This window comes from Adhaeribacter rhizoryzae (genome assembly GCF_008629685.1).
Lineage (GTDB): Bacteria > Bacteroidota > Bacteroidia > Cytophagales > Hymenobacteraceae > Adhaeribacter > Adhaeribacter rhizoryzae.
This window is the reverse complement of sequence record NZ_VWSF01000004.1, coordinates 173,015-230,685: the sequence shown is the minus strand read 5'-3', so window position 1 is coordinate 230,685 and position 57,671 is coordinate 173,015. Positions and strand designations below refer to the sequence as shown.

Here is a 57,671-nt window from a genome sequence, read left to right as displayed (position 1 = left end):
ATTAAAGCCCACCAGGGAAAACAAGAAAAAGTTAAAGAACATGTAAAAACCATCGAGCCAAAAGTCCTGCCGGATTTTGGCCTGATGCTGCCGCCAGGGCATAAATATTTCGAGTAGCCAGAAAAATAAGGAGATGCCTAATAGCCAGTAAAAGTAATTTCCCCAACCAGGGTTTAATATTTCTTTTAACAAGTAATTGCCATAGCCCGTAAAAGAATTGATGAATAATTCGAGGTATGTTTCCATAATAAAGTGCTCGCTAAATTTTACAGGCTAAACGGTAGTCCTGCTTTTTTTAACCCCGGAAAACCATCGGTAACATTATACACCAACTGAAACCCCATTTCCTGCATCTGTTTAGCCGCCTTGCTGCTGCGGCCACCCACCGCGCAATAAACCAGGTAAGGCTTGGTTTTATCAAGCGTGGAAAGTTGGTTTACAAAATCCGGATTATTATAATCAAAGTTTAAGGCATTATTTAAATGCCCACCCGCAAATTCCTGACCAGTGCGAACATCCAGGATAATAGTTTTGGGCTGTTTAATTAGCAGCTTTTTAGCTTCCTGACTATTTAATAATTTTGGCTCAGCGACCTTTGTATTCGATAAGCTTATACCCGGCTGCGTCATTTTTAATAAGAATTCCCGGAATTCCTGATTGTCATAATCTGCCATACCGTCTTTGCGGGCCACAATTTGCCCCTCGGGCGAAATAATAAAGGTAGTTGGGATAACCTGCGCTTCGTAGGCGGCCGGCAGCGGACCGTTAGGGGTATAAACCGGGAAAGTAAAGTTTCTTTTCTGAATAAATTTCTGCGCTTTGGCCGGATCTTGATCCAAGGATACCATTACAAAAGCTATTTTATCTGAATTAACTTTCTCGTACAAACTTTGAATATTGGGCATTTCGGCAATACAAGGCGGACACCAGGTTGCCCAGAAATTCATAAATATTACTTTCCCTCTCAGCGATTCCAGTGAAGTCTGCTCCCCGGTAAGGGTCCGCAAATTAAAGTTATAATCAGCAACCCGCGTGGGCGCGGCATTGGCGGCTGGGGAAGTGTTTTTGTTTACTTCTTCTACATCGGGCTTTATGATACCTGTAGCCAATATTATTCTTTGAACCTGACCAATTACTTCGGTATGAAGTCCGGTCAGGTACAATATTCCAAAAATCAGCAGGGCAAATACCCAACCCGGTAATTTCTTAAACCAATTTATTATATTATTCATCTTCCGTTTTTATTTAACAAAATAGAGTTACCAAGCCGTTTGAAAAGCACCAGCGAACCTTATTTATCTGTAATTCAAATTTAACTTATGTTATAAGAATGTTTTTAACTTAAGTCTCTTATCTGTTAAAAGTGCTATTGTAACTACCTCCACGATTATTCTGAAATAAGCATAGTTCCGGCATTCTTCGTGTTTTTACCAGCAGGAATAATTCTGATAAAGGTATTATTAACCAATGCTTGCTTTTAAATTAAAATATTAGAAAAGCGCCGCTGATCTTGCCGACTAGGCAAACAGAAACAGGTTAAGCCACGGGCCAGCAGGCACCGGGCTAAAATAAGAGCAGAAAAAAAAATCAGATTACCAGTTGGCGGTACCGCAGAAACAGCGGAATTTTAGCGGCCAGAATGCCGCCGGAAAAAGTAGGCAGCAAGATTTTATTACCCTTGGCAGCCAGGAGTAACAGGTAAAGACCAGCCAGGGATATTATTAAAAAAAGGGCCGGATTCTTAAAATCAAAATTTCGAAAAAAGGAGCTGGTTTCTACCTTATCCAGGATGGAATGCACCATTTTGGTACAAGCCAATTCAAAGTTAGCAGCGGAAACATTACCGGTAATTTGCCTCGGAAACTGCGTTGCAGCGGAGTGGCTGCCGGCCGGAACAGGCAGCGAAAAAATAGCTTTGAGCTCCCGTTTTATTGGGCAGGAAATCAATAAACACAAAGTTAAAAACAGCAACGCCGCTGCCCGGAAAGGCCGGCTTTTATAGCTGTTTTTAAATGAATATTGATTCTGCATGGGTTACAAAAGTAAATTTTAAAGTTAGCAAATAAAAATAATACCCATTTTTGGGTTAATGAAATAACCTGTTTAGCGTTCCGGGCAATTTGTTCAGCGTGTTTCTAAATCATGCGTTCGCCGCCTTAATAGCCAATCCGATAAATATTATTGCCTAATCTGAGTAAATGTTAACCCAAGGTAATTTGGACCTAAAAACTGCAAAAATGAAAGCTGATTTTGCCGCTGGCAAACTAATCTAAATTCCAATACGAAACGCCAAACTGGTTCTAAACTTATGGCTGGTTACAAATAAATTTAATGCGGCAGTTTATCTTTAATAAAACCATAAAAATAAGTCCCGAGTAAAGAGCCAAAAATAACGATAAACATAGCAAAGTACCCATAGCCAATATTTACAAACATCGGTCCCGGGCAAGCGCCGGTTAAAGCCCAGCCCAAACCGAAAATAGTACCACCAATAATATACCGGAGCCAAGTCTTATTTTTATCCTGGAAGGCAATTACGTTGCCTTGCGTATCTCTTAGCTGGTATTTTTTAATCAGGTAAACGGCTATAACCCCCAATACTACGGCCGTACCAATAATACCATACATGTGGAACGACTGAAAGCGAAACATTTCCTGAATGCGGTACCACGAAATAGCCTCGGATTTAGCCATTATTATCCCAAACAAAATACCAGCAGTAATATATTTTAAGCCTTTCATGCCTTAGAAAATTAATGGTAATAATAAATGGGTCATGATTAAGCCGCCCACAAAAAAGCCAACTACGGCTACCAAAGAAGGTATTTGCAAATTAGATAAACCGCTGATGGCGTGCCCGGAAGTACAACCACCGGCGTAACGAGCCCCAAAACCTACCAAGATGCCGCCCAGTAGCAGAATTAAAAATCCTTTTGAAGAGGTAATAAATTCAAGACCAAATAAACCGCTAGGATTGAGCTGGCCATCAAAAACAATACCTAATGATTGCAGGTCGGTGATAGTAGCCGCAGATAACCGCAACGGTTCCTCGCTCTTCAGCACGGTAGAAGCAATAATTCCGCCCAGCACGGAGCCGAAAAGAAATAATAAATTCCATTTTTGTGTACGCCAGTCGAAATCAAAAAATTTAACTTTTTTACCTGCCCCAGCAATAGTGCACATGGTTTTCAAATTGGCCGATACCCCAAAAGATTTGCCGTAGAACAAGAGTAATACCATAATAAAAGCAATGGCTATTCCCGAAGTATACCAGGGCCAAGGCTGTTTAAGCAATTCCAACATTTTTATTTTTTAAAAGTGATATATGCTAACCTTAATATAAGGTCAAAAATTATTAACCAGATGATGTAACGAGCAAAGACCATTTATAAAGGCCTTTACCATTAATTTATTTTTGCTTTAACTCCATTACTGCTTCGCTCATATCGAGTACCTCCACCGGCAACAAGCTTGCCAGAATACTGCTGCCAGCCGCCGAGCGGTAGCCCCCAGCGCAATGCACCACCACCGGTTTACTGGTCGCAATTTCGTGAGCACGTTCCCTTAATTCGGGGAGGGGAATGGTAATAGCCTGGTCAAAAATTTACCAGCCTTTGTTTCACTACTGTTGCGGATATCAACCACCGTATAAGCATCTTGGTTGGCCTGGAAAGTTTCCTGGTTAAAGACTTGACTTATTTCGCCGTTAGGCTGATCATAAACAAAGGCCGCTACTACTTTTAGCTCGTAGCCAATTTTAGCAGCTTTTTCCAGCAACTCGTTTAAAGCGGCCTCTGATTCGGCTACTAAATAATATTGCTCTTCCGGGCCTACAATGCTGCCCAGCCAGGTCTCAAACTTATTTCCGAGCTGAATGTTAATCGCACCTTTTATATGGCCTTTCTTGAATTGATCCTGCGGACGCCCATCTATTATTAGTATATTCTCGTTCTTCAACTCAACATTTTTAGCCAGCCTTTTTATTCCTTGCAGGGTTTCATGGTAGGCGGGGGCACCTTGTTTGTTAAGGCCCACATCGTACCCGAAATATTTGGGTACAAAGGGTTGGTCTTCGGTCAGGAGCTGCACAAATGTTTCTTCACGCATTGGCTGCAAAGCATAGTTGGTCTTTTTCTCTGTGCCAATGGTGCTGCTGCTAGCTTCGCTCAGGCCTTTCCCGCAAAGCGTGCCGGCACCGTGGGCCGGGTATACGAGCACCTCATCGGCCAGTTTCATCAACTTTTCGCGGGTGCTGTAAAATAGCTGGCGAGCCAGTTCTTCTCTTTTGGCGGTAATGCTGCCCGCACTTTCGCGGAGGTCTGGCCGACCTACATCCCCAATAAAAAGTGTATCGCCGGTAAACACGGCTACGTCTTTGCCTTCGTGTTCCAGCACAATGCTAATGCCATCCGGCGAATGGCCGGGGGTATGCACTGACTTCAACTTCACCTCACCAAACTGCAGCTCTGCACCCTCGTCGAAAGCCTGGTGCGGGTAATCTGCACCAACCAGGCTGTGCGCATAAATAGTGGCTCCTGTTTTCCGGTGTATTTCCAGGTGCGAACTCACAAAATCGGCGTGCGGATGCGTTTCTATTACCCCTACAATTTTAGCATTATGCTTTTCAGCGAAGTTATAGTAAACCTGAGGATTTCGGGCCGGGTCTATTAAAACTACTTCGCGGGTGGTTTCACTCAGAACGGCATACCCGTATTGGGCTAACCCTTTATCTTCAAATTGTTGTATTTTCATGAATCTATTTTTAAAAAACAAATATTAATATTTTTAGTAGCTTATTAATTTTTGTACAAATTTAGCTTACACCTCAGCCTGGTTCAGTGATGTTTATCACATAAGCCCGAAATAACTTTAAATTCTAAAAAATTGGTAAAAGCTCTTTGATAACAATATAAATACCCATCAACAGCAAAAACCAGCCAAAGCCCTTTTTTAACTTCTCACCCGAAAGCTTCTTGCTTAGTAAGCCGCCCAAGTAAATTCCAGCAATGGCAATTAAGGTAATGGTAATTAAGAAAGACCATGCTATATGAAAATGCCCGATATCGCCGGCAAAACCAATTAAGGAGTTGAAGGTAATAATAAGCAGGGAAGTACCGATGGCTTTCTTCATGGGCAGTTTAACTAGCAATACCAAAGCGGGTATTAGTAAAAAGCCCCCGCCGGCACCCAATAAACCTGTAACCAAGCCAATAGATAGTCCATACCCTAAAAGTTTAAAAAAGCGGATACAATCGGTACATTCTCTTTCGGGTGCGGCGGTCTTTGGATTTTTAATCATACTCACCGCGGCTATTAGCATGAGTACCCCAAATAATACCATGGTTAAGAACGACGCGGTAATGGTAAATTCACCTATGGAAACAATTTGTTCTGGAATAAGCGGTACCAGAAATTTGCGCGTTACCAATACCGTAAAGATAGAAGCGGATCCAAAGTACAGGGCAGCTTTCAGGTTAATTAAACCTTTGCGGTAATTATTAATAGAACCAATCAGGCTGGTGCTACCCACAATAAAAAGGGAGTAGGAAGTAGCCAGTAAAGGCGGAATACCAAATAAGTATACCATTACGGGAACGGTAAGGATAGAACCTCCACCGCCAATTAACCCTAAAGAAATTCCAATTAATGCCGATGCCAGATACCCCAGTATTTCCATAACTAAATTATTATGGCACAAAGGTACTGGGTCAAAAAAGGGCATTCCGTGACTTAAGTCACGGAACGAATTTTAGGCATAGAAATAATAATTGGTAAGAACTAAACTTAATCCAATATTACATTTTAAGGCTAATTGCTATCGAGGTCAATAATTTCAATATAATTCCGATGCAATTGCAGGGCTCCCCGCTGTTCCAGTTTTTTGAGCAACCGCGATATTACCTCTCGCGAACTGTTGAGTTCATCGGCTATTTGTTGGTGGGATAATTTTACCTCGTGGCCTTGCACTTGCTGGTAGCGCTTCAGGTAAAACAAAAGCCGCTCATCCAAAGCTTTAAAGGCAACACTATCCAGGGTTTGGAGCAATTCTTCGAAACGCTGGCGGTAAGAAGAAATAACAAAATGGTTCCAGGTTTTATATTTACTTAACCAATTCTCGGTCAGATGAGCCGGCACCAATATTACTTCGGAAGGTATTACTGCCCGCGCTTTAATGCCGCTTTGGTCGTTGCGCACGGTACACATAATAGACAGGGCACAAGCATCACCCGGTTGCAGGTAATACATTAAAAATTCATTTCCTTCTTCATCTTCGCGGTACACTTTTAGCAACCCATCCGAAACCAGGATAGTAGAGCGAATAAATTGCCCGGTTTGCAGCACGTTTTCCCCTTCAGCTAACTGCCTGATAGTACTTTCCTGGCTTATTTCGGTAACTAATGCATCCTCTAAGTGCCTGAACTTTTGCTGAATTACTGCTTTGGTATCCTGCTCCATTTAGAAATATTTACAAAATATTAAAAATCATATTTTTTCGGAAGAAAAAATTATTGAACAATTATTACTCAAACTAATATTAAGAGTTTAAACGTTGTTATAGTACTTTGTTTCCTGCATATTATATATTTCCTATACCCACAAAATGCAAGTAGAAAGAGCTTGTTAATTTTAAAATATTGGGGCCATATACCGGAAAACAGAATAAAAATTAACTACTTTGAACGCTAATACCGAAATGCGGCGAAAATGAATATTTCTTTACAATACCACGCTACTACCAGAAAATATTAACTTTTCGTATGCTAGTACAAAAGAATTACGCTGCTGCTAAGTTATGAAACTACTTACTTTTATTCCGCTCCTGTTCTGTTTATTAGGATTAAGTTATCCGGAAAAGCAGGAAGTTGCTATGTCACAAAGCGATCAACTTAAAGGAACCTGGAAGCGTGATCGTATTCAGATACAATACATCGTGGATAGCCATTTGGTACATGAACAGGAAATTACTGCCGAAAGCGGTAACATTTATGATTTTGAAGAGGAGAAGGTTCGGGTGAAATATCCGGATGGTACTTCTGCGCAGGGCACTTACGCCGTGGTAAAGGAATATGAATCGAAAAAGGTAATATTAAATTTACCCGGCAATACTACCACTTACACCCTCATTGCCGTAACCCCCACCCGTATGATCTGGCAAAGAGACTTGGATGATGTATATTATAAAGAAGGCTCCACCCAAAAATCAGCTGAGCGGGCAATTTGTACCGAAGAATTTAAAAAGTAAGCAATTTGGATGGGGTAACAGAATTATTCCCGCATCACCGGTTTTTACAAAAAAGCTTCTGCCTGGAAGGTAATACAGGCAAATAACCGGCGAAGTTTATTACCTGTACTAACAACTTAAGCAAAAGATTATTTTGGAATTCTGGAAATTCTGCGGAATGAAGAACAAGAAAAGCTATTTGCTGTTCTGCTATACAACCTGTTATTTACTATTTGTTATTATTTGCTAGCCACCGAATTAGTAACCAGCTTGCCATCTTTAACAATAATTTTACCGTCTACGGCAACAGTCGCTTTTTCTACAGGAATGGTAGTTCCTTCTTTAACTTTATTTTTGCCGCCCATCCAGTCATTGCCGCCAATATGAATAAACACCATTCCTTCCGCTTCGTATGGCCGGAAATCTTGTTTTTCATCGCTCAACACCTTCATGGCCGGATTTAAACCAATAACAAGGCCACCGAACTGGGTAGCAGCCGGTTGCGCTTCTTTTAAACGCTTTTCCAGAAATGCCTGGTTGGTGGTGGCTTTTACCGAGCCTAGTTTCCCATCCTGAAATTGGTAAACTGCATTGGTAATTTTAACCGGTCCCTGGTTGCCAAATTGCCTGTCCCGGGCGGCAACTATTTTTCCGCTACCCGAACTTTCATCACCAGTAACTAATAATAAACCCGTAGGCAGGGCAACCATCCGGTCAGACTCTACCGAACTTTTTAAATCAGCTTCCGAAATAATACCATCATCAATGGAAGTAGGGCGGCCAGCTAGCATAAATGTGAAATCGGTACCATTAGTCGTTGTTACCTTAACTTTCTTACCGGCTTGTAAAATGGCGGCAATTTGTTTGCCTTTCGCAGCAATGGCCTCATTATCTACGGCCATGGCTTCCATTATCATTTTCTCGTAAGTGTTGTAGGCAATACCTTCGGCTTCTGCCATTTTTTTATTAGGCAAGCCAATGTAAACCTCCCGGAAGGTTGCCATGTTTTCGGGGGCGCCATTATGGTATTCCTTTATTGCATTACGGCGTTTTTCTGCATACGCCTCCGGCGCCTGTTTATAAATATTCGCGTAATCTATACTATTGGCTATATAAATAGTAAGGTCGGCTTTATTATCCAGTTTATGCAAGGCTTTATGGTGCGCTACCAAGGCTTCTTCGGGTACGCTTAGTGTACCGGCCTTGGTTAACTTTTCGGACTCCAGCATAATAACCGGGAAAGCTCCTTTTTTATGTATTTGCTCTCCCAGCGATTCCAGAAAATTAAGCTGATCTTTATCGCCCTTTAAAATTATTGTTTCACCAGCATTAACCTTCGAAACAGTATTAACAATTCTGTTTACCAGTACCTCAGTAGGCATATTGGGCGTTTGGGCAGCCAGTTGGAAACTACCTGCCAGAAATAAACCAGAAAATATTAGTTTAATATTCATTATAATTGGCTTTAAAGATTTACAAATATTAATAGATAGCTACATAGAATAGCGCAGCAATGCGAAAGACACCATAAATGACTGTTTAATAAGCCATTAAAGACTAACAGCGGAGCAAATAGAACCGGTAAAGAAAGTGATTAAAATAAAGCTGGTAAATAAATGTAAATATTATTTAACCAAAAAACAACATAAAACCTATTAAAATTTATATAAATATTATTCTTATAGAAATTATAATAACCTTTAGCTATTAATTCTTCAAAGCTGGCCAGTTTAATAGCGTAGGCATGCCAGTTAAGCGCAACATTGTATTGCCCGGGTGCTTTAGCCCCGGGTTTTGAAAAATATATTATACCCCTGACTAAAGTCAGGGGCAATTCAAAGTCAGGAGATATTTTAATTTGCTAATGGTATGAAATTTACTTTCGTAATTTTACTACAGCGTAGGCTTTGTTACATTAGCGGTTATTAAATAAAAAAATGTAAGCTTTTTTTGATACCTACCTTATACCTGCAAATTGCTTTATACCTTGGACGACACAGATAATCTATTAGAAATACCGGTTACTTACAAAGGGGAGGAGCTTTCTTTTACTGGCAAGTTAATTTTAAGTGGCTATATCCATAAAATACAGGTAGATGTAACCGGCCAACAAGTAATATTTGAGCCAGATGAAGAAAGAAATTACCGGGTAATAATAGACCAGTCTCAGTTAGAGAAAGGTGTACAACTGGATGTTGCCCTGCTACAGGCCATTGCGCAGGTTTTAGAATCGGTGATTAAATAACTATTAACCTAGCCGGCAATAATTCTTTAGTTCAGGCAGTTGTGCTGGTTAGTAAAGCATTGCATTGTTGGGCAATTTCGAGTTCTTCGTTGGTGGGAATAACCAATATTTTTACCGGCGCCTGGGCGTGGTTAATTTCTCGTAAATTATTAGCTGCTGTTTGGTTTTTTTCTAAATCTAACTGAATACCCAGGTAAGTCATATCCTGGCATACCAATTCCCGCACCAGTGCATCGTTTTCGCCTACACCGGCGGTAAAAACCAATGCATCCAGGCCGTTGAGTACCGCTGCATAAGCACCTATATATTTTTTTATGCGGTAAGCATATAATTGGTACGCCAGTTGGGCCTGCTGGTCACCGGCTGCAATAGCTTTGGTAATATCGCGCATATCGCTGTGCCCGGTAAGGCCCAGCATTCCGCTGCGTCGGTTCAGCAGCATATTTACTTGTTCGGGATCGTAGCCTAACTGGTTTATTAAATGAAACACAACAGAGGGGTCAATATCGCCGGAGCGGGTGCCCATGATTAAGCCACTTAAGGGACCAAAGCCCATGCTGGTATCTACTGATTTGCCGTTTTGCACGGCTGCCATGCTGCAGCCATTACCCAGGTGTACTGTAATTATTTTGCTGTTGGGTTTGCCTAAATATTGCGTTGCCTGTTCGGCTACGTACTTATGACTGGTGCCATGAAAGCCGTAAACCCGAATACCTAAATCGGAGTAAAAAGAATCGGGAAGGGCATACCGGAAAGCTTTTTCGGGCATAGTCTGGTGAAAAGCCGTATCGAAAACTGCCACCTGGGTGGCATTGGTAAATATTTTTTCGGCTACTTCTATGCCTAATAAATTGGCTGGGTTGTGGAGCGGCGCTAAAGGAAATAATTTTTTTATATCGTCTTTAACTGCTTTGGTAATAATGGCTGTAGCCGAAAAACTTTCGCCGCCGTGTACTACCCGGTGACCTACTACCTGAATTTCTTCGGGATTTTCAATAACGCCTATTTTGAGGTCGGTTAATAGAAACTTTACTTGTTGCAATCCGGCTTCGTGGTCCAGCATATCCAGGGTGCGCCTTACTACCCGTTCTTTCCCATCTATATAGGTTTTGTGGGTAATAATGGAATTTTCCAGTCCTAAACGTTCAATCAGGCCGCTGCAAATAGGGTTAGGCGAGGGTAATTTAAACAACTGGTATTTAATGGAACTGCTGCCGGAGTTAACAACGAATATATTCATGCCGAAGGTTTAGTTTCTCTGGGTATTACAACCAGTAAAGCTATTTTAGAAAATTCTACTTTAAATATTAATGCTGCTTTCGAACTCAGGAAAATTAATCCTGACTTTGAATAGCCGTAATAATAACGGTATTAAAAATATCGTCTACGGTGCAGCCCCGGCTTAAATCGTTTACGGGTTTGTTCAGGCCTTGCAGCATGGGGCCAATAGCGAGAGCGCCGGTTTCGCGCTGCACGGCTTTGTAGGTGTTGTTACCGGTATTCAGATCCGGAAATATTAAAACACTGGCCTGGCCGGCCACCTGGGACTGAGGCATTTTTTGCCGGCCTACCACCGGGTCAACGGCGGCATCGTACTGAATCGGGCCTTCAACTAATAAATCGGGCCGCTTTTGTTTTACGATTTCGGTGGCACGGCGTACTTTTTCTACTTCTTCGCCTTCGCCGGAAGTACCAGAAGAGTACGACAACATAGCAACCCGAGGGGTAATGCCAAAGCGCTGGCTGCTTTCGGCCGAAGAAATAGCAATTTCGGCTAGTTGCTCGGCGGTAGGGTTGGGGTTAACCGCACAATCGCCAAACACCGAAACCCGATCGGGCAGGCACATAAAAAATACCGAAGAAACAATAGATACGCCCGGTTTGGTTTTAACAAATTGCAGGGCTGGCCGGATGGTATGCTGGGTAGTATGTACGGCCCCCGAAACCATGCCGTCGGCGTGGCCTTTGTACACCATCATGGTGCCAAAATAAGAAACATCCGTCATGAGGTCGTAGGCCATTTCGAGTTCTACATTTTTGTTTTTCCGGAGCTCGTAAAAGGTATGCACATAATCTTCGTAATATGCTGAATGCGCCGGATCTATTATGCGCATGCGGCTTATATCCAAATTTAAGCCCAGCCGTTTAACTGCGGCAGCTATCTGGGCCGGATCACCCAGAATAGTTAAATCCACAATATCCTGATTAATTAACCGGGCAGCAGCTTTCAGAATGCGGTCGTCGTTGCCTTCGGGCAGCACAATGTGTTTCCGGCGGCTTTTGGCCCATTTTACCAGTTGGTACTGAAACATGTGGGGCGTTATGCCTTCTGATTTATAGGTAATTATTTTTTCGTCCAGGGCTTTTATATCGACAAACCGCTCAAAAGTATTAATGGCTAATTCTATTTTTTTGGTATTATCGGCGGTAATCCGCGATTTAATAGCGCCAATCTGGGTAGTGGTGTGGAAGGTGCCGGATTCTACCGCAATAATAGGTACTACGCTTTCCAAACCTTCTATCAGGCGCAAAATGGGTTCTTCGGGTTCTACGCCCGCCGTGAGTACAATGCCCGCAATTTTAGGGTAGTTCACCGAAATATTGGCCACCAGCGCACATACAATAATATCGCCGCGGTCGCCGGGGGTTACAATCAATAAATTATCTTTTAAATAATTCAGGAAGTTGGGTACCTGCATGGCCCCGGTTACAAAATTATCGACCTGGTTGGTAAGCTGTTGTTCCCCAAAAAGCAATTTCCCGCCTAAGCTTTCGTAAATTTCTTTCATGGTGGGGTTCAGCAAATTTTTATCTTCGGGTATTACGGCCAAAATAATTTCCGGCGGTAACTGCACCGATAAAAGCTGGTGCACATCATCGGCCTGGTCGGGCTTAACTTTATTCGCTACAATAGCCAGTACTTGTACTTCGCGGGTTTCAAAATTGCGCAGCACGGTTAACGCATCGTGAATTACCTGGGCGGTGGTTTTGTTTTCGCCGGATACTACAATTATTACCGGCGCACCTAAATTTTTGGCAATGGTTACGTTGGCATCAAACTCAAAGGCAAGGCCCTGGCCCAGAAAATCGCTGCCTTCTATTATGGTAAAATCGTAATTTTCTTCGTGTTGTTTGTATTTTGTTATAACCGTATCAATAATTTCGCCCTGGTTACCGGTTTCGATAAAGCGCATTACTTCCTGGCCGGTAAAAGCAAAAGTATCTTCGTAGGCGATTGGCAGATTAAAATAACTCAGAATGGTATCAATGTGCACATCGCGTTTCTGGTGCGGATTAAAATTAATAATGGGCTTAAAATAACCTACTTTCTGGGCTTTGCCCAACAGCATATTAACCAAACCCAAGGCTACAATAGATTTACCACTATAGGGCTCGGCTGTGGCAATAAAAATGTTTTTGGTCATAGAAACACTCGTTTTGGCGCGAAATTAATCCGGCGCATGCCGCCACCAGATGATGAAGCTCATCGGGCGAAATGATTTAACCCTATTAAACTGCGCCTGCGGCTTCAGGGTTATATTTAGCAGGCTAAAGGCAATATTTTAAAAACAACAGAGCCTGCTACTTTGGGGTAACAGGCTCTGCGGAACTTAGTTGGATTTATTTATTATTGGCAGCGATTATTGTAGTTCTCGATTACTGCCCCAATATTGTTAAACTTCTTGAGCTCAGGCTTATCTTTGGCGTAGCTCATAAATTCGGCGCAGTCGCCAAACAAAGCGGCAAACTCATCTTCGTACTTTCTCTTTCTAAGAATAAAAGGTTTGCTTCCCTGTTTATAAACCACATAGCTCGATTCGTTCTCTTTTAACTTAAAGCCGGCAACGTTCGTGGAGCTTTCCGATCCCGTAGGGTTGTCGAATATTTTAATGCGGCTACCATTCATGAGGCGTTCGGCAAAAACCTTTTTGCCGGCTTTGGTAGGGTGCTCAATGCTTTCGTAGTGTAAATAATTTTTATCTACAGAGGTTAAATCGTTGTAGTCGCGGAGCAGTTTGGGCCTTTTCTGGCCGTAAGCTACTACATCGTTGGCCGTGTACTTGGTTTTAGCGCCTTTTGCGTCTTTAAACATAATGGTGGTAACGTAATTATTTACCACGCGGGCAGCCACCTGGCCTTTCAGGGTGTCCTGAGCCGCTGTAACCACATAACCATCAACGGATAAAACAATAGGCTCGGTAGCATTTACCATTTGGGCGGTAGCCGGAAGAGAAAAGGCGGCAAAAGCAGCTGCCACGAAGGCAATTTTTAAATTTTTCATAGTTTTCAAAAAGGTGTTTAGATAATTAGGGTTGCGGAAATATTAATTGCTGGGCTGCAAAATTTCCGGGAAGCCGGAATATTTGAACAGCACAGATTAATTCAAAAATACCAGTTATGTTACTGAAAATCAATACTTAAAAATAAGTATTCTGGCAAATACATAAGCCTTTTGGTACACAAGCAAAACCTAGACGTATTTCAGGTTTCACCCTAAAATAATTACCAAAGCAGATGTTTCAGATCTAACTTGCCAATATTTCAAAGCACTATTTATAAGCAAATAAGTTTACGTTAATAGTCAGACCCGCAGCATTAGGTGAAGGTTGCAAGCCTGCTAGAACTAAAGCAAAATATTACCGGCTTTTATTTTCCAGAATAACGGCAACCGGGCCTTGGGTGGCCCATTCCTGGTTTTGTGCTTCGGAAGCCAGTTTGGTTTTTAACACAAAAGAACCTAAAATTAAATCCAAATCACCATCACCATCTAAATCGCCTTTATCTAAAGTAAGCCAGCGGCCGCGGTTGCTGCCTTTAAAAGTGAAAGCCTTAAATTTTAAATTGCCTTCGTTTTGGAGGTATACAAAACCCTCGGCAAGATTTTCCTGGAAGCGGGCATAAAAAGCAATGGCGGCAATATCCAGATCACCATCATTGTCGAAATCGGCGGCGGTGGCTTTGTAGGAGCCATTCTGGGGGAAAAAATAAGCTTCCGAAAATTGGTTCTGCCCATTGTTCAGGTAAATTCTAATGCCGTGGTAGCGCTTGGGAATAGGAGCAAAATCGGCATTATCGCCGGCGGTATACAAAATATCTAAATAGCCATCGTGGTTAAAATCAACCAATTCAAAATAACTGGAACCCATAGCCGGCGAGAACCGCAACACTTGTTCTTCGCGAAAGCGGCCCTGGCCTTCATTATAATAAATAAATATTCCTTCGTTGCCTTGCGCCATTAAAGCAATAATATCAGGTTGGCGATCGCCGTTTAAGTCCTGCACATACGCGCGCGTTGCTCCCGGCGAATTTTTTAACAGGTGCTTCTGGTAATTTTTAGTTGGGGTATTTTCGTACCAGCTTAGGCTACCGGTTTGGTTGCCAAACTCACATACTAATATATCTTCGCGGTTGTCTTGATTTAAATCGGCGAATTGCGCCTGCACCGGTCGCTGCAGACCTTTTAATATTTGCCGCGATTTCTTATTTTTTTCAGCATAAAAAGTTAAGCTACCAGTAGGGGCATCCGACGGGAAAAAGCTTCCCATGTTTAAAATATATTGACCTTCGGGCCGTAACAGCATATTGGATGCAGCCTGGTTTAGGGGTAAGGTTTTTAATATTTCACCTTGTTTATTTAGCGTTAGTAAAGTATTGGACTGCGCTAAACCCAGGTAAACCTGGTGGTTAACAGAATCTATTTTAACCAGGGTAGTACTGGCAGGGCGATAAGGCAGGGCAGGGTAGTGGGGCCGGAATAAGGTTAAGGTGGGCAATATTGCTGGTTTATGGGCCGGAGGAAGGGGCTTTGCCGGAGCCATTGTTAAATAATAGTCGGTAATTTTCTGAAAATCATTATTGCTTATGGTAGGTTCTTCGGGGAAAATATTGGCTTGTAAAACCAGTTCGCCTGCAAATCCGCTTTCCATAAATTCACTCCGGATACCAATTGCTTTTAATGAATTGCGGTGATACAGCCCCATGCGGTAACCCATGGTGGGCAATACATACCGTTCCCAACTTTCTTTATCCAGCAAATCAGGTTCCGGAAACGCGTGGCAGCTTTGGCACCGCTGTTTAGCTAACCGGCGGCCTGCCTGCAAGTTCTTAGCCGAAACATTTTCTGAAAGCGTAAAGCCATTGTTAATACCGGTTTGGCCCGGACCACCACAAGCCGCTAATATTACCCCAACAAAAAGAATATTTAATTTTTTAGAGAACAACATGCCGCTAAACTTACGCCAACCCAAAACTACTACTTCAGAAATAAATAATATTTTATTATTACGTTAATGAAATTATTCTTACATTTTCTGGATAAAATCATAACTCCACCAAAAATGAAAATGAATCCGAACAATCAATTCTGGAACCTGCGGTATTATACCGGCCTTTGCCTAACGGCTTTATTGCTTATGTTTATACTTACCTCGGCCCGTTTTGCCAAAAACAATTTTGCCGGAGAATGGACTATGAGTAAAGAGAAAAGTAAACTGAGCGAAGGACAAATGCGCATTATTTTTAATCAGCTAAAAGTAACGCAAAGTGCCACTGATATAACAATTTCCCGCACCGGACAAACCCCTGATGGACAAGATTTTACGATAGATGAAAAAATTACCCTGGACGGAAAAGAAACCGAAAACAAGTTTTTTGATGGTATGGTTAAAAAGAAATCGACTGCCAAATGGTCTGCGGATGAAAAATCGCTTACAATTAATTCAGCCATAACATTTAACCGCGATGGCAACGAAACCACCATGAATTCTACGGAAGTATGGGATACCGCCAAAGGCCCCGGAGAGCTGACCATTAATTATGCTACCACTACGCCAAACGGCGAAGTAAATGATACTTACGTGTACACCAAAAAGTAGCAGCGTAAATCTTTATTGCAGAATGCCTTCAGGTTAGATATCTGAAGGCATTTTCTTTGTGGGGTTAGTCTTAGTTAGGAATTAGGTTTAATGAAAATATTAGCAACATTATGTTAAGCAGAAAATATTAAATTTATAACAGATAAAGGTACCTGGCTGCCGCCCCAAACAGCCGACGAAAGGTTTAGGTTTTTCTTTGATTTACCCATAATATTAAACTTTAATTTGGGCAGGTAGTTTACAGATGCCCTTAGTTAAAGAATTAAGATGAATAAAATTACGTACCAGGCAGCCCGTGAAGTAGCAATAGCCATTGAAAAGAATTTTGCGCAGCACCATATAGAGGCCCGGAATATTGGGCACACGCAATTGGCGCCCGAAATTCCGGCTCCTATTATTCAGGCCATTATTGATATTACCTTTTGGGCAAGTTTACGGCGCGAAGAAGGACATGCACCGAAAATTTCGCTGGCTTATTTAGCGCCCGAAATGTCTGGTCAGCCCATGTTATTTGAAAAAAGACTGCGCCTGACACCAGAAATTCTGACCAAATTAGCGCCGGCCGTAGAGCGGCCCGGCATTCATTTGGGCATTTGGGCCGATGGTAAAGAATTATATATATGGGGTACTACCCGCCAAATTCCGGGCTTGTGTTTTGTGCTGGAAGTAGTAGAACCGGGTTTATTGGTGGTTAAACACCGCCACCTGGATGGTTTCGGTAAATTTGCCAACATAGCGGTATTAAAAGGCGAGCAAATAAAAATAGTGGATGAACGCAGCGGAAAACTACCGGATTGTCCGGCACTGCTTACCTCGCTACTTGGTTTCCCAACAACTTCTGCCTGGAATCAATCTACCAACGTACTTATTCAGCTTGCCATTTCGATGCGGGCCCATGGACGGGGAGGCTCGTTGCTGGTGGTACCAACTGGTTCTTCGGACTGGCAAAATTCTATTATCCGGCCCATGCCTTACGGTATTGCACCCGCGTATTTAGGCATTTCGGAATTAATGCAACAAAACGCAGCAGAAAAAAGCCAGGCACAATGGCAAGCTACTTTACGCCACGCCATTGAAGGCGTAGCGGGTTTAACCGCCGTAGACGGTGCCACCATTATTAGTGACCAGTACGAGTTACTGGCTTTTGGCGCCAAAATTGGCCGCCCCGAAGGCATGAATCCGGTAAATGAAATAATTGTAACGGAACCAGTACTGGGTATTCAGCCCAAAGTTATTCATCCGGCTACGAATGGCGGTACCCGGCACTTATCTGCGGCGCAGTTTGTACACGACCAGCGCGACGCTTTAGCGCTGGTTGCGTCTCAGGATGGTCGCTTTACCATCTTTGCTTGGTCGGCTTGTGAAGGCATGGTTCATGCGCATCGCGTAGATACTTTGCTGTTGTAATTTTTAATGGCTTTACAAAAACCTTTTGGATTTACTTAAACTCAATTTTCAATTTTAGTAATTCAAAGTACGGCAGGGGAGCAGATCAGAGTAGAGTAGGAGGATTCAACGCTGGCAGGAGCAGCAGCACCAAGTAGGGGCGCAACAGCGCCGGAGCCGGAGTATGAGTCAGTAGGGAAGTAAAGGACCATGTATAATTTTTATTCTCTCCTACCTTGGGTACCCGGATTAGGAAACAAGGGGCTTTCAATTGTAACTATATGCTTCAGCAACTTTACAAAAGGGAGAAAAGTACCTGGCAAACTTCTTAAAAATTCATAAATGGCGCTACTAGAAACAGGTGTTTGCTGAAAACTATAGGATTGGCTTCTCCAAAGAAAAGCGGGAGCTTAGAAGCTAGAAGAAGAATTGAATAAGTTTAGTATTAAACAGGTTAAAGTTTCGTATGGATGATTTCACCTGAATAGTGCCTCGGCCCCTAAACTGACACCTTTCCCTGGCTTTGGGTAATTAACTAATTTCGGCATGACTTAAATTTATGGAACTATACCTTACCTTGGCTATCATTAGAATTGGTATTTTTTTATTCGCTAAGGAATATTTTTCCATCGATACTACCTCCATTCTGATCATGTCCCTCTTCATAGTAACAGGTATTTTGGAGCCGGAGGAAGGCTTTTCCGGGTTTAATCATCCGGCTACCCTGACGCTGGGGTGTATATTTGTGGTGAGCGCAGGCATCCTGAAAACCGGCCTGGTTGAAGGGATGAGTGCCCAAATTATCAGGATAGCCAAAATTCATTTCCTGTTGGCCTTAGTTTGCTTTTGCTTGTTGTCTGCATTGTTTTCTGCCTTTATCAATGATTCGGCGGTAGTAGCTTTGATGCTCCCGATGGCCCTAGCGGTGTGCCGGGAAACCGGCATCAGCCCTGCTAAATTACTCCTTCCCATTTCCTTTTCAGCCCTATTAGGCGGCACCTGCACCCTGATTGGCACCTCAACCAACATTCTGGTGAGCAGTTATGCCGAAAAGAGCGGGTTGCTCCCTTTTGGTATGTTCGAATTCTCCCTACCCGCTTTATGCTTACTGGCCATTGGTTTGCTGTATTTGTTTTTAGCTGGTCCATTCATTTTACCCGATCGGGAGAATATTAATGAAGGTCCTTTTATCCGGGTAGCAGAAAAGTATATCGCCGAAGTTAAGCTGGAGGCGGGCAGCCCCGATGTGAACAAAAGCATCAGCAGTTCCAGACTGATTAAGATTTTCCAGGTGCAGGTGCTGGCCATCACCAGGGCCCACCAGCAAATATTTGAGATTAACGGCGATACCATCCTGAAGCAAGGGGACCGGCTAAAGATTCAAATCAGCCCTTCGGAGCTCCTCCGCTTGCAGCAAAGCCAGGGTTACAAGCTAATCGGTCACCGACCAAAGCATTATGTAGAAACTGAAAACAGGCAAATTTATGAAGTAATCATTCCTTTCGGTTCTGAACTGAGCGGCACCTCCCTGCGCCAGTTAAATTTCCGCCATGTTTATCATGCTTCCGTTTTAGCTATCCGCCACCGCCATGAAATTATCCTGCAGCATCTCTCAGATGTTATCCTAAAGGATGGTGACATGCTGTTGCTTTATGCGGCAAAAAAAGAGCTTTTCAATCTCACTTCGCGGAAAATGCTTGTTTCCCATTCCAAATACAAAACCCGGAAAATAGATTACAAAAGAGCTATCCCGGCCTTGCTCATAGCCATTGGCGTGGTGACGACAGCGGCGCTGGGGATTACCTCCATCCTTATCAGCGGGATGATGGGAAGCTTGCTGCTGGTTACTACATCCATTCTTAAACCCAAAGAAGCTTACCAGGCGATTGAGTGGAAAGTAATATTTATGATGGCGGGCGTACTGTCGATGGGAAAGGCCTTGGAGAAAACCGGCGGGTCCGCATTAATATCCGAATATCTTTCGCTTAACTTGGAAGGCCTCGACCCACGGGTTACGCTTAGCCTGATATTTCTAGTTTCATTTCTTTCCACTAATATTCTTTCCAGTAAGGCCACCGCGGCCCTGATGAGCCCTATAGTCATCAGCTTGGCCGAAGCCTTAGGGATAAGCGAGCGGCCCTTGCTGGTCGGGGTCATGTTTGCCTGTTCCTTAACCTTTATGACCCCGATGAGCTATCCTACCAACACGATGGTGTATTCCCCAGGCAATTACCGGTTCCGGGATTATCTCCAATTCGGAACGCCGCTGAACGTGCTTATCTGGATAGCCGCTTCTTTTATCATCCCGAGATTTTTTCCCTTTTAAGCAAACGTTTATTCTTTTTTAACATTATCGAGCGTAGAATAGGAGGTTTGGGAAGCAGTTTTGATGATACTGAATTGCCCATTCGTTTCTAAAACAATAGCCTCAATTTGTTCCAAGGATAGAATACCCTGGTTGCGGGCAGCTTGTAATAACTCTTCTTTTTTTACCCGTTCTTCTTGCATGGCTTTACTTTTAAACTCTCCTTGGTAGAACATTAGTCGTGGCTCCGACTTAATCACCTTGTTAAAAAGAGGAAAGCGCACATATATCCAGGATATTATAAACTGCAACAGAATCAAGGTTCCTAAACCAATTAAGCCTTCTACCAGTGGCGTATCTTTCGATAATAAGGCAGTAGCTAAGGTTGAACCTAAGGCAACGGTAACCACAAAGTCGAAAGCATTCATTTGGGTTAAGGTACGTTTGCCGGAGAGCCGGAGCATAATTATTAATCCTACATAGGTGAGAGCGCCAGTCACCAGAATATGGAGAATTTGTGTCCAGTTGTCTAAAAACATTATTTCCTTTTTTAAATTTTAAAACAAACCAGTTAGGCTTAGTTTTGAATCAGTTGAGATTATTGATAAACTTCTAACAGAAACCCTCCGTAATATCTTTATGCTCCTGGCCGAAAATCAAAAACCTTAATTTGGCCTATTTAATTTAAACTCACCTAGCAAAAGCGTGCAAATGCTACCTGCAAATGAACGGCAACACCATGAAATGGTTGAAAAAGCAGTATTATAAGTTCATCTCCAGTATTGCATTTTTACCAGCGTTAACGGCCTTATTGTTTCTTTTTCTTTCCTGGCTACTTTTAGAATTTGATTATTCCGAAACAGGTAAAAGCCTTAAGACGCAATGGCAATGGCTTCGGTTAAAGGATGCCAGTACTGCCAGAAGCATTATTTCTACCATTGCGGCCGGTATTATTTCACTAACCGTTTTTAGCTTTTCAATGGTGATGATTGTCCTCAATCAGGCAGCATCCCAATTAAGTAACCGGGTATTGGATAAATTGATTGGCAACCGGTTTCAACAAGTAGTGTTAGGATTTTATATTGGCACCATTGTCTATGCCCTATTTTTGCTCAGTACCATTCGGGATATTGATGCCGGAGTGTACGTACCGGCCATAAGCACTTACCTGCTAATTTTTTTCACCGTATGGGACATTTTCCTTTTTATTTATTTTCTTCATTATATTACCCAATCGGTAAAATACGAAACCATTATTCAGCGGATTTACCGACAGACAGAAGAGGCGCTGGCAACAAGCTGCATGAATAAAACCCAGACAGCTGCTATTATTCCAGTCGGAGAAGGCATTGCGATTAAAGCAGCAGCCTCCGGCATCTACCAGGGGTTTGACCAGAATAACCTGTTGGAATTATGTCAGCAGCATGATTTACAGCTTACCTTTATCTATCCTTCCACCACTTTTGTATTAAAGGGAACCCCCTTACTGCTGGCCGTTAACCAACAGACGATGTCCAAAAAACTGGAAGGACAGATACAGCAAACCATTAACCTGGACAATACAGAAACCATATTAACAAACTATTTCTATGGTTTCCGGCAACTTATGGAAGTAGCCGTAAAAGCCTTAAGTCCGGGCATTAACGACCCCGGCACAGCGGTTATTAGCTTACATGCCTTAGCCGATTTATTGGCCTACCGGGCCCAGCATTTCCCAGAAGTTCTGGTCAAAGATGAGGCCGGTGGAGTACGCATTACTGTAAAGGAAAAAACCTTTGATGAAATTTTCTCGGAATGTATTTTGCCCATCTGGGATTACGGTAAGGAAGACCGGGTTATGCGGCATGCTATGGTACAGGTATTAAGTCAGCTACAGGCGTTTAGTGATAGTACCGTACTGCAACAGCTATTAAGAACAATTCAAACAAGTTTAATCTAGCTCTTAATCCTAGGTTTTAATATCACAAAGTCAGAGGCAAATTTAAGTGCAACGGGTTCACGTATTTAACTTTTCTGGCTTTGAGTCTTCCAAAAGCCAAAGTAAAATATGGAACAAGTATAATTCTCAAAGCAATACTTTTAATCCCATTTCAATATTTGTCATTTCAGCCACTCGGCATAGCTAGGTATTTATGAAGAAGGAGCACATCGAGCATTCGCAAGAAAAAGAAAGTTTAAATAACGAACGGAATAAGCTGCTTTACCACTTACAGGATCTACTCGATGGCCCTATGGTGGTACTGGGATTTATTTGGTTGGCATTACTTATTATTGACTTAATTAAAGGCTTAAACCCTTTTCTTCAAGCTTTTAGCACGCTTATATGGGTGCTTTTTATTCTTGATTTTGGGCTTCAATTTATGCTGGCGCCGGCAAAGTTAGCTTTTATGAAATCGAACGTTTTAACCGTTATTTCCTTGTTGGTGCCGGCTTTCCGGATTTTCCGGTTAGCCCGCGCTTTCCGACTGATTCGTAGCTTAAGAGCCGTTCGGGGACTACGGTTGGTAAGGGTGGTTGGCTCGCTAAACCGGGGACTCAATAGTTTAGGTACCAGCATGAGCCGACGCGGATTTGGCTACGTAATGTCCTCCTCCCTTTTAGTTACTTTATTGGGTTCGGTGGGCATGTATGTTTTTGAAAATGAAGTTCCATCCGGTTTTAAAAGTTATGGGGAGGCATTTTGGTGGACGCTCATGCTGTTGTCATCGCTTGGAAGCGAATACTGGCCCCAAACACCCGAAGGGAGAATATTATGTTTTCTGCTTGCCTTATATGGGCTGGCGGTATTTGGGTATTTTACCGCTACACTGGCTACCTACTTTATGGGCCGTGATGCAGAAAATGAAAAAGCTGAGTTAGCCGGAGCAAAACAAATAGCAGAATTGCAACAAGAAGTAGCCGCTTTACGCGATGAAATAAAAGCCTTATTAGTGCAAAAAACTAGTGATAAGTCCAATAATCATCCTGCAGAATAAATTTAATTATTACAGACCTTCCCCTGCTGTGCCTAATACCCGTAAAACCTCAGCTTTAAAACCGGCTTGTGCCACGGCATTTTCTACTTGTTGCGGGTTCAGATTTTCGCCCGATACGCTTAAGATATTTTCTTCGCTTTCGGCATCAATCTTCCATTGACTAATATTTTCCTGCTTATCCAAAAAAGAAGTAACTTCTGCTATTGCTTCCGGGCTTTTAACATTGGTTTTGAATTTTAATATTTTCATAAAATGTTCTTTTTTCTGATATGGTTAAGGGTAGCTTCGGTAAAATGATAATTATGGCAACGGAAAGGTTTATCCGTTATTAGTGTGTTTTACGAACCCATAAGGAGGTTAGTTAATAATGGAAACGCTAATTTTAAGTACATAAAGAAAAAGTAACAATATAGCATAGGCACCTGCTCCGAGCAAAAAGGATCAGTAACGGCTTTCCCGTACTTGCGGCAACTCTTCTTTCAGCACGTTTAAGATACCCCCCAATAAAAGCCATTGCCAGCATGACTATCGTCTCCGAAGGTTCAATAGGGCAGATGGATACGTATTCTCCCATAAAATTTAAGTTGTACTTTTTAGCCCGTTATTTTAGCAGTAAGCGTTACTGACTTATTTTTAGAAGAAAACAATTCTTTTGCTCTTAATGATAAGTGTCTGGATTGCTGGACTCCAGTTGCCTTTCTCCAGGTAATCTTCTACGTATAGTTCATTTATGATAACTATCAATACGGCAATATTGAATGTGATTTCAACAAAAAGTCAGGGTGTTGCCAAATAATTTTAAATCGCTCTATTTCGTCTTGTTAAATCACCCACTCTCTGTTATCTAATTAGGTGCTTCATCTATATGTAGAAATATGTAGAAAGCACTAAATCCCTTTCTAAGCAACGTTTATGTTTCAAAACCGTCCTAATTAAAGGAATCTCTTAGATACCTTAAAGGCCTTCTATGATGCAAAGACTACTCTTACTTTTAATTTCCTGCTTTCTTTGCACCATAAGCCAGGCTCAGTCTCCAGAAGAGAAACCCGCGGAAAAACCATACCTGAAACTGGGTGGTGCTTTGCGTTTCAACTATAATCTTTCAACCTGGAAGAGAGACCAGTTGGAGCGTGGAGGGGATTTCGGTTTTGATTTGTTCCGGATTAACGCCGAAGCCGAGTATAGAGGCATTAAGCTGAATGCCGAATTTCGCCACTACTCACAAGCCTTTGGGGGTGCTTTTCTAAAGCAAGGCTGGTTCCAGTACGATTTTTCAGAGCAATCTCAGATTCAGGTTGGCCTGCAACAGATGCCATTTGGCATTCAGCAATATAATTCCAACAATTGGTTTTTTAACATGACCTACTATGTTGGATTTGAAGATGACCACGACATGGGCATAAAGTATATTCACAACGCTCGGCGCTGGCAATGGCAGGCAGCCTACTATAAAAGTGCAGAGGAATTCGTGTTTGGTCTGGCTGAGCCTAGCCCTAATCGTTATTCTTACGATGTAACCGGACGAAACAAGGAAAATAATCAGCTAGATTTTAAACTATTGCGCCGCCTGGGCGATAGTCTGGCCCATGAAATAGGCGTTTCTGTTCAGGGGGGATTACTGTATAACATCGACACCGAAAAGAACGGCAACCGCTACGCTGGGGCAGTACACTATGAGCACAAAGTGGGCCACAGCCCCTGGAACATTAAGTTGCAGGCTATGTTTTATCGTTTTAACCCGGAGTACCCAGCCGGTGTAGCCCATAACACTTTAGAAATGGGCGCCTACGGTTCTAACTATAACGTTGCCAATAACGGCGAGATTTATACGGCTGGCATTTCCTACCACATTCCGGTTGAAACCCGTCTTCTCCAGGCAGTTGATATTTATAACAACTACGGCTATTACAACAAGCGGGAAGATGGTTTTGAAAATGCCCACCAGAATGTATTAGGAGCACTCTTTACGGCTGGCCCGATGTAAATTTATACCGATGCGGCTTTTGGTTACAACCACCCTTGGTTGGGTCCTGAATGGACGAATGCCTTTACTACGGGCACCATTGGCAATACCAAATGGCACCTGCGCTTTAACATTAATACGGGATACTATTTCTGAGCGGATAACAACAGACTACATGAGCAAAGTAAAAAGTGACATAAAAAAATCGATGGGGCTGGATGTAAACGGCCCCGTATTCTGGTCATCCATCGTTTTTCTGGTAATCAGCATAGCACTGGTGCTAGTTTTTCAAGAAAGTGCAGAAACATTTTTCAGCGAGGCACAGGCGGCCGTAACCTCAACCATGGGATGGCTCTTCATCCTGAGTGTTAATATTTTTGTTGCTTTCTGCCTTTTTCTGGCTTTTAGCCGCTTTGGTAAAATCAGGTTGGGGGGCAAAGATGCCAAACCTGAGTTTACCACTTCTGCCTGGTTTGCCATGTTATTCAGCGCCGGTATGGGGATAGGTTTACTGTTTTGGAGTATTGCCGAGCCCATTAACCACTTCCAGACGCCTCCTCTCGGGGAGCCCGGTACACCAGCGGCTGCCCGGCAAGCTATGAACTTTACCTTTCTGCATTGGGGCTTACATGCCTGGGCCATTTACGCGTTGGTTGCCCTGGCCCTGGCCTTTTTTACCTATAACCGGCAACTACCGCTTACCGTACGCTCTGCTTTCTATCCTTTCCTGGGCGAACGCATCCACGGCGTGGTAGGGCATGTAATTGACATTCTGGCGGTAATTGCCACGTTATTTGGCCTGGCCACTTCGCTGGGGTTGGGAGTGCAACAGGTAGCAGCCGGTATGAACCACGTTTTTCCGTCCATTGTGAATAATTTAACTACTCAAATAATACTTATAGCCGTTATTACCGGTATTGCTACTATTTCAGTGGTAACCGGGGTAGATAAAGGGGTGCGCATCTTAAGTGAGTGGAACATCCGAATTGCTTTATTTATACTGGTAGCCGTGATAGTGCTGGGCCCAACCGTTTTTATACTTGGCTCTTACGTGCAGAACTCCGGGTCTTACATCGGTAACTTTATGCAACTCTCGTTCTGGAACGAAGCTTATTCCACCAACAATTGGCAAGGCAGCTGGACCGTTTTTTACTGGGCTTGGTGGATTTCCTGGGCGCCGTTTGTTGGAATATTTATAGCCCGGGTTTCCAAAGGGCGCACTATTAAGGAATTTATACTGGGCGTGCTCATAGCGCCTTCGCTTCTCTCCTTTTTGTGGATGACAGCTTTTGGCAGCACTGCCCTGCACGAGACCTTAGCCGGCAATACCACCATTGCCGAGGCGGTAGCAGCAGATATCTCTACCGCCTTGTTTATATTCTTTGAGCAACTGCCTTTTTCAACTGTACTTTCAGTAATAGGTGTAATTCTGATAAGTGGCTTTTTTGTTACCTCCGCCGATTCTGGTTCGCTGGTAGTGGTAAGCCTTACGTCCGGTGGTAATCCTAACCCTTCTGTAGGTATCCGTATTTTCTGGGCCTTGGCTGGCGGTGCGGTGGCTGCGGTATTGTTATTAGGAGGGGGCTTGCAGGCGCTGCAAACGGCCGTTATCATTACCGGCCTACCCTTTGCCACCATACTTTTGCTTATGTGCTACAGCCTCTATCGGGGTTTAAATGAAGAGGCCGAAGAAGAGGCCAAGCTTGGGCAAGCCCAGCAACGCAAAGCTTACCAACAACTAGTAGCCGAAATGCTGGTTAAACGGGCGCAAAAGCAAGATGCAAAAATAGCTGAAAGTAAAAATAATAATCCAACTCCTCCTAAACCTGATACGCTATGATTACGATAGATGCCCTGATGGTCTGCCTGGACCTGAGCGATATTGATGAGAAATTGGTAGCCTTTACCCGCTCTATCTGCGAGCGCCTGGACGTGCGTAAAGTATACTTTGTACACAATATTAAATTATACGAATTAGGCGATGATTTCCGGGAGTTGATTGGTGAGGTAGATTTAGCTAAGGAGGTAGAAGATAATATTACCGACATTGTAGCCGAGCAGTTTGGCAACACTACCGCTTACGAAATACTGGTGAGTGAAGAGCCAAACACCGAAGTTCTCCTGGCCGATTTGGTGAAACGCTATAAAATAAAGCTAACGCTGTTGGGTAAAAAAATGAGCGATAAAAGCACCGGCGCCCAGGGTACAAAACTACTGCGGATACTTCCCTGTAGTGTACTAGTTTTTCCCGAAACGGCCAGCTTCAATATAAAAAAAGTGCTGGTGCCTATAGATTTTTCGGCGGCATCGGTACATGCCCTACAACTCAGCCAAAACTTGTCGGGCCAACTGGGGCTGCAACTAGAAATTATGCACGTTTACCGCATTCCATCCCAGTTCTTCCCGCTAATATCAGAAGAAAAGGCCGTGCGAAAAGCCGAGGAACTAGTAAAAGGAAAGTTTGCGGAGCTGCAGAAGCGGCACCAGGAAATAGCGCATGTACCTTATACCTTGGTACGGGCTGCGAATAAAAGTATAGCCGAACGCATCGTCCTGCACTTAAAAAAAGGACACCAGGATTTATTAGTGCTCGGCCTGAAAGGCAACAACCCGCTGCCTTCACTGAGCCTGGGCAGCGTGCCTACGGAAATGTATAACACCGATATAAATGTGCCGCTTTGGATGGTATATTCCGAAACGGTAATAAAGCGCTAAAGGAAAAAGGATAAATTGATAAGCTTATCAGGTTCGGCTTAGATAGTATGCAGTAGCCATTTTTTACTTAAGTCCGGCCGCCAAAAGGTGTCTGATACCGGTCACTATCATGTCTATGCCGATAGCGCCCAGGAAAAAACCGTTGATGCGGAGCAGCAGCTCCATATTTTTATCGAAGGCCAATTGCACCCTTTTTGAGTGCATTCGGTGCCTCATCTGTTTCAGGCCCATGATAATGAAAAAGTTTAGCAGCACGATAATGACCAGCGATAATATTCCCTGCCACAAAATCAATTGTTCCGACATCAGCACCGTAAGCGAAATGGTACCAGCACCAACCATAAACGGCAAAGCTATTTCCGAGGCCAAATCGTGAAGATCTCTTTTTATCTGGATGAAGGCTTTCTTGCCTTGCACGATAAATATGTAGGCAAAGGAAAACAATACTATTCCACCAAATATCCGGAAGGACTCAAAATTAATGCGGAACACTTTCTGGAATACTAAGTCGCCAAAGAGCAGAAATACCAAATATATAGAAAAGGATATGCTGCTGGCCTTTATAAAAACGGACCGAAAATCCGTATCGGACAGGTTGTTCATCACGGGCTTCAGGTACAAGAAGAGCGCAAAAGGGTTTAGCATCACCAGAAAACTCACTATGGCTGTAATCATAAAATTAGTAGTGGTTTTGTGTGCTTCTAACTACGCAGAAATAAAAGGCTAGATTTGTATAATGGTATTTAAACTGTTCCGAGGGGGCAACAAATATATTAACGCTTTATAAATACGTAGTTTACAAGGGGACTATCGGGTAATTGCAAATTTCCACCTCCTTACCATTTTTAATTTCAAGAAGGCGGCTGGGGCGATTACTTTGCGCTAGTTCGTGCGCCTTGGCCAGTACTTCTGCCTCCTTATCAGAAGACTCCAGGATGGTTTTACTATTATCCAGCACCTGCCATTTTGCCTTTTTCTCATCCAAGTGAATGCGGTAAATATTTTCAGTTATCTGGGGCTTGTTCCGGATCAAGTCCAGTATAACTTTCCCGTCGCTGTAGCTACCATCAGGGTATGGCATCGGCAAAAGCGCAAAGAAAATGTAATACATTGAGAAGTAAGTAAACTGATACGTTAACATACCAGATTCCACCGATTTAACTTGCACCAGGTACATCACAGCAATGGCTGCTAACGCATTAAACAGCACCCCACCCGAGAAAATCAGGATATTGGACAAACGCTTATTATGCTTCAGGTTATCAAACGAACAGAATCCATACCAAAAATAATATTCTCGTACTTCCAGTATCCACCAGTGAAACAATTTATTTCCAGTTCCAACTATCACTGTAATGTTTTTGCCACCCATCAGCCAGGCAAAAAAAACATGCCCTGCTTCGTGAACAAAAGAGATGATGGGGAGTACGAGGAAGAAGGCCAGAAAAAACTTTGGCAGATCATTTATACCAAACATAATTATACTTATACGGAGGCGATGAATGGAGTTATGAGCTGTTGTACTCTTCTTGTTATATAATTAATCATTGGCTTACCAACGATCAATGCGCCAATCCCTTATTATGAATGCTAAACTGTTGCTGCTTGGCCGTGAGGTTAATCTAGCGGGTAGGGGTAAGTGCTAACTAACAAGGTATATGTGCCTTGTAATTATAAATTTGGGATTATCTTAAAATTAGCACCCCTTTAATTATAATTATTTGGTTAGCGGCCTCCATTATAACTCCTTTGTTTTTTCCTTTTAAATAATACGGCTCAATTTGTGCCATATAAGCTAAAAAATTTATTCTCCGCTTCTACGGTTCCAATCAGGATAATCTCAGCTTGAACAGGAAGCATTGTATTGGGTTCCGGATTAATTTGCAACTCCTCTCCATTTCGAATGGCAATAAGAGTACAACCTGTTTCCTTTCTGATAGATGATTGGGCAATGGTTTTACCGGCTAAGGGTTGCGGTACCTTAACCTTGAGTAAATCCAAACCTTCGGCTACCATCATGACGTCGCTGCGCTTGAGCAAGTTAAAAATGGTGTTGGCTCCCATAGCGGCGTAAGACATTACAAAATCAGCCCCGGCCCGGTGCATAGTAGCCAGATTTCGCTCCAAGGTTGAGCGGGTGATTATTTGAATATCAGGTCTTAATTTTCTACAGTAAATAGTCAGGTAAACATTCATGTCATCATCATGAGTGGTAATGATGACGCAGGGAGAATCTTCAATACCGGCTTGCTTTAAAATTTCCAACTCCGCCGCATCTCCCAATATATAATTGGCATTCTCTTGTACCCTTTCCGGTGCTTTCTCCACCAAACGCCAATCCAGGTCGCGGGCCTCCAAGGCCTTACTGGTAGCCCGACCTACTCGTCCACCTCCGATGATGATAACCGGATGGTTCATCTTCTTTTCAATTTTATAGGTTTGGTTATATTTTTCCATCTGGACATCAGAACCGGCTAGCACCAGTACCGTGGTTTGAGTAATGCGCGTGTCTGGTTGGGCAGTTCTAAACTTACCCCGCTCCCAAAAGCCTATTACACTTACTCCTACCTGTTCCCGCAGCTTTGTTTCCTGCAACGTGCAGCCAACCAGGGGCGTACCCGCTACGGCGGCTTCTGCTATGTACAACTCCCCGTACTTGCCTATCACATGCGAGCAAGCATCGCCGCCACTGGCTCTGCGGGCCAGAAAAAGGCCCATAATTTCCCCCAGCCTTAAAACATGATTACTACCAGCTAAACTTAATATATCTTCCGAAGCCTCGAAACTACAGATAGCAATGATAGGCACCTCGTGACTTACCCCTCGTACGGTAAAGGCTACGTTGGTATTCATTACGTCTGTGGAAGTGGTAGCTACCAATGCGGCCTTTTCCACCTGGACCCGGCTGTATGTTATAGGGTCATCCAAGTCTCCCAGCATCACGTTCACACCTAACTCGTGCAAACGAAGACCTTCAACTAAATCCGGTACTAATACGACGTACGGGTATTTAAACTGATTGAGTTTCTTAATCAGCGCTTCTGTAACTGGTCCATAGCGGGTCAGTACCACGTGGCCATTCGTTTCAGCAGGAAGTTCCCGGGGAACCCGGGCGTGCTCCTGTGCCTTCATCCAGGGAGAATAGAAAAAGTTGATGAACGTAAAGGGGAACAAAATTAGCAGGAACACCATACCAGATAATAGCACCACAATGGAGAAGAAGCGGCCGGCATCGCTGTGAAAGGTAATATCCCCAAAACCCAGGGTAGACATAACTGTGAGAGTCCAGTAAAAACCGGTGATCCAAGAATAGGTTTTACCTTCCCGGAGCATGAGTAGGTGAAAAAGAAGGGTAAAGATTAAAACCAATATTAACAGCACCACCAAAAATCTAAACAGAAGTCTCAGATTACGACGGTCTGGTTCGCTCCGCAAAAAAAGTAGGAGCTGGGTAGATAGAAACTTCATAGTAAAAATCTTAATATAATAGATGTAGCTGGTTACAAGCATGTACGAGCTTGTTAAGCTTATCCCAACTTAGATTGGATGCAAATTAAAAAAAAGGTTGGTCTGCCTCAAGGCAAATATTTAATCTACATGCCTGGGATGGCTTCATGAGAAAAGATGGTTTGGTCTAAAATATTTTAACAATCCGGTTTTATAATATCAGCGGCTCCAATCTTGTAAGAGAGATACCGAAACCTGGTATTGCTTCGTGCTATGCCGGATAGTCAGCATGTCGGAACGAAGTTCTTCGGCATTATTCTTTTCTTTGCAGATAGATAATTCCTTTTTACAGTTACTTTTAAATTCCTATTATTTATAACTTTTTACTTAAAGTGTAAAGCTATTTCAGAAGTTTACCAGGAGTTTATCTATCTCGAATTATGATAAATAGGATCCATTAAAGGTATAAATTCAATCCCCATCCTGAGTCTTTTTGTGTTGAGCCTATCAATCATAAAGGTAAGCTGAGGAACACTTCCTAGTAACCATACATTAGATTAATCTGAACAAACTTTCCTACTACTCGTTTCTTTGGACAATAAACAACAAAACGAAGGAAGATATGTTTCATCACGTTAAAGAACTACAGTTTAATGCCCGGGTATCAAAACCAGACCCGCGATTCGCTAACCTATTATTAGAGCAGTTTGGGGGAGAAAACGGCGAATTAGCGGCGGCCATGCAATATTTTACCCAAGCCTTTGCGGCCAAACAGCCTTACCCGGATAAGTACGATATGTTAATGGATATTGCCACCGAGGAATTTAGCCACTTGGAAATTGTAGGGGCTACCATCCAGATGTTGTTAAAGGGTGTGAATGGCGAATTAAAAGACGCCGCTGACCAATCTGAAATTATGGAAGTACTGAATGGTAGAGCGGCTAAAGAAAACGTTATCCACCAGGCCTTAGTAAATCCGCAGTTTGGGGTGCTGAGCGCCGGCGGCCCGCGGTTAACTAACAGCCAGGGCATTCCGTGGTGCGCTTCGTACACTCATTCCAATGGCGACCTCACCGTAGATTTGCGGTCGAATATTGCTTCGGAATCGCGGGCCAAACTGGTGTATGAATATTTGATGCAGTTTACAGATGACCCTTATGTAAAAGACACCCTTTCTTTTTTGATGACGCGGGAAGTTGCCCATTACGAAATGTTCGAAGCAGCTTTAGCAACCATCAAGCCCAACTTTCCGCCGGGCGTTTTACAAGCCGATCCGCGTTTTACTAACCAGTACTTTAATTTATCGCAGGGCGAAAGTGCCCGGGGACCGTGGAATGAAGGCGAAATGCCCGTTACCGGCAAAAGCTGGGATTATATAGCTGACCCGATTAGCCATGTAAAAGAAACCGCCGGTCTGCAAAACCAGGATAAAGCAATAGCCAAAGAAATGAAGGCTACTGAAAAAATGAACAAAGAATTGAGTAAAATTAAGAGTGCCGAAATAACCAGTGCGGAACCGGAAGGGGTAGCGCAATGGAGCAACTATAACGGTCAGGATTTAAAATAATTCAGGTAAGTTTTAACAGTACCTCTAAGGTGCTGGTGTATATGAAGGCCCGGGTAAGCAAATTATCCGGGCCTTCATAACTTATGAACCAACTTTATAGCCAGGTGGTCAGGGCAATATTTTTATAAAAGTGATGCTGTGGATTTTAGGTCATTAATACTTAAATTACATCGCTAGCTTTTAAAAAGCAATCCTGTAGCTATAATGCCTGACAGAAGCATTTTTACCAAAAAAATAACAAGTTTTTATGTATGTTGTCCCGGTAATAATTACCGGGCGTGGGTAACACTTGTTTTCTTGCTGGTATTGTTGTGGTTTTTCTGTGTGCCGGTTCTGGCCCAATTTAAAATAACCGGTTCTGTCTCTGATAGCCAAACTAAGAAACCAATTGTTGCGGCTAATATTCTGGTAAAAAATACCAACAAAGGAGCTATCACCGACGATAACGGGGGCTTTATTCTATCATTGCCTGCCGGGAATTATCAGCTTATTTTTTCATCAGTAGGTTACCAACCGCAAACACGCTCCTTAACGGTTAACAACGACACGCACCTGCCTATAGCTTTAGTACAGAATAACGAGCAGATTGAGGAAGTACTCATTAAAGGCAAAGCACCGGACCAGAATATTAAAGCTATTCAGATGAGCAGCATACAGCTGGATATGCTTAATATTAAAAAAATACCGGTAGTTTTAGGTGAAAGCGATATTATTAAAGTGCTCTCTTTACAACCAGGCGTAAGTACCGTGGGTGAAGGTGCCGGGGGCTTTAACGTGCGGGGTGGCCGGGTAGACCAGAATCTGGTTTTGCTGGATGAAATACCTTTATTCAACACCTCGCATTTACTAGGATTTTTTGCCAGCGTAAGCCCCGATGCCATTCAGGATGTTTCATTGTATAAAGGCGGCATACCAGCTCAATACGGGGGGCGGCTATCCTCATTGCTAACCTTAAAAATGCGACCGGGCAACTTCCAGAAAATAAAATTAGCTGGTGGCATTAGTCCCGTAAGTGGGCGGCTGTTACTGGATGGGCCGGTTCTGAAAGACAAACTAGCTTTCTTAGTAGGTGGCCGCGTGGCTTACCCGAATTGGGTTATAAAAGCATTTCCGGGCGATAACAAGAATAACCGGGCCTTCTTTTATGATTTCAATAGCAAAATTAGTTATAAAGTAAACGATAAAAATTTTACGTCTCTTACGCTTTACCGCAGTTTTGATAATTTCAAGTTTCCGGAGGATACGCTGTATTCCTGGCAGTCGAACGCCGCTTCCTGGCAATGGAATAGTAAGCTTTCCGAGCAGCTTTCCTTTTCGGTAAATGCCATTCACAGCAATTATAGTTTTGGTACGGAAGGCTTGAATCCTGCTTACAGCTTTAAACTTATTTCGGACATTCGCCACCAGGAAATAAAAACCGATATAGCGTTCACCCCTGGTATCCGGCATAAAATAAATGCCGGTGTTAGCACCATCGGGTACCGGGTAAATCCCGGAGAGCTGAGTCCAGCCAGCCCGGAATCTAACATTAATCCTTTAAAGATTGAAACTGAATACGGCACAGAGCAGGCCGCTTATTTATCTGGAGAGTGGATTATTTGGCCCGCCGTTTCCCTGCAAATGGGACTCCGGTATTCCTGGTTCAAAAACAAAGGCGCTGGCCAGGTAAATCAATACGAAACCAATGTTCCCCGCAGTACCGAGACGATTTTGGATACGTTGGTTTTTCGGAAAGGGCAGACCATACAAACCTATGCCGGTTGGGAACCACGTTTAGCCTTACGGTTGGGAATAAGCAGTAATACCGCAATTAAACTAAATTATAACCGTACCCGGCAATATTTGCATCTTATATCCAACACCACCGCTATATCACCGGTAGATTTCTGGAAAGTAAGCGATCCGTTTGTCCCGCCGCAACTAGCCGACCAGGCAGGATTAGGTATTTTTCGTAACTTCCAAGACAATACCTGGGAAACGTCGGTGGAAGTATTTTACAAAGATATGCAGCAATTGGTTGAATATAAGAATGGTGCCCGGTTGCTATTAAACCCGAATATAGAAACTGACTTGTTGCCGGGTAAAGGCAAAGCTTATGGCCTGGAATTAAGCGCCCATAAAAATGCGGGGCGACTGACCGGTCAGGTAAGTTATACCTTTTCCCGGTCGTTGGTAGCCGTGCAAACACCATACGCCATAGAGCAGGTAAACAAAGGCAAATATTTCCCATCTACCTACGACCGTCCGCATAACCTGGCTCTTTCGGGGTTGTACTTATTACCGAAAGGCTGGACCTTTGCGGCCAATTTTGTTTATACCAGCGGCCGGCCGGCCACTTACCCCGATGGGAAGTATATTTTAAATGAAGTACCGGTTGTAAATTATTCCCGCCGCAACGCCGATCGTATTCCGGATTACCACCGGCTGGATGTTTCTTTTACCAAAGATACCCGCAAAACCAAGGTGCAGGAAAGGTATAATCTCTGGGTGGTTTCGTTCTATAACCTGTACGCCCGCAAAAACCCTTACTCTGTTTATTTCACCAACGACCGCAGCCTAACCAAAGCTTATCAGTTATCTGTTTTTGGCACCATCATACCATCTCTCACCTGGAACTTTTATTTTTAAGCAGATGCGGCTGAAATACAAAATAATTTCATTTTTGGTGGGCTTTAGTATTATCACGGCCTGTATTGAAGAGGTAAACTTACCTATCCGGAATGAGGAGCCGCAATTGGTAGTGGAAGGCCTGATAACCAATGAAAAACCGCCTTATAGTGTCCGGCTTACCTATACGGGTACTTTTTTAGCTGGCCGGATAGCACCTGCTTCTTTAGCCGTAAGCGGCGCCCTGGTTACAATCACCGACAACACGGGTGCAACTGCTACTTTAAAGCCAGTGCTGCAACAACCCGGCGTTTACCGCACCACCGATACTACTTTTATCGGGCAGGTTGGCCGGTCTTATAGGCTCAAAATTGTAACCCCAGCGGGTAAAACCTACCAGTCAAAACCCGAAATATTGGCACCAGTGCCACCCATTGAAAAGTTAACGGCTGCTTTTAAAGAAATACCGGATTACAGCCAGCCTAGCGGCTACCAGGTAATGGCCGATACGAAAGACCCCGGCGAATCGGAAAATTATTATCGGTGGACAGCCTATGGTTATAGCCGGCGGGAAGCTACCGGCAAACCCCGGGGTGGTTCTATTTGCTGCACCAATTGCTGGATACCAGTTTATAATAATAGCATTAATATTTTTACGGATGCCCAGATAAATGGCAACTGGATTAAAGGCCAAAAGGTATTTTTTGCACCTTACTATGCCCGCGGAAAATTATTTGTAGAGGTGAGTCAATATTCTATATCACGCGACGCTTACCAATTCTGGAAACGGTTTCAGGAACAGCAGAGCCGGGTAGGCAGTATATTTGACCCCTTACCGGCTCCCCTGGAAGGCAATATTGTTAATGCTGAAAACCCTGCTGAATTGGCTTTAGGTTATTTTGGTGCTTCGGCTGTTTCCCGGCAACGGCTCACCATCAGCGGCGATACCCTGGTTCTGTTTCCGGATTATTATAAAGAATTTATCAAACCCGGTGATTGTCGTTTAGCTTATCCGGATGCCAGTATTTACCAGCCGGAAAACTGGCAATAAAAAACAAACCGGGTACTGTTAATTTTGAGTTTAGCTATTAATTCCAAATTATTCTCATTCATCCATGATGAATAACTAAAGCTTACAAAGTACTTAGCGAAAATGCAAAAACCGGCTTCTAAATATCTGTTTTATCTCCTTTTCTTAATAGGCATTTTGTCCTGTAAACAAGAAAAGGAAACAGCACCTGAGGCGCCTAAAATTAACCTGGTTTCGGTATACTCCCTAAATCCTACCCAAGCCGAAGCCAAAATAGAACTGACAGGTATCCGGAATAACAGCCCCAAAGAATACGGCCTGGTCTGGTCCGAAAGCCCAAATCCCACAATCAACAATAACAAGAAAACAGCAGCTGCCAACCCCGAAGATGGTATTTCAACTTTAGTTCTATCGGAATTACAATTAGAAACCACTTATTATGTAAGGGCTTACATTAAGTTAGGCAATGATTATTATTACAGCAATAATATTACCTTATCGCATCGGGGACCATTTATCTGGCGGTCTCTGGCAAGTATAAACTGGTCTGATAAACCGAATTTAGTTAGTAGTGTGGCTTTTCGGAGCGGTGTTATAGTAGTGCGCCCGATTGATAATATTAACACCGAAGTTTGGTATTATTTTGCTCCTGGTAATAACTGGCAGCAGCAAAAAGATTTGGTTTTGCAAGCAGCGCGGTTTGAACCTTTATTATTTAAATTAAATAAGTTTGGTGATGAAGCTACCTATTTTGGTGGGGGTTACCAGGTTAAGGAGAATATACCGGGCAAATATATTTACCTGAAAGATTTCTGGCAGTACGATTTTTTTAGCGGTGGCACCAGTGAGGAATATCCTGATTTTCCTTTTGGACTTGCCAACTTAACCCATTTTACCCTCGACACCAGAACCTATGTGATAGAAAATAGCGCCAATCGAAGTGTCTGGATGCTGTTAAACGGGATGAGCTGGCACAAAAAGAATGATTTTCCGGGTACTATCTCGGAACGTTATGTCGGTTTCGCTGCTGGTAATAAAGGGTATATCCTAGAAGAAGATAAATCAGCTACTGGCCAGACTAAAAAACTTTATGAATATAATCCCGACGCAGATACCTGGGTGCGAAAAGCTGATTTTCCAGGGGAAGACCGGGTGAATGGAATGGCCTTTTCGGTGAATAATAAAGGATATTATGGATTGGGTCAGGCCAAGGATTCCCCACAAGGTTTTAGTGACATCTGGCAATATAACCCAACTACAGACTCCTGGATTAAATTTACGGATTACCCCGGAATAGGCCACGTAGGGGTGACGGCAAATACAATTGGTAACAAAGCTTACCTGGGATTAGGACTACGGGTAAAAGCCAGTGCAGCCGGCGCAGAAGAGTATCTACCGGCCACTGATTTCTGGGAAGTTAAACCAGATTAATCTGAAAACAAGTTTTGGGTAAAAGGTGGCGGCCTGGCAGATGGTCATCAGCAACAGACCAATAAATGAGCCCCTCTTGTTTCACTCGGACCGTGGCATGCAGTATGCCTGCCAGCAGTTCAGACAACGATAGAAAGGGATGCCGGTACATACAGAGTATGAGCCGAAAAAGCAACTGCTGGAATAATGCTGTAGCCGAGAGTTTCTTCAAATTGCCTAAAACAGAATTGGTGTATCACCGGGATTTGCGAACAGAGAGCTAGCTAGGTTAGCGGTCTTTGAATACATATAAATCTGGTATAACCGGCAAAGAAGACATTCGGCATTGGGGTATTTGACCCCTTGCTAATACGAAAAACTTTTCAAACAACAAGCATAGCTGCCTAAAAAAATATCCAATTAATCGTTGCAATTCCAATATTGCCTTGAGCAGATAGCAAGAGGCACTGGCTCCGACAACGTTCTACTAAATATGAACAGTTAGATACAGATGTTCTAACTCTTATTCCTCTTGCTCTGTTAATTTGATATACCGCATCCAGTCCTAACATATATATCACTATTTATATCCGTTTATTTAATATAGGAAAAGTTTATGATGATATATTTGTAAGTAGACAAAAAATAAATTATCTAGCAAACTACAAGTATCCCGCATTCCGCTTTTCGTTTTCTTAAATCTAATATTCTAAGCTTAATTAAGGTGTTTCTTTAACATCTTCTCATTTAAATTTATTAATCGGTGTATTTTATATTCTAAGCAATAGCTAAGTTTATTTATATTGGCTCTTCATGATTTTACTTGGTTAATAAAAAATATAAAAATTCAATGCTTAACATTGTTGTAAACTTTCAAAAAATATAGAATTCTTATAAAACATTATGTGTAGAATGTACCTGCATTTTTCATCAACCTATTAAAATTATAAAGAACCTTATTTTTTAGATATAATAGAAAACTAGGCTGGCATAAAGAGATAAAATAGTTGTGAATTTATTAGAAACTCTTTTATCAAAAAATTCGAGAGTAGTTACAGTCTTGCTGAAATTAAGCTTGTAACATCTATTAAATAATTCTAAACATGATATGATTTGATTTAACTTGATTTTAAATATAGTTAACTAAATCCTACTAAACTTTTATGCCAATAAAAACAACAATGACTGGTTTTGATATGGTTTGGGCCATAACTCAAAATACTGTAAACTCACAATTAGATTGGCTTTCTGGCCAGACTATTCCCACGCAAGTAAGTATTGGAGACATTAACAACGATGCCGGGGCTATTCAAGGTGGTATAATTGGACCTCCAACGGTAAATTTTGCTACAGGTGAACCACATTTAGCTTATTTATACCTTAAATTTAAAGAAGGTATCTTTAGTTACTGGAGTGGTCATGGTCGAAATCAAATAATCAAGCAAGTTCACATAAATGGTTGGATACTTGCTTTTAGTGTCCATCTAAATATTGCTCAGTTCGCTCAGGATTATGTAAAAGATTCAAAAGCAGTGCCGCCGGAGATTTTAGATAAACTTACCAAGTTTGATGACACTATGTTTAGTATCCAAAGTATTTTCTTGGACTTCGAAAATTCAGATTTGTCAACTTATAATGATTTACAGTCTGATATCCCAATAACCGCAGATGCAAGTGGTGCCCCTATTAGCATAAGTGAGGCTAATCAAATCAGAGACACCTTTAACGGCATGTTGAGAGTTTGGCTACTAAACCATAAAGGTACTGACAATCCATTTATATTAGGTTATTCAGTTACAGCAAAACAAACTTCAGACGACGTAAAAGCAGTATTGAACCCTACCGGGGCCAATTTTTCCACTCACGGTTATGAATATCCCGGGAATTTAAATGATAGTAGCAAAGATGGGTTAAGCACTTTTAATTTTTTAATGGTTACGGGTAACAGAAATATATTAGGCGACCCTACCTTAATGCGTGCTGATTCGGGGTCCTTTCATAAAAATCTGGTTGAAAGCAATGATATTGATGGCAAGGCCATAATTGCTAAAGAAGTTTTCTTCGAGAAGTACCTATGGGATTTGGTAGTTAAACCTTTTCAGGATAAGGTATTAACCTTGGGAGATTACGCCCATGCACGTGACGATGCCAGAAATGGACAAAGTGATTTTACTGAAGAAATAAACGACAAAACGCACACATTTCTACCAGACGATGACGGCCTTGGCTGGCATTATGGCGATCACGTTAAGCTTAGCTGGAAAGAAAAAGGAGGCGAAACATACCACCACCAACGCGAGTCTGAACAAAACCTGCAATTTAAGGTACGCGTAGGAACTGCCCCAGACCCGCGGCCTGAAATGATGGGTGCACCGAGGCTTACGTTAACCATTACGGGTTCGGTATATCGCTATGAATGGGACCAGGTTGACCAATATTTCGGAAAGTTAGGAGATTCTTACCTTGGAAAAGGCTGGGCCAGTGCTGCCATAGCCTATACCATCACTATCCAGTTTGTGGCGGGCACCGATGGAAAAATTTCGATTTTTCATACCAGTTTGCAATCAGATCCGGTTACTACCAGTGATACAGGAGGGGTGTATAACATTGCCGATATCTTCACCAGTTTACTAAACCTTCATACTATTGCTGATGATTGGTCTAATAACGCTACTTCTTTAGCAAATGTTAATAAAGATGTTGCTCAGCAACTTATAGATGCAACGGGTCCGATATTAGACAGCGCTATGACTAAAGTTATACTACCCGGTAGGAATGAATTCTTTTACAAGAATATCCAGCTCAATACCGATGAAGATGTTGAGATAGACCTTCAATACAAAACAACTTAGGACACAGCAATTAACAATTTCATCATAAAAAAATATTCCCATGCCAGATCTACCATCTCAAATAGCTCATTTAGCTGTGATTGTCGAATCATTAATTAACGATATATTGAACGAAGCTCGTCCGATAACCAGAAGGCCTACAGGGAGACCATCCACTAAGGGTTTTGATATGGTGTATACCATCACTCAGGATGCTATTAATAAACAGCTTGCTTCTCTCTCCGGCCAAACCATCCCCACGCACATAACTATTGGTGATAGCGAAACAAATGGCGCTAGTATTTCTGGTACCATTGGTTCACCATCACTCGGATTTAACACCGGTGAAGTACATCTGGCTAGTTTACATATACCTTTCACTAATGGTACTTTTAATTATTATACCGGTCATGGTCCTAGTCAAACAGTAAAAACCTTTAACGTGGCAGGTTGGGTGATTGCCTTTAACATTAAACTAAACATTGCTCAATTAGCACATGAATATACCACTGCGTCAAAGGTTATTCCTGAGGAAGTATTGAATACGCTTTCGAAATTTGATAGTAATATGTTTAATATCTATAGCATATTTATGGAATTCGAAAATTCTGATCTTGCCACATATGATGCAAAATCAAGTTTTCCGGGTGCAGATGATATTACAAAAAAAGCTTTCGGCGATTTAATCCGGGTTTGGCTGTTAAACCACAAAGGCACTGATAATCCATTTATTATTGGTTACCCGATAGTAAAAAATGAATCAAGTTATCTGCAAGAAGTGTTTGAACCTTGCGGAGCCAATTTTTCTACGACACCTAATACATCTGGACAGGAAGGATTAAGCACCTTGAACATTTTGATGGTAACAGGCGATAGGGATATGCAATCAGATCCTGCTTTATCGCGTGCCGATGCAGGTTTATTTAACAGAAGCCTGGTAACAAGTGCCGATGCCGATGGCAAAGTCATTATTGCATCAGAAACCTTTTGCCAGATATATATATACAGCTTATTAGTAAAACCTCTTGGCGATAAATTGCAAAGCCTGCCCAACTTCGCACATTCAAGGCCAGATAGGGGGCCTAATGTTGATATTTATAATAAAACATTTGGCTTTATTTTAGACGAAGATGGCAGAAGCTGGCATTACGGTGACCATATAAAACTAAGCTGGCACGAAAGCGGCTTCAATTCTCATGACAGGGAATCTGAGCAAAACCTGCAATATAAAGTGCAGCTTTGTACAGAAAACGATGCTTCAGGTACCCCCAGGTTAACATTAAATATATCCGGTAGTGTTTATAGGTACGAATGGGATCAGCTAAATACAGATATTCCGCCTTTTAAAAGTAATGTTTACGTAGGTAAAGGTTGGGCCAACGCCACGCTTAGCTTTGTTACTAAGTTACAGTTTATAGCTCAGGGCGATGGTAATGTTCAAATAACCCAAGCCAGCCAGCAAAACCTGCCTGTTACAAATTCGGGAACAGAAGGAATGTATAAATTTGCCGATTTCTTTAATGGCATTTTAAGTCTTAACCAAATTAGCGAGGATTGGGCAAGCAATGGTGCATCTCTCGGTGCAATTGAGGGAGATATTATCAGCAATTTTATCAACTCAACCGGGCCAATAATAAATAGTGCCATGAGTAAAATCGTGTTTCCGGGTAAGAATGAGTTTGTGTATCACAACATACAAATGAACAGCGACGGGGATATAGAACTTGATCTAAAATACAGATAATATAACCTACAACATATGTCAACATTATTAATTACTGCATCTGATGCAGCAATAATCGGTCGTATTCTTTTACGGAGGGAACCTTCTACTGACGAGGTTAAGTCGTGGTCTGCACAACCCTACGAAAACGGAGCTGTTGGTTTTATATCCGAAATATTAAAAACTGACGAATTCATGGGATTTAATTTAGATAATACCCATCTTTTGGCAAGAATTTATGATGCTATAATGAAGCGTTATGATGCAAGTTTGCCTGTAGATATCGCTTACTGGGTAAACCTCTTAAATTTTGAAGAAACGATTGACACCATTACTAAAAAATTTGTATCCATTCAATCATCCGGTTATCAAAATGATCCTTGTGGAAGCCCTTTAGATCCTAGTCAAGCGATAAAGGCCATAAATGATGCCGATGGCCGGCCGGTTATTTTTACGTATGGCACTAACAAACATTTATACCTATTTAAATTTAACAATTCAACTAATAGTTATCAGCAAATAGATTTATCAGAGGCCTTGCCATCTGCACATCATACCAAAGTGCAGAGCTATGATATTTATACAGATACCCGTGGTAATGCATCAGTGGCAGTTGCCGTTTGCGAAAGGAGAGGAGTTCCGGTAAGTACTTTATATATAACTTACCCAATAGGTGCATCAACAGATGCTGTGGGTTGGATAAATGCCTTTAAATCTATAAACGTGGCCAGTGGGATACCTCAGGGAGCAGTTATCTCCAACGTTTCGTTTAGTGCCAATGATGGTGCCAATACTACTTTTGTAATTGCGTCACTTGCTGTTCAAGGAGTTATGAACAATTATTATTTTGATATGTCAACACCGGCCGCAATCTGGCAGTTCTTACGAATACCGCAAGATGCAGATAAAACTCTGCTTTCTAAATTAGGGTCGTACATTAAACCGGGTATTTGGAGCTTATACTATGTTAATAAGGATGTTGCCTTAACTTTTTCTTCTTTTCAGGATAAGTATGGCAAAACCATTAACTATAATTACGATGGATTGCCTGCAAACACAGTAACTTTTGTAGTTTCGCCAGGTTCATCCAATGTGCCTAATATGTATGTAGGTGGAGACGGTATCAGTGTATACAGATCCTCGCACTCCAATCCCGAAACGGTTTTGTTGCCCGAAGCTGCTAAAGGTATCAGTTTCTTAAAAGTGAGCATCACCGCAGAGGAAGAATTTGTATGGTACATAGACAATTCACAATCGCTTAAATTAGTTTCCAAGCTAAACGGTGCAACAGCCTGGGGCAACATCGAAATAGTGGACACTGCGGTAAGCGAAATTGCCGTGGTAGAGAGCGGGGTTCAAACAGCGGTAACATTTGCAGCCATTACACCAAGCCGGGCCTTAGAAATCAGGGTGCGTAATTTACAAACCGCAGCATGGACAAGTACAGAAATACCAAGTTCTGCAGTTTGGGATGAGATGCCGCTAAGTTTAAAAGAATTACAAACAGCAATAAAAGACGCCGCTCCAATCATTTATCTGGATACAGAAGAGCAGTACAAAAGCTCTACAGTAGAGTTCTATTTGCGCAAGGTGGGTTTATGGAACACTGTTAAAAGCACTTGGGAGTTGCCGAAAGGTTCACTTTGGGACAATACAGCCAATGATATGACTTCCGATGCATTAATACCACGAGCCAGGTCTGCAAATGATGGTTCTACTAAACACAGTTCGGATTATACATTAAAAATCGACGATGCCGATTACCCTTTAATAATACCGGGTCACCCAGATGATGCACCTTTGTACGTGCATGCTAAGTTCATTCCGGAAGAAAATAGTACAGATTTGGTATTTTGGATATTCTATCCTTATAATGGTCCCGGCACATTGTCATTAAGTGGTAAAACTAATGTATTAGGTAATCTGGGCGTGCACGAGGGGGATTGGGAACACGTGTTAATGCGGGTAGACAATGATTCAAAACAAGTTACAAAGGTTTATTTGTCGCAGCACGATAGCGGTGACTTGATTCCTAAATCAGTCCTTGAAACCGATCCATCAACTGGCAGGATTGTACTCTATTCTTCTCGAAACGGGCATGCGTTTTATAGTACGCCTGGGGCTAACCAAAAAGTGTTATTTGATCATCTAATTCAGGTAAGCTTGCAAAATGCCACTTCAAAAGGTGCTGTACTTAATACTTACGAAGATGGCAGAACACAATTGGTATCGGCACAATTTTTAGGTGCCGGTGCCCCTGTCGAGCCTAAATGGCTGAACTTTCCTTGGCGTTGGGGGAAATATTCTGAAATGTCATCCTCTGACGTAAGTGATGCTATCAAAAGCTGCTTAGAATCTATTGAGCCTCCTGGAGGGATCTTAAGTCCAATTATTAATGAAATTATAGGAGCAATCCTAGGTAAAATAGCCGTGGATAAAAATCTGCTTGGTGGTGAAGGAAATAGTGCCGGTCCACAACCTATTAAGTTTAAAGATAGTTGGTTTAGCAAAGAGTAATTGCAGGAAATAGGAATCAATAATCTTCTTTATCGAGGCAAGACAAAGGACCCGCCATTCTGGTTTTTTCCCTCACCAGTTGTATATTGATCATAATGTAAACTATGTGCACTAATCCAGTTCCATATAACCTAGCCACTCCATGTAGTCGGTAGTCAGCACCCATTTAACTATTTTCTTATCACAACCTAAAAACAATTGAAATAACAGCAAGTGAACAGATCTAAGTAGCAATCAATGGGTAATGCCTTAAATCTCTAAAATTTTATTATTCAACATCTTTATCAAAGTGTATGAAAAAAATTTACTTAAGTCTTATATTATTAGTAATTGGAATACAGAGTTGCTTCTGTCAAACTATTCTTGAAGGTATCATTTTACAAGAATATATTCCCGCAAATTTCTCTGTCCCCACTTCAGGTATCACTGTACTTTTAAAAAACACCTCTATTGGGACAGTCACAGATTCAGAAGGACAGTTCTCTATATCAGTGCCTGATTCTATTATGGACGAAGAAATTATATTGGTTATATCCGCTATTGGGTATACTAATGTAGAAGCAAAAATCCATTTGACTAATGATATACACCGAGTCAGAATCGAACTTATAGACAATGAGGTAAAAGTTGAGGTAGAAAAGCTTGTTGGGAGTGCACTCCTTGATACTAAAGGTATATCTACTGTGTACTTTGCGACGGACAGGAATTTTGTAAAGACGGAGGATCCTTGGGAGATGTTCGGAGTGAATCGTTCACCTAATCTCTCTTATGGATACTGTAGGGTGAGTATACCTATAGATCATAGGATGGGAGAACTAGAGTCTCCTAATATATGGAAACTTGAACTTAACTTCGATCCAAATAAGCATATAGTTCTATTGGAGACAAAAGTTAATAAGAAATCCGATTACTTTAAGATGCTCAGAGATTCCATAGAAAAGTCTACTGAGAAAAAAGCATTTATTTTCATACATGGCTACAATGTTAGTTTCGCAGATGCGGCCAGAAGAACGGCCCAGATGAGTTATGATCTTGGCTTTACAGGAGTTCCAGTTTTTTATAGTTGGCCTTCTAAAGCTTCCACCTTAAAATATACAGTTGATGAAGCCACTATTGAATGGACTCAATTACATTTAAAAAGTTTTCTCATAGATTTCCTTAGCCAAACAAATGTCCAGAATATCTATGTGATTGCCCATAGTATGGGCAATCGAGCTATGACACGCGCTATAGCCTCCCTAATTAATGAGAAACCGCAATTAGCCAAGAAAATCAAGGAGATAATCTTGGCTGCTCCAGATATAGATGCAGATGTATTTAAGCAAGAAATTGTACCAAGTCTAACTAAAGGTAAACATCCAATAACATTATATGCCTCTTCTGATGATTTAGCCTTGAAAGCTTCAAAAGCTGTTCATGGAGCACCACGTGCTGGAGATTCTGGCAATAAGTTATTAGTCGTTAAAGGGGTAGAATCCATTGATGCAACAGGAATGGATACAGGGTTTCTTCAACATTCCTATATAGGTGATTCTAGAACAGTAATTTCCGATGTGTATTCCCTATTTAAAGGTTTAAGACCTAATGAAAGAAATTTGTTGCGTATTAAAAAGACCTCCAATCTCTTTTATTGGAAGTTTAGACTATAAACATCTGCTGTAACTGTCTATAATGAAATAAGAAAAGGAGCTGTCATTAGCTATGTTTCAGATATTTAAAGTAGCACAATATCGCTAAGATTTAAACTTCTAGCTGATAACGAGTAGATAAACTAAGCACCAGAAGTAAAAAAACAGAGCCTGGAATTACCAGGCCCTTTTCAGATTGTAGTAATTCCTAACATGTTTACTTACCATCAAATTCGCCTTCATTGAGCATGTTCTCGGCCTCCCTATCTTTTATCAGCAAATCCGCTTTTGAGAGAACGCCATATTTATAGGCCCTTACTGAAGGTTCAAGCAAACGGAAAGCACCAATAAACTTAGCGGCCTTTTTCTGAGGATTAGCAAAGCCGATTACGCCCAAGCAGATTGCTGAAAGAAGAGCAAAAGAAGTTCTGAATTTTGCTTCAACTACGTCACTGGCACCAAGGGTTGAGAAGGCCACGCTCGCTGCTCCTAAAAACCAGTATATCCAGCCACAGAAATTATACCATCCCATCCAATTATCAGCTTTTTTTTGTAGCTCTTTTACTAATCCAACATCAGCAGGAGGAAATGGTTCCGCATTAGGGGGGAGGGTAACACCCTCCGGCAGGGGTAATTTTGCATTATTTGGAAGTTGTACTGCTTCAACATCGGCCGCTGTTCCTGCTGTTTCATCCGGGGGCAACAGATTTTCTTTTACAGCTTCGTTTTCAGGAGTTTTCTTTAACTCTTGGTCAGCCATTCCATTGGCTCCAACTCCTTCCGTTACATCATTTTCAGGCATAATAAAATTATTAATGGTTAGATTTATCTAATATACTACATCAATATTTGTATGTTTCTTGACTATCAGTACTTTATTTCATAGATAAAGGGGCCTTTTGCAATATCATTCAAATAGTAGATTATCAAGGTAACTATGCTAACACAAGATTATTGGCATCTACTGGTTGGTCTAAATCCCAGTTGTTAATTGGTTTTTAAACTTTCCATTTTTGGTGATGTAAAGCGCCAGCAGTTGCTTTAAATTACCAAATTCAGTGGTTTAGCTGCGGTCATAGGTAATCTGGAGTACATTTTCTCCGTTAAGAAGGGGGCCGTCTTTTAAGATGGCAATGGTATCGTATTTTCCTTCGGGAGAACCTGTCTCAAAAACATTGATTACCTCTAAGATTTTAGATTTCTGTTGTTTAAGAATAGACATAACCTTCCATTTTTTGGTGGATTGTTTACTACAATAAGCATTTAACAACTAACCAGGAGGAAATTTCTTCTATATTATTTAACCGACTGTTATTCTTACAAGAGCTGCCTAAATAAATAGATAGTTGGATGTGTGTCTGCTTAAATACTAATAGTAATTCTTCTTTTGGTTGTCATCATTACTTTCTCTAAAATGAATTTGCGTTTTGGCTCAAGTTAGCGGTAAAGCTTAGAACTTAGGTGGTACAGTTGGTTTAAGTTAGCTTATTATCAAAAAGTTATTCCCTTAAACCATTTGGTAAAAGTGTAATATGGTTAAGGAATAAGCAATACTGATTTTTCAGTATTTTTATTGTTTGCTTATACAGAGTAGAAGGTGATGTTATATTTATTTGACTGGTATTGAACATAAATTCGTTTATGGGACGGAACGACAGAGCAATGGTAATAAGTGTCAAGGATTGCCAATATCTCAAACTTTTTGCTTGCCTATTAGTCCCTCCATTGAAAAGCTGGTATTAGCATTTATTATTCGTCACGGTATCTTGTCATCTTGATTTCAGAAGATCGTGCTTGAATAGTCTTATCTCTCTCGTCCTTTATAATTGATTCAATATTTTTTACGAGTAATGTATAAGAGGCAGTTTCGTCTAAATTATTATACGGTTCACTTTTAGTTTGAAAAAGATATTTTTCTCTCCTTAACAATTCTTCCGCGACTTGGTAGTTCTTCCAGCGTTCCCTGAAATGAAATACATTTTCCAAGGCAACAATGAAAACAACTGTAAAACTGACAATGGTGGTCAGTTCCTTGGAACATCCAAATTAATAAGAATTGGCACTAATGAACCCAAAATAATAGCAAATAAATTACTGTATAGGTAAGTCTCCCGACACATTGTAGCTTTAGCCCTATATCGCTTTATGCTGAATGAAATTCTTTCATTCTCATAAGATTCTACAGGCAAAGGATTTATAAAATCGAATTCTTTATGCTTCATGCTGTTCTTAAATAATTACAGCCAAAAAGGAGTTATCAGCTATCATTATGCATAAAGAACTACTAAAAATGAGTTATTTACGCAACTTGATTGACCAAAACACTATATACTTAAAATAATATAAAAGAGCAAGTTATAACTTTATATCCTATATTTTTTTGGCAAAATAAAAGTAAATGAAGTGCCATATCAAGAAACTCAAACTACTATTTCCTCATAACACCTGTTATGTAAATTAAACAAAAGTGCATGAGCTAAATCTTAATTTTTAGCATAGAACCGAAGAAGATGATAGCTATAGAACGTCAGTAGGAGGGAGCCTGTAAAAAAATATTTTAGTATTTTTCAAGTCTTCAATCAGAAATCTGGCTATAATCAGGATAAGCAAGAAGTAAGATAGTTATGCAGATTGCTATGCTTTCTAAATGGCAGCCTAGCCAACACCCCAGGGCAAACCAAGTAGGGCCACAAGCTACCAAACTGAAGCTAGGGTATGGGGAGGTAAGAAAAGAAATTTGGAGACTGCTGGAGGTAATCTTATGAAGTGCTGCTAACTGCTCCGGAGGAAAATTTAGTTCTTTCACCAGGTTGACATACTTGTAAAAAGGATGCTGCGACTTAGTGGTCTTTGCTCGTTTGCGCCGCTTAGTGCGCAGTAAATGATTCTCCCGCAGCAAATTATAAAGCTTGTCCCGACCTAGTTTTAGCTGATGCTCGGCCAAGAAGTCCGTTAATAAATAATGCAGCTTATCTGTACCAATGCCTGGTAGTTGCTGCCGTATCTTGATAACCTGCTCTAAAATAACCATTTGATGAACCTCATTTTTATCTTGCTGCCATAGCTGCTGATAATAAGCTTGCCGGGATTTGCCAAACAATCCGCACAGTTTTCCTAAGCCTGTCAAGGGATACTGTGTATTTAACTGCTGGACCGTTTGGAACCATACTTTTTTCTGATTTCTATATTTAGCTGCTTTTCGGCCACCGAAATCATCGTCTCTAGGGCTGTATTCTGTAGCTTTACTTGCGCTAACTGCGCTTGCGCTTCGGCTAGCTCTTGCTTTAACTGTTCAACTGTTGTCTGGGATGGCTTCATGGGAAAAGATGGTTTTGGTCGATAATACTTTAACAGCCTGGTTTTGTAATACCAGCGATTCCAATCCTGTAAGATGCCTACCGAAACTTGGTATTGCTTGGTAGCTTGTTTAATGGTAAGCATACCCGAGCGAATTTCTTCGACAATCTTTCTTTTCTCTAAAGACGAATAAGCTCTTTTTACGTTTTCCTTTAATTCCTTTTTATTCATAGCTTTATACTTAAAGTGTAAAGCTATTTCAGGAGTTTACCATAAGTCTTATAATTTATATTATGTTAAATAGATTTTAGTTCGCCTTCTTCCTCTGCTTTATTTCAAGTTATTACTAATCCTAAATAATTCTATTTTCGGCATGCAATCAGATAATTGAAGTAGGAATTTTTATTTAAATAACAGCGGTGCAAAATTGTAAAGATTATTGCGCCACACCGGCCAGGTATGGCCACCCGGATATTCGGTATAGGTATATTTTACCTTCATTTCATCGAACTTGGCGAGCATTTCTTTGCAATTGTTATAAGCAATATCTTCTTTACCACCCATGGCTACCCAAAGCAGTTTCAGGTTATTATTAATGGTAGCCGAATTGCTTTTAATAAATTCGTACTGCGGATTAGATACGGCCGGTTGATTGCTAAACCAGCCGGAACTGAATACTCCCAGGTAATTAAATAACTGGGTATTCCGCATGCCGGCGTGTAAAGTTTGCAGCCCACCCATAGATAAACCCGCTAGCGCCCGACTTTTAGCCTCCGGAATAGCCCGATAATTTTTCTCTACCATAGGAATAACTGCCTGCTTTAATTCGTTTTCAAACATTCTTAAAGCATTTTCAGTAGCACCGCCCGTTCCTACATTCCCATCGAGCATGACAACCAGCATAGGTTTGGCTTTTTTATCGGCAATCAGGTTATCCAATATTAAGTCGGTTTTACCTTGGGTGGCCCAGCCACGTTCGTCTTCGCCGCCCCCGTGCAATATATATAGTACCGGATATTTTTCAGTAGTGTTAGTATCGTAGCCGGCTGGTGTATACACGTAAAACCGCCGCCAGGAATTTGTAACCGGCGAAAAATAGCGTTTCATGCGCGTCTCACCGTGCGGCACCTCTTTTAAAGCATAATAATCCCCGCCTCTGAAGGGTATTTCAATGCCGCTGGCCTGGCGGCCCATGCCATAAAAAGTTTCACTTGCCGGGTCAGCCAAGGCAACGCCATCGATTATTAAAGAGTAATAATGAAAACCTTCGCCAATAGAATCAGTGGTTACTTCCCAAAAGCCATCGGCTTGCTTCGCCATATCGTATTTTTTACCTAAATCAACCTGTACTTTTTGGGCTTCGGGCGCTTTTGTCCGGAATATTACCCGGTTATCAGGTAATATTTGCGGGTACTTCGCCGAACGAATATTGGTTGAAGCGGGAGTTCCTAAAACGGAGTATTTAGGTAAACTAGCCGTATTAACCGGCTTAAACAAAAACTGCGAAAACATATACAGTCCGTTTTTCCAAACCTTAAAGTCGTGCCCGCCTGGCTCGATGTAATAAACATGCGGCACATTGTTCGTAAACAAATAATCGTGGGTCCGTTTGCTGAAGGTAATCAATCCATCATTATCGCCGCACGAAATCCAAAGTAGCTTTAACTTCTTTTTCGCATCTGCGGGGTTTGGCACCAACTCTTCCGGCTTTTTAGTATTAGGAGCCGATGAAAACCCACCAACCCAGGCAAATTTATCTAAGTTACCCAAGCCAAAGTTTAAAGATTGTCCCCCTCCCATCGATAACCCGGCAATGGCGCGGTTTTCCCGATCTTTACGTACCGGAAATTTCTTCTCGACATACGGAATTAAATCGTTCAATAAATCTTTTTCGAAAGTAGCAAAGGCTTGCACCTTTTCCGCATCAAATACATTGCCCACCGCCCGGTCGTCTTTCATGGCCCTTCCATTTGGCAGTACCACAATCATGGGCTGCACTTTTTTCTGCGCGTATAGGTTATCCAGTATTACCTGGGGTTGCCCCCCTTTCAGCCATTCTTTTTCGTCGCCGCCAATTCCGTGTAATAAATACAGCACCGGATATTTTTTACTTTTAGAAAATCCGGGTGGCGTGTAAACCAAAGCCCGGCGTTTGGTACCTACCGTTTTAGATTTATAGGTAATGGTATCTATTTTACCGTGGGCAATATTTGGCTGCACCACATCAAAACCCTTCGGAGCTTCTTTTTCAATGTTCTGGGCTTTGGCAGCCGCGCCAAATAGCATAAATACCGCTATTAGGGTACATAAATGTTTCATATTAGTTTACTTATTTATTTTTATTCAGAATATTTAAAATAAACCTGACTAAAGTCAGGGGTACTAAAAACCCGGGGCTAAAGCACCCGGGCAATGCAAGTCTACGCTTATACTGCAGGCCTATGGCGAAAACATACGACAAGGGCTACTGCTAACTCAATTTTATAAACCACTAAACCGCTTATGTTTTAATTTTTAAATAATTGCTGTAAAGAATTAGCCAGGAACAATCTACAATTCATCCAGGTATGCCCGCCCGGTACAATTAGGGTTTCGAGGTTAATATTTTTTTCTTTGAACATGGCAATATTTTGTTTTACCGGTTCGTACAGGAAATCTTCGGTGCCTACACTTATGGTAAACAGCTTAAGTTGCTTGTTTAGGGCTGCGGCATTGGGGTTCCAGTTGGTGAAGTTTTTCTGGAATTCTTCTGTGGCGGTATAAGGGGCATACGAACATACATAAGCAAACTTATCGGTGTTGGTCAGGCCAATATTTAACGTTTGACCACCGCCTACCGAGAAGCCGGCTACAGCGCGATTTTTACTATCGGTTAGCACGGGGTAATTGGCTTCGATAAACGGAATAATATCTTTGGTTACATCCTGGGTAAAATCGGGCATAGGTGCCGGCCGTACGTTGCCGTAAGGCATCACAATAATCATCGGTTTAGCTTTTTTCTGAGCAATCAGGTTGTCGGCTATCAGGTTGGCCCGGCCCACTTTGGTCCAGGTTTCTTCGGTATCGGAACCGCCATGAATTAAGTAAAGTACCGGGTATTTGGTTTTACCGTTGGGGTTGAACCCCGGCGGCGTATAAACCAATAATTGCCGGGTAGTTTTTAAGGTACCCGATTTATAATTGCGGTAAGTAACTTTGCCGTGCGGTACATTTTGTAGCGCGTGTAACAACGGGGTGTTTCCCGGAATATCTACAATACTGCGTTTAAACCTTTCGTTGGCGAATACATAAGTATTATTCGGGTCGGCTACTTGAATGCTATCTACTGTAAAACTGTACGGGTAAATATCGGGTTTAACAGGCCCAACTGTTACGCTCCAAATACCAGCATTATCTTTCGTCATTAACTCGTTGGCTTTTAAAAATTCGCCGCTTAAGCTTACTTTTTTGGCGTTGGGGGCATACAACCGGAACGTAACGGTTTTATCAGCGTGTAGGTCCGGTGAGCTAATGGCCGGTGGTCTTTGTGCCCAACAGGTAATTACAACTGAAAAAAGCAGGAAAAATATAGAAAGAAATCGCTTCATGTTTGCCTATTTAAAAAGTAATTGCGCCGTTTGGGTCAGGTAAACTTTGGTATTCATCCAGGTATGGCCGCCGTCGGTTACTAAACTTTTATAATTAACATTCTTAGCTTTCAGGAAATCCATAAACTCCACCGTTGACTTATACAGGAAGTCTTCGTTCCCAACACTTATCCAGAATAATTTTAATTGTTGGTTGGTGCGGCTGGCGTTTTCGTAAATGGGCTTGTAACTGCTTTCCATTTCCTTAGGGCTTAAATAAGCGCTGTAACTACACACCCAGGAAAATTTATCCATGTTGCTGAAGGCAGTTCGCAAAGTTTGGCCACCACCGCGGGAGAAACCGCCAATAGCGCGGTTATCTTTGTTGTTGACGGTGCGGTAATTTTTTTCGATGTAAGGCAGCACATTCTTTACTAAGTCGGCTTCAAAAGTCTTGGCCCGGCTCACGGCTTCTTCACTTTCTCTGCCCATTGGGTCGGCTGGTTTCGGGCCGCCTTTTTCCTCGGCAATGCGGGCTTCTATGTTTCCGTAAGGCATCACAATAATCATGGGTTTGGCTTTACCTTCAGCAATTAAATTATCTAATATTAAGTTGGCGCGACCAACTTTAAACCAAGTTTCTTCGGTATCGGTGGTGCCGCCAATCAGGTAAAAAACCGGATACTTTTTGGAAGCATCTTTGTCGTATCCGGGCGGGGTATAAACCACCAAAGAGCCGGTAGTGCCGGTAACCGAAGGGTAATATTCGTAACTAACCGCGCCGTGCGGCACATCTTTTAGGGCATGAATCAGCGGGGTATCGCCGGGAATATCTACTAAACTGGCTTTAAACCGCTCGTTAGGAAAGAAAGCCACATTGGCCGGGTCCATTACCGAAATACCATCTACTACAAAATTATACGGGTAAATATCGGGCTTAACCGGCCCTACGGTTACACTCCAAATGCCATTCGCTTCTTTCGTCATGGCAACCGGACCTTTCTCGAATTGGGCACTTAGTTTTACCTCTTTGGCCGAAGGTGCCTGGTACCGATAAGTCACTTTTTTATCGGGGTGAATCTGGGGCGAAACGACTAAAGGCCCTCGGGGCGGCTGGCTCATGGCATAGCTCGAAATAAAGAGCATTATCAGAAGCAGCAATAATCGAGATGCTATTTTTATTTGCATAGGTAATTTGATTTAAAAAATAATATTCGTGGTTGAAATTTAACTAATGTTTAGTTTTTGCTCCTTCGTTCTTAAACTGCCATTATCGGTACTACCTCCAACGCTTTCGCTTTTAATAAAAAGTTTAATATTTAACCATATGGAGCTAATTCCCGTCATTCTGAAAGAATCTAACCGGTGACTTGCTGGTTAGATTCTTTCAGAATGACGGGATTATATGGTAATTAGCTTTCAATAATCCTGTCTATCTCAAGCTATAATCATTTATTTAAATAGCTTTTGGGCAATGGTGGAGAGGTAGAGTTTGCAATTCATCCAGGTATGGCCGCCTTCCGAAATAAAAGTTTCGTGCTTAATTTTCTTTTCGTCCAGCACTTTCAGGTAGTCCGTTACAACCGGGTATAACATATCTTCTTTCCCTACGCCAATCCAGAATAATTTTAATCCTTGATTAATCCGCGCTGGATTAACAAAAGCAACGGCATTGTTGCGGTCGAATTCTTCTTTCAGCATGCCCGGCGCAAAACCGCAAACCCAGCCAAACAAATCCGGGTTATTCAGCCCCAGGTACAACGTTTCGCCGCCGCCGCCCGAAAATCCGGCTATGGCCCGGCTGTTTTTGTCTTTCTTAACCCGGTAATTTTGCTCTACAAAAGGTAACAGGTTGTTCATGAAATCTTTTTTAAACTCCTGCAGGTTATCCCAGTTCCGCAGACTACCCGACGATTTACTGATTACCGGATAAGCCCGGCCGTAGGGCATTACAATAATCATGGGCTGGGCCTTACTTTGGGCAATGAGGTTATCCAGTATAATATTTGCCCGACCTACTTTGGTCCAGGTTTCTTCGGTATCGGTGGTGCCGTGCAATAAATAAAGAACCGGATATTTCTTGGAGGTGTTTTTCTCATATCCGGGCGGCGTATAAACCATTACCGGCCGGGTGCCCAACTCTTTTGAATTATAATAGCGGTAAGAAAGGGTGCCGTGCGGAACCTGCTGCAACGTGTGTACCAAAGGGGTGTTACCGGTTATTTCTACGACGCTGTTCTGAAAACCTTCATTCGGGAAAATGGCGGAATTTTTAGGATCGGCTAGCATAATTCCATCTACCACAAAGCTATACGGATACATATCGGGCTTAACCGGGCCTACGGTTACGCTCCAGATACCGGCTGCATCTTTGGTCATAGGTACCGGTGCTTTTTCAAACTGGGCGTTTAATTTTACTTCTTTGGAGGCTGGCGCTAAAAAACGGAAAGTAACTTTATTATCCGGATGAACTTGGGGCGATATTACCGCTGGTGCATTTGGTGCCTGACTATAAACCAAGCTGGGTAAGCCCCAAAGAACCACGCAACAAATAAAATTAATAAGTATATTTTTTAACATAAGGGAATATGTTTTAAAATGAAGTATTCTCTAATTGTATTTAGGAATCTGATAATATTATCAATCTAATTCGGTTAGCTTCTGAATTTTATAGTTTGGTTAGGTAAGTGAGCACTATTGCGGTAAGTAACACGCTGTAATAATTTAACCCTATTAAAGGCACATAACCTACAGTTGTTACTTCATCCATTTATTTTTTCTCATCCACAAAAACAACGGGTCTATCCAGTCTTTTTGTCCGAAGATGAAGCCATGCCCGCCTTTTGGATAAATATGCATTTCAACCGCAATATTTTGATGCCGCAATTTTTGGAAATAAACAATGCTGTTATCTACATCTACCAGTTTATCGTCGGCAGCATGGGTTATATAAGCCGGCGGTGCGTTTTTAGTAACCTGCAGTTCATTGGAAAATAAATCTATTGTTTCTTTTGTCGGATTTTTGCCCAATAAATTACTTCTGGAATCGGCATGCGTTAAGCCATCCTGCATACTAATAACCGGGTACACCAAAACCTGAAAATCGGGTCGCAGATTGGTATTTTTAGGGTTTGGAATAAGTGGTTTTTCAAAATGGGTAGCCGCCGTGGAAGCCAAATGGCCGCCGGCTGAAAACCCAACAATGCCTATTTTATTTGCTTCAATGCCATACCTGGCGGCGTTCTCCCGCACATATTTAATGGCCTGTTGCGCATCCTGCAAAGGGCCAATCTTTTTGTCGGTCAGAATGGTATCGTTGGGCAGCCGGTATTTGAGTACGAAAGCCGCCACGCCCTTTTGGGCAAACGCTTTTGCCGTAGCTACGCCTTCGCCCTGGAACACAATTACTTTATAAGAACCTCCCGGACAAATAATAACTGCCGCGCCCGAAGCGTTTTCTTTGGCCGGTAAATAAACTTCTAAACTTGGTTTTACTATCCTGCGGACAAGACCGCCTGATTCCAGGTTACCAATATTTGCCCCCGATTTAACCTTGGCGTTGGGAATATTACCGGGGTATAAATCTATTACTTCCTGGGCACTGGCTGTAAAACCAACTCCTAAAAATAAAACCAGGCCAGCCACTATTTTCTTTATTAGAACCCAGAAAGGGTGCGTATGCTTTACTTTCACTTTATTTCTGAATAAAAATTGAAAATATTAGTTTGCTTAATAGGGCTGGCCTGGTTATAATTATTTAAAAAGAAGCGGTGCCATTTGGTAAAGGCTCCGGCGCCAGGTTTGAAACTCGTGGGCGGTACCCGGAGAAACATAAGTACCTACTTTGTAGCCGGCAGCTTTTAAATCAGCTTCCACTTTTGGCAACGCTTCGGCACCGCGCGTTTCTTTGCTACCGTAAGTAATATACAAAAGCTTCGGTTTCATTTTGCCTTTTAACTGTTCTGGCGTATAGTTACCACCACTCATTAATCCCCAGTAACCAAAAACTTCTGGTTTAGCCAATGTTATCGTGTGGGTTTCAAACCCGCCCATTGATAATCCGGCCATGGCACGATTATCTCTGTTAGCTATCGTTCGGAAATGAGAATCAACATAAGGTATTAACTCATCCAATAAAACAGTTTGGAAAGCGCCAACACCAGTTGGTTCACCGGCAGTTACGCCATTGGGTACAACGCCCGCTGCACCCATACCACCGCCCGCCGGACGTGGCGCCGGTGCTGCACCAGCAGCCGGAGTTGCACCTGGCGCAGTAGCAGTTGCACTAGCCGCCGGACGAGGGCCCCCTGGTCTGCCACCGGTATTGGTCATACCATAAGTCATAACCACAATAAAGGGTTT

General features: G+C 42.0%; 47 protein-coding genes and 1 pseudogene (2 of these 48 running past the window's edge). 19 read left to right on the top strand and 29 right to left on the bottom strand.

Annotated features, from left to right (window positions below; all coding sequences use genetic code 11):
• The 8 genes and pseudogenes from F0145_RS07890 to F0145_RS07855 form a co-directional block, all read right to left on the bottom strand.
• A protein-coding gene (locus tag F0145_RS07890) for a sterol desaturase family protein (RefSeq protein WP_150087767.1) crosses the window boundary here: on the bottom strand, positions 1–246 show its start. The gene continues 633 nt to the left of window position 1, outside the view; 246 of the gene's 879 nt are visible here — the first part of the coding sequence; it begins with the start codon at positions 244–246; its stop codon lies beyond the left edge, outside the window.
• A 20-nt stretch (positions 247–266) separates the two neighbouring features.
• Complete coding sequence (locus F0145_RS26135) at positions 267–1,232, bottom strand: redoxin domain-containing protein (protein WP_190277492.1); 966 nt, start codon at positions 1,230–1,232, stop codon at positions 267–269.
• 355 nt (positions 1,233–1,587) lie between these two features.
• Positions 1,588–2,031 carry a hypothetical protein gene (locus F0145_RS07880; protein WP_150087766.1) on the bottom strand — a complete coding sequence of 148 codons (444 nt, stop codon included), beginning with the start codon at positions 2,029–2,031 and terminating at the stop codon, positions 1,588–1,590.
• Positions 2,032–2,328: 297 nt separating this feature from the next.
• Complete coding sequence (locus tag F0145_RS07875) at positions 2,329–2,742, bottom strand: DUF6691 family protein (RefSeq protein WP_150087765.1); 414 nt, start codon at positions 2,740–2,742, stop codon at positions 2,329–2,331.
• Positions 2,743–2,745: 3 nt separating this feature from the next.
• Positions 2,746–3,303, bottom strand: coding sequence for a YeeE/YedE family protein (locus F0145_RS07870; protein WP_150087764.1), 558 nt, complete (start codon positions 3,301–3,303; stop codon positions 2,746–2,748).
• A 106-nt stretch (positions 3,304–3,409) separates the two neighbouring features.
• A pseudogene (locus F0145_RS07865) lies at positions 3,410–4,752 on the bottom strand (MBL fold metallo-hydrolase).
• A gap of 124 nt (positions 4,753–4,876) precedes the next feature.
• Complete coding sequence (locus F0145_RS07860; protein ID WP_150087763.1) at positions 4,877–5,677, bottom strand: sulfite exporter TauE/SafE family protein; 801 nt, start codon at positions 5,675–5,677, stop codon at positions 4,877–4,879.
• 131 nt (positions 5,678–5,808) lie between these two features.
• A complete protein-coding gene (locus F0145_RS07855; RefSeq protein ID WP_150087762.1) occupies positions 5,809–6,456 on the bottom strand; it encodes a Crp/Fnr family transcriptional regulator in 648 nt (215 codons plus the stop codon).
• A 337-nt stretch (positions 6,457–6,793) separates the two neighbouring features.
• Here F0145_RS07855 and F0145_RS07850 point away from each other — a divergent pair, with 337 nt between their 5' ends.
• Positions 6,794–7,243 carry a hypothetical protein gene (locus tag F0145_RS07850; RefSeq protein ID WP_150087761.1) on the top strand — a complete coding sequence of 150 codons (450 nt, stop codon included), beginning with the start codon at positions 6,794–6,796 and terminating at the stop codon, positions 7,241–7,243.
• 218 nt (positions 7,244–7,461) lie between these two features.
• On the opposite strand, the gene F0145_RS07845 is transcribed toward F0145_RS07850, so the two are convergent.
• A complete protein-coding gene (locus F0145_RS07845; protein WP_150087760.1) occupies positions 7,462–8,676 on the bottom strand; it encodes an aminopeptidase in 1,215 nt (404 codons plus the stop codon).
• Positions 8,677–9,209: 533 nt separating this feature from the next.
• Between F0145_RS07845 and F0145_RS07840 the strand changes: the two genes are divergently transcribed.
• Positions 9,210–9,467, top strand: coding sequence for a hypothetical protein (locus tag F0145_RS07840; protein ID WP_150087759.1), 258 nt, complete (start codon positions 9,210–9,212; stop codon positions 9,465–9,467).
• Between the two features lie 31 nt (positions 9,468–9,498).
• Here the strand turns inward: F0145_RS07840 and F0145_RS07835 are convergent, their stop codons facing one another.
• The 4 genes from F0145_RS07835 to F0145_RS07820 all read right to left on the bottom strand — a co-directional run bounded on the left by F0145_RS07835 (position 9,499) and on the right by F0145_RS07820 (position 15,691).
• Positions 9,499–10,707 (bottom strand): acetate/propionate family kinase, encoded by a 1,209-nt coding sequence (locus tag F0145_RS07835; protein ID WP_150087758.1) that lies wholly within the window; start codon positions 10,705–10,707, stop codon positions 9,499–9,501.
• A gap of 94 nt (positions 10,708–10,801) precedes the next feature.
• Positions 10,802–12,892, bottom strand: coding sequence for a phosphate acetyltransferase (pta, locus tag F0145_RS07830; protein WP_150087757.1), 2,091 nt, complete (start codon positions 12,890–12,892; stop codon positions 10,802–10,804).
• 203 nt (positions 12,893–13,095) lie between these two features.
• Positions 13,096–13,749 carry a hypothetical protein gene (locus F0145_RS07825; RefSeq protein WP_150087756.1) on the bottom strand — a complete coding sequence of 218 codons (654 nt, stop codon included), beginning with the start codon at positions 13,747–13,749 and terminating at the stop codon, positions 13,096–13,098.
• A gap of 355 nt (positions 13,750–14,104) precedes the next feature.
• Positions 14,105–15,691, bottom strand: a complete 1,587-nt coding sequence (locus F0145_RS07820) for an FG-GAP repeat domain-containing protein (RefSeq protein WP_150087755.1) — start codon at positions 15,689–15,691, stop codon at positions 14,105–14,107.
• Positions 15,692–15,757: 66 nt separating this feature from the next.
• Here F0145_RS07820 and F0145_RS07815 point away from each other — a divergent pair, with 66 nt between their 5' ends.
• From F0145_RS07815 to F0145_RS07805, 3 genes are all read left to right on the top strand, one after another.
• A complete protein-coding gene (locus tag F0145_RS07815) occupies positions 15,758–16,342 on the top strand; it encodes a hypothetical protein (protein ID WP_150087754.1) in 585 nt (194 codons plus the stop codon).
• A gap of 267 nt (positions 16,343–16,609) precedes the next feature.
• Positions 16,610–17,749 (top strand): putative sensor domain DACNV-containing protein, encoded by a 1,140-nt coding sequence (locus F0145_RS07810; RefSeq protein ID WP_150087753.1) that lies wholly within the window; start codon positions 16,610–16,612, stop codon positions 17,747–17,749.
• Positions 17,750–18,287: 538 nt separating this feature from the next.
• Positions 18,288–20,054: an SLC13 family permease gene (locus F0145_RS07805; RefSeq protein WP_150087752.1), complete on the top strand. Its 1,767-nt coding sequence runs from the start codon at positions 18,288–18,290 to the stop codon at positions 20,052–20,054.
• Between the two features lie 8 nt (positions 20,055–20,062).
• Here the strand turns inward: F0145_RS07805 and F0145_RS07800 are convergent, their stop codons facing one another.
• Positions 20,063–20,572 (bottom strand): DUF421 domain-containing protein, encoded by a 510-nt coding sequence (locus F0145_RS07800; RefSeq protein WP_150087751.1) that lies wholly within the window; start codon positions 20,570–20,572, stop codon positions 20,063–20,065.
• A gap of 185 nt (positions 20,573–20,757) precedes the next feature.
• On the opposite strand from F0145_RS07800, the gene F0145_RS07795 reads away from it, so the two are divergent.
• Both F0145_RS07795 and F0145_RS07790 read left to right on the top strand, forming a co-directional pair.
• Positions 20,758–21,972, top strand: coding sequence for a DUF2254 domain-containing protein (locus F0145_RS07795; protein ID WP_150087750.1), 1,215 nt, complete (start codon positions 20,758–20,760; stop codon positions 21,970–21,972).
• Between the two features lie 193 nt (positions 21,973–22,165).
• On the top strand, positions 22,166–23,008 hold the full coding sequence (locus F0145_RS07790) for a potassium channel family protein (RefSeq protein WP_150087749.1): 843 nt from the start codon (positions 22,166–22,168) through the stop codon (positions 23,006–23,008).
• Positions 23,009–23,017: 9 nt separating this feature from the next.
• Here the strand turns inward: F0145_RS07790 and F0145_RS07785 are convergent, their stop codons facing one another.
• Positions 23,018–23,257, bottom strand: coding sequence for a copper chaperone (locus tag F0145_RS07785; protein WP_150087748.1), 240 nt, complete (start codon positions 23,255–23,257; stop codon positions 23,018–23,020).
• A 718-nt stretch (positions 23,258–23,975) separates the two neighbouring features.
• Here F0145_RS07785 and F0145_RS07780 point away from each other — a divergent pair.
• The 3 genes from F0145_RS07780 to F0145_RS07770 all read left to right on the top strand — a co-directional run bounded on the left by F0145_RS07780 (position 23,976) and on the right by F0145_RS07770 (position 27,686).
• Complete coding sequence (locus tag F0145_RS07780) at positions 23,976–24,992, top strand: hypothetical protein (RefSeq protein ID WP_223815887.1); 1,017 nt, start codon at positions 23,976–23,978, stop codon at positions 24,990–24,992.
• 154 nt (positions 24,993–25,146) lie between these two features.
• On the top strand, positions 25,147–26,811 hold the full coding sequence (locus F0145_RS07775) for a BCCT family transporter (protein WP_150087747.1): 1,665 nt from the start codon (positions 25,147–25,149) through the stop codon (positions 26,809–26,811).
• Positions 26,808–27,686, top strand: coding sequence for a universal stress protein (locus tag F0145_RS07770; protein ID WP_150087746.1), 879 nt, complete (start codon positions 26,808–26,810; stop codon positions 27,684–27,686). The genes F0145_RS07775 and F0145_RS07770 overlap by 4 nt, the downstream gene beginning before the upstream one ends.
• A gap of 63 nt (positions 27,687–27,749) precedes the next feature.
• Here F0145_RS07770 and F0145_RS07765 read toward each other — a convergent pair whose 3' ends face one another.
• From F0145_RS07765 to F0145_RS07755, 3 genes are all read right to left on the bottom strand, one after another.
• Positions 27,750–28,361: a MarC family protein gene (locus F0145_RS07765; protein WP_150087745.1), complete on the bottom strand. Its 612-nt coding sequence runs from the start codon at positions 28,359–28,361 to the stop codon at positions 27,750–27,752.
• 121 nt (positions 28,362–28,482) lie between these two features.
• Positions 28,483–29,163, bottom strand: a complete 681-nt coding sequence (locus F0145_RS07760) for a site-2 protease family protein (RefSeq protein WP_150087744.1) — start codon at positions 29,161–29,163, stop codon at positions 28,483–28,485.
• A 299-nt stretch (positions 29,164–29,462) separates the two neighbouring features.
• The gene (locus tag F0145_RS07755) at positions 29,463–31,154 is read right to left on the bottom strand and encodes a potassium channel family protein (protein ID WP_150087743.1); all 1,692 of its coding nucleotides are present in this window, start codon (positions 31,152–31,154) and stop codon (positions 29,463–29,465) included.
• Positions 31,155–31,755: 601 nt separating this feature from the next.
• On the opposite strand from F0145_RS07755, the gene F0145_RS07750 reads away from it, so the two are divergent.
• From F0145_RS07750 to F0145_RS07710, 9 genes are all read left to right on the top strand, one after another.
• Positions 31,756–32,700: a manganese catalase family protein gene (locus F0145_RS07750; protein WP_150087742.1), complete on the top strand. Its 945-nt coding sequence runs from the start codon at positions 31,756–31,758 to the stop codon at positions 32,698–32,700.
• Between the two features lie 204 nt (positions 32,701–32,904).
• A complete protein-coding gene (locus F0145_RS07745; protein WP_150087741.1) occupies positions 32,905–35,328 on the top strand; it encodes a TonB-dependent receptor in 2,424 nt (807 codons plus the stop codon).
• A gap of 4 nt (positions 35,329–35,332) precedes the next feature.
• Positions 35,333–36,358, top strand: coding sequence for a DUF4249 domain-containing protein (locus F0145_RS07740; RefSeq protein WP_150087740.1), 1,026 nt, complete (start codon positions 35,333–35,335; stop codon positions 36,356–36,358).
• 102 nt (positions 36,359–36,460) lie between these two features.
• Positions 36,461–37,768 (top strand): Kelch repeat-containing protein, encoded by a 1,308-nt coding sequence (locus tag F0145_RS07735; RefSeq protein ID WP_150087739.1) that lies wholly within the window; start codon positions 36,461–36,463, stop codon positions 37,766–37,768.
• A gap of 292 nt (positions 37,769–38,060) precedes the next feature.
• On the top strand, positions 38,061–38,117 hold the full coding sequence (locus F0145_RS26980; RefSeq protein ID WP_150087934.1) for an integrase core domain-containing protein: 57 nt from the start codon (positions 38,061–38,063) through the stop codon (positions 38,115–38,117).
• 793 nt (positions 38,118–38,910) lie between these two features.
• Positions 38,911–40,599, top strand: coding sequence for a hypothetical protein (locus F0145_RS07725; protein ID WP_150087738.1), 1,689 nt, complete (start codon positions 38,911–38,913; stop codon positions 40,597–40,599).
• 40 nt (positions 40,600–40,639) lie between these two features.
• Complete coding sequence (locus F0145_RS07720; RefSeq protein ID WP_150087737.1) at positions 40,640–42,322, top strand: hypothetical protein; 1,683 nt, start codon at positions 40,640–40,642, stop codon at positions 42,320–42,322.
• Between the two features lie 15 nt (positions 42,323–42,337).
• A complete protein-coding gene (locus F0145_RS07715; RefSeq protein WP_150087736.1) occupies positions 42,338–44,818 on the top strand; it encodes a Vps62-related protein in 2,481 nt (826 codons plus the stop codon).
• Positions 44,819–45,111: 293 nt separating this feature from the next.
• Positions 45,112–46,467, top strand: coding sequence for an alpha/beta hydrolase (locus F0145_RS07710; RefSeq protein WP_150087735.1), 1,356 nt, complete (start codon positions 45,112–45,114; stop codon positions 46,465–46,467).
• A 196-nt stretch (positions 46,468–46,663) separates the two neighbouring features.
• On the opposite strand, the gene F0145_RS07705 is transcribed toward F0145_RS07710, so the two are convergent.
• The 11 genes from F0145_RS07705 to F0145_RS26530 all read right to left on the bottom strand — a co-directional run.
• Positions 46,664–47,248: a hypothetical protein gene (locus tag F0145_RS07705; RefSeq protein WP_150087734.1), complete on the bottom strand. Its 585-nt coding sequence runs from the start codon at positions 47,246–47,248 to the stop codon at positions 46,664–46,666.
• A gap of 261 nt (positions 47,249–47,509) precedes the next feature.
• Positions 47,510–47,668: a hypothetical protein gene (locus F0145_RS26130; RefSeq protein WP_190277491.1), complete on the bottom strand. Its 159-nt coding sequence runs from the start codon at positions 47,666–47,668 to the stop codon at positions 47,510–47,512.
• A 527-nt stretch (positions 47,669–48,195) separates the two neighbouring features.
• Positions 48,196–48,465, bottom strand: coding sequence for a DUF4231 domain-containing protein (locus tag F0145_RS26975; protein ID WP_223815899.1), 270 nt, complete (start codon positions 48,463–48,465; stop codon positions 48,196–48,198).
• Between the two features lie 556 nt (positions 48,466–49,021).
• Positions 49,022–49,573, bottom strand: a complete 552-nt coding sequence (locus tag F0145_RS07695; protein WP_150087733.1) for a hypothetical protein — start codon at positions 49,571–49,573, stop codon at positions 49,022–49,024.
• A gap of 14 nt (positions 49,574–49,587) precedes the next feature.
• On the bottom strand, positions 49,588–49,974 hold the full coding sequence (locus tag F0145_RS07690; protein ID WP_150087732.1) for a hypothetical protein: 387 nt from the start codon (positions 49,972–49,974) through the stop codon (positions 49,588–49,590).
• A 171-nt stretch (positions 49,975–50,145) separates the two neighbouring features.
• Complete coding sequence (locus F0145_RS07685) at positions 50,146–52,062, bottom strand: alpha/beta hydrolase-fold protein (protein WP_150087731.1); 1,917 nt, start codon at positions 52,060–52,062, stop codon at positions 50,146–50,148.
• 188 nt (positions 52,063–52,250) lie between these two features.
• Positions 52,251–53,330: an esterase gene (locus F0145_RS07680; RefSeq protein ID WP_150087730.1), complete on the bottom strand. Its 1,080-nt coding sequence runs from the start codon at positions 53,328–53,330 to the stop codon at positions 52,251–52,253.
• A gap of 6 nt (positions 53,331–53,336) precedes the next feature.
• Positions 53,337–54,497: an esterase gene (locus tag F0145_RS07675; RefSeq protein WP_150087729.1), complete on the bottom strand. Its 1,161-nt coding sequence runs from the start codon at positions 54,495–54,497 to the stop codon at positions 53,337–53,339.
• Positions 54,498–54,761: 264 nt separating this feature from the next.
• Entirely contained in the window at positions 54,762–55,889 is a 1,128-nt protein-coding gene (locus F0145_RS07670) for an esterase (protein WP_150087728.1), read from the bottom strand.
• 177 nt (positions 55,890–56,066) lie between these two features.
• Positions 56,067–56,966 carry an alpha/beta hydrolase gene (locus tag F0145_RS07665; RefSeq protein ID WP_150087930.1) on the bottom strand — a complete coding sequence of 300 codons (900 nt, stop codon included), beginning with the start codon at positions 56,964–56,966 and terminating at the stop codon, positions 56,067–56,069.
• Between the two features lie 96 nt (positions 56,967–57,062).
• A protein-coding gene (locus F0145_RS26530; RefSeq protein WP_223815885.1) for an alpha/beta hydrolase crosses the window boundary here: on the bottom strand, positions 57,063–57,671 show its end. It continues 645 nt past the right edge of the window; only the last 609 of its 1,254 coding nucleotides appear in the window; its start codon lies off the right edge, out of view — the gene reads right to left on this strand; it ends in the stop codon at positions 57,063–57,065.

Excerpts from the sequence above, each read along its gene's own strand:
- F0145_RS26135 (WP_190277492.1), bottom strand. The coding sequence starts at position 1,232 with ATGAATAATATAATAAATTGGTTTAAGAAATTACCGGGTTGGGTATTT.
- F0145_RS07880 (WP_150087766.1), bottom strand. The coding sequence starts at position 2,031 with ATGCAGAATCAATATTCATTTAAAAACAGCTATAAAAGCCGGCCTTTC.
- F0145_RS07875 (WP_150087765.1), bottom strand. The coding sequence starts at position 2,742 with ATGAAAGGCTTAAAATATATTACTGCTGGTATTTTGTTTGGGATAATA.
- F0145_RS07870 (WP_150087764.1), bottom strand. The coding sequence starts at position 3,303 with ATGTTGGAATTGCTTAAACAGCCTTGGCCCTGGTATACTTCGGGAATA.
- F0145_RS07860 (WP_150087763.1), bottom strand. The coding sequence starts at position 5,677 with ATGGAAATACTGGGGTATCTGGCATCGGCATTAATTGGAATTTCTTTA.
- F0145_RS07855 (WP_150087762.1), bottom strand. The coding sequence starts at position 6,456 with ATGGAGCAGGATACCAAAGCAGTAATTCAGCAAAAGTTCAGGCACTTA.
- F0145_RS07850 (WP_150087761.1), top strand. The coding sequence starts at position 6,794 with ATGAAACTACTTACTTTTATTCCGCTCCTGTTCTGTTTATTAGGATTA.
- F0145_RS07845 (WP_150087760.1), bottom strand. The coding sequence starts at position 8,676 with ATGAATATTAAACTAATATTTTCTGGTTTATTTCTGGCAGGTAGTTTC.
- F0145_RS07835 (WP_150087758.1), bottom strand. The coding sequence starts at position 10,707 with ATGAATATATTCGTTGTTAACTCCGGCAGCAGTTCCATTAAATACCAG.
- pta (WP_150087757.1), bottom strand. The coding sequence starts at position 12,892 with ATGACCAAAAACATTTTTATTGCCACAGCCGAGCCCTATAGTGGTAAA.
- F0145_RS07825 (WP_150087756.1), bottom strand. The coding sequence starts at position 13,749 with ATGAAAAATTTAAAAATTGCCTTCGTGGCAGCTGCTTTTGCCGCCTTT.
- F0145_RS07820 (WP_150087755.1), bottom strand. The coding sequence starts at position 15,691 with ATGTTGTTCTCTAAAAAATTAAATATTCTTTTTGTTGGGGTAATATTA.
- F0145_RS07815 (WP_150087754.1), top strand. The coding sequence starts at position 15,758 with ATGAAATTATTCTTACATTTTCTGGATAAAATCATAACTCCACCAAAA.
- F0145_RS07810 (WP_150087753.1), top strand. The coding sequence starts at position 16,610 with ATGAATAAAATTACGTACCAGGCAGCCCGTGAAGTAGCAATAGCCATT.
- F0145_RS07805 (WP_150087752.1), top strand. The coding sequence starts at position 18,288 with ATGGAACTATACCTTACCTTGGCTATCATTAGAATTGGTATTTTTTTA.
- F0145_RS07800 (WP_150087751.1), bottom strand. The coding sequence starts at position 20,572 with ATGTTTTTAGACAACTGGACACAAATTCTCCATATTCTGGTGACTGGC.
- F0145_RS07795 (WP_150087750.1), top strand. The coding sequence starts at position 20,758 with ATGAACGGCAACACCATGAAATGGTTGAAAAAGCAGTATTATAAGTTC.
- F0145_RS07790 (WP_150087749.1), top strand. The coding sequence starts at position 22,166 with ATGAAGAAGGAGCACATCGAGCATTCGCAAGAAAAAGAAAGTTTAAAT.
- F0145_RS07785 (WP_150087748.1), bottom strand. The coding sequence starts at position 23,257 with ATGAAAATATTAAAATTCAAAACCAATGTTAAAAGCCCGGAAGCAATA.
- F0145_RS07780 (WP_223815887.1), top strand. The coding sequence starts at position 23,976 with ATGATGCAAAGACTACTCTTACTTTTAATTTCCTGCTTTCTTTGCACC.
- F0145_RS07775 (WP_150087747.1), top strand. The coding sequence starts at position 25,147 with ATGAGCAAAGTAAAAAGTGACATAAAAAAATCGATGGGGCTGGATGTA.
- F0145_RS07770 (WP_150087746.1), top strand. The coding sequence starts at position 26,808 with ATGATTACGATAGATGCCCTGATGGTCTGCCTGGACCTGAGCGATATT.
- F0145_RS07765 (WP_150087745.1), bottom strand. The coding sequence starts at position 28,361 with ATGATTACAGCCATAGTGAGTTTTCTGGTGATGCTAAACCCTTTTGCG.
- F0145_RS07760 (WP_150087744.1), bottom strand. The coding sequence starts at position 29,163 with ATGTTTGGTATAAATGATCTGCCAAAGTTTTTTCTGGCCTTCTTCCTC.
- F0145_RS07755 (WP_150087743.1), bottom strand. The coding sequence starts at position 31,154 with ATGAAGTTTCTATCTACCCAGCTCCTACTTTTTTTGCGGAGCGAACCA.
- F0145_RS07750 (WP_150087742.1), top strand. The coding sequence starts at position 31,756 with ATGTTTCATCACGTTAAAGAACTACAGTTTAATGCCCGGGTATCAAAA.
- F0145_RS07745 (WP_150087741.1), top strand. The coding sequence starts at position 32,905 with ATGCCTGACAGAAGCATTTTTACCAAAAAAATAACAAGTTTTTATGTA.
- F0145_RS07740 (WP_150087740.1), top strand. The coding sequence starts at position 35,333 with ATGCGGCTGAAATACAAAATAATTTCATTTTTGGTGGGCTTTAGTATT.
- F0145_RS07735 (WP_150087739.1), top strand. The coding sequence starts at position 36,461 with ATGCAAAAACCGGCTTCTAAATATCTGTTTTATCTCCTTTTCTTAATA.
- F0145_RS07725 (WP_150087738.1), top strand. The coding sequence starts at position 38,911 with ATGCCAATAAAAACAACAATGACTGGTTTTGATATGGTTTGGGCCATA.
- F0145_RS07720 (WP_150087737.1), top strand. The coding sequence starts at position 40,640 with ATGCCAGATCTACCATCTCAAATAGCTCATTTAGCTGTGATTGTCGAA.
- F0145_RS07715 (WP_150087736.1), top strand. The coding sequence starts at position 42,338 with ATGTCAACATTATTAATTACTGCATCTGATGCAGCAATAATCGGTCGT.
- F0145_RS07710 (WP_150087735.1), top strand. The coding sequence starts at position 45,112 with ATGAAAAAAATTTACTTAAGTCTTATATTATTAGTAATTGGAATACAG.
- F0145_RS07705 (WP_150087734.1), bottom strand. The coding sequence starts at position 47,248 with ATGCCTGAAAATGATGTAACGGAAGGAGTTGGAGCCAATGGAATGGCT.
- F0145_RS26130 (WP_190277491.1), bottom strand. The coding sequence starts at position 47,668 with ATGTCTATTCTTAAACAACAGAAATCTAAAATCTTAGAGGTAATCAAT.
- F0145_RS07690 (WP_150087732.1), bottom strand. The coding sequence starts at position 49,974 with ATGAATAAAAAGGAATTAAAGGAAAACGTAAAAAGAGCTTATTCGTCT.
- F0145_RS07685 (WP_150087731.1), bottom strand. The coding sequence starts at position 52,062 with ATGAAACATTTATGTACCCTAATAGCGGTATTTATGCTATTTGGCGCG.
- F0145_RS07680 (WP_150087730.1), bottom strand. The coding sequence starts at position 53,330 with ATGAAGCGATTTCTTTCTATATTTTTCCTGCTTTTTTCAGTTGTAATT.
- F0145_RS07675 (WP_150087729.1), bottom strand. The coding sequence starts at position 54,497 with ATGCAAATAAAAATAGCATCTCGATTATTGCTGCTTCTGATAATGCTC.
- F0145_RS07670 (WP_150087728.1), bottom strand. The coding sequence starts at position 55,889 with ATGTTAAAAAATATACTTATTAATTTTATTTGTTGCGTGGTTCTTTGG.